This is a genomic window from Vitreimonas sp. (assembly GCF_035627415.1).
In the GTDB taxonomy this organism is placed as follows: domain Bacteria; phylum Pseudomonadota; class Alphaproteobacteria; order Caulobacterales; family Aquidulcibacteraceae; genus Vitreimonas.
Genome location: NZ_DASPLU010000007.1, coordinates 110,914 through 153,453 on the forward strand (window position 1 = coordinate 110,914; position 42,540 = coordinate 153,453).

Annotated in this window: 47 protein-coding genes, 1 tRNA gene and 1 pseudogene (1 of these 49 only partly in view); 22 read left to right on the forward strand and 27 right to left on the reverse strand. The window is 66.5% G+C overall.

Features of this window, described 5'->3' with window-relative positions:
• From VEA80_RS05210 to VEA80_RS05225, 4 genes are all read right to left on the reverse strand, one after another.
• Nucleotides 1–442, reverse strand: partial view of a M28 family metallopeptidase gene (locus VEA80_RS05210; RefSeq protein WP_325059640.1) — the 5' portion only. The gene continues 1,241 nt to the left of window position 1, outside the view; only the first 442 of its 1,683 coding nucleotides appear in the window; the start codon lies at nt 440–442; its stop codon lies off the left edge, out of view.
• A 57-nt stretch (nt 443–499) separates the two neighbouring features.
• A complete protein-coding gene (locus VEA80_RS05215) occupies nt 500–2,044 on the reverse strand; it encodes an ATP-binding protein (protein WP_325059641.1) in 1,545 nt (514 codons plus the stop codon).
• Nucleotides 2,045–2,146: 102 nt separating this feature from the next.
• Nucleotides 2,147–3,148: a cysteine synthase A gene (locus VEA80_RS05220; protein ID WP_349257213.1), complete on the reverse strand. Its 1,002-nt coding sequence runs from the start codon at nt 3,146–3,148 to the stop codon at nt 2,147–2,149.
• Nucleotides 3,149–3,217: 69 nt separating this feature from the next.
• Entirely contained in the window at nt 3,218–4,291 is a 1,074-nt protein-coding gene (locus VEA80_RS05225; RefSeq protein WP_325059643.1) for an NAD(P)/FAD-dependent oxidoreductase, read from the reverse strand.
• Between the two features lie 128 nt (nt 4,292–4,419).
• Between VEA80_RS05225 and VEA80_RS05230 the strand changes: the two genes are divergently transcribed.
• The 3 genes from VEA80_RS05230 to VEA80_RS05240 are packed head-to-tail and all read left to right on the forward strand — an operon-like array spanning nt 4,420 to nt 7,128.
• On the forward strand, nt 4,420–5,154 hold the full coding sequence (locus tag VEA80_RS05230) for a DUF4956 domain-containing protein (RefSeq protein WP_325059644.1): 735 nt from the start codon (nt 4,420–4,422) through the stop codon (nt 5,152–5,154).
• On the forward strand, nt 5,144–6,004 hold the full coding sequence (locus VEA80_RS05235; protein ID WP_325059645.1) for a hypothetical protein: 861 nt from the start codon (nt 5,144–5,146) through the stop codon (nt 6,002–6,004). Before VEA80_RS05230 ends, VEA80_RS05235 begins: the two co-directional genes overlap by 11 nt.
• Nucleotides 6,001–7,128, forward strand: coding sequence for a metallophosphoesterase (locus VEA80_RS05240; RefSeq protein ID WP_325059646.1), 1,128 nt, complete (start codon nt 6,001–6,003; stop codon nt 7,126–7,128). The genes VEA80_RS05235 and VEA80_RS05240 overlap by 4 nt, the downstream gene beginning before the upstream one ends.
• On the opposite strand, the gene VEA80_RS05245 is transcribed toward VEA80_RS05240, so the two are convergent.
• Nucleotides 7,125–8,180: a hypothetical protein gene (locus tag VEA80_RS05245; protein ID WP_325059647.1), complete on the reverse strand. Its 1,056-nt coding sequence runs from the start codon at nt 8,178–8,180 to the stop codon at nt 7,125–7,127. The two genes, VEA80_RS05240 and VEA80_RS05245, sit on opposite strands and share 4 nt — an antisense overlap.
• 36 nt (nt 8,181–8,216) lie before the next feature.
• Complete coding sequence (locus VEA80_RS05250; protein WP_325059648.1) at nt 8,217–8,339, reverse strand: hypothetical protein; 123 nt, start codon at nt 8,337–8,339, stop codon at nt 8,217–8,219.
• A gap of 238 nt (nt 8,340–8,577) precedes the next feature.
• Between VEA80_RS05250 and VEA80_RS05255 the strand changes: the two genes are divergently transcribed.
• From VEA80_RS05255 to VEA80_RS05265, 3 genes are read left to right on the forward strand one after another with little or no spacing between them, the layout of a single operon-like run.
• The gene (locus VEA80_RS05255) at nt 8,578–9,816 is read left to right on the forward strand and encodes an aspartate aminotransferase family protein (RefSeq protein WP_325059649.1); all 1,239 of its coding nucleotides are present in this window, start codon (nt 8,578–8,580) and stop codon (nt 9,814–9,816) included.
• Between the two features lie 10 nt (nt 9,817–9,826).
• Nucleotides 9,827–10,483, forward strand: a complete 657-nt coding sequence (locus VEA80_RS05260) for a 2-hydroxychromene-2-carboxylate isomerase (RefSeq protein WP_325059650.1) — start codon at nt 9,827–9,829, stop codon at nt 10,481–10,483.
• Between the two features lie 43 nt (nt 10,484–10,526).
• The gene (locus VEA80_RS05265; RefSeq protein WP_325059651.1) at nt 10,527–10,865 is read left to right on the forward strand and encodes a hypothetical protein; all 339 of its coding nucleotides are present in this window, start codon (nt 10,527–10,529) and stop codon (nt 10,863–10,865) included.
• A 2-nt stretch (nt 10,866–10,867) separates the two neighbouring features.
• Here the strand turns inward: VEA80_RS05265 and VEA80_RS05270 are convergent, their stop codons facing one another.
• Nucleotides 10,868–11,098, reverse strand: coding sequence for a hypothetical protein (locus tag VEA80_RS05270; protein ID WP_325059652.1), 231 nt, complete (start codon nt 11,096–11,098; stop codon nt 10,868–10,870).
• Nucleotides 11,099–11,243: 145 nt separating this feature from the next.
• On the opposite strand from VEA80_RS05270, the gene VEA80_RS05275 reads away from it, so the two are divergent.
• The 7 genes and pseudogenes from VEA80_RS05275 (at nt 11,244) to VEA80_RS05305 (ending at nt 16,675) form a co-directional block, all read left to right on the forward strand.
• On the forward strand, nt 11,244–11,699 hold the full coding sequence (locus VEA80_RS05275; protein ID WP_325059653.1) for a hypothetical protein: 456 nt from the start codon (nt 11,244–11,246) through the stop codon (nt 11,697–11,699).
• Nucleotides 11,700–11,702: 3 nt separating this feature from the next.
• Nucleotides 11,703–12,086, forward strand: a complete 384-nt coding sequence (locus VEA80_RS05280) for a phage holin family protein (RefSeq protein WP_325059654.1) — start codon at nt 11,703–11,705, stop codon at nt 12,084–12,086.
• A complete protein-coding gene (locus VEA80_RS05285; RefSeq protein ID WP_325059655.1) occupies nt 12,083–13,015 on the forward strand; it encodes a DUF3618 domain-containing protein in 933 nt (310 codons plus the stop codon). Before VEA80_RS05280 ends, VEA80_RS05285 begins: the two co-directional genes overlap by 4 nt.
• 104 nt (nt 13,016–13,119) lie before the next feature.
• Nucleotides 13,120–13,634 (forward strand): annotated as a pseudogene (locus VEA80_RS05290) (Ku protein); the annotation flags it as partial.
• Between the two features lie 6 nt (nt 13,635–13,640).
• Entirely contained in the window at nt 13,641–13,982 is a 342-nt protein-coding gene (locus VEA80_RS05295) for a hypothetical protein (protein WP_325059657.1), read from the forward strand.
• Between the two features lie 3 nt (nt 13,983–13,985).
• A complete protein-coding gene (ligD, locus tag VEA80_RS05300) occupies nt 13,986–15,647 on the forward strand; it encodes a non-homologous end-joining DNA ligase (RefSeq protein WP_325059658.1) in 1,662 nt (553 codons plus the stop codon).
• Nucleotides 15,647–16,675, forward strand: a complete 1,029-nt coding sequence (locus tag VEA80_RS05305; RefSeq protein ID WP_325059659.1) for an ATP-dependent DNA ligase — start codon at nt 15,647–15,649, stop codon at nt 16,673–16,675. The genes ligD and VEA80_RS05305 overlap by 1 nt, the downstream gene beginning before the upstream one ends.
• A 5-nt stretch (nt 16,676–16,680) precedes the next feature.
• Here VEA80_RS05305 and VEA80_RS05310 read toward each other — a convergent pair whose 3' ends face one another.
• The 11 genes from VEA80_RS05310 to VEA80_RS05360 all read right to left on the reverse strand — a co-directional run bounded on the left by VEA80_RS05310 (nt 16,681) and on the right by VEA80_RS05360 (nt 27,620).
• Nucleotides 16,681–17,487 (reverse strand): ferredoxin--NADP reductase, encoded by an 807-nt coding sequence (locus VEA80_RS05310; protein WP_325059660.1) that lies wholly within the window; start codon nt 17,485–17,487, stop codon nt 16,681–16,683.
• 174 nt (nt 17,488–17,661) lie between these two features.
• The gene (locus VEA80_RS05315) at nt 17,662–18,216 is read right to left on the reverse strand and encodes a precorrin-2 dehydrogenase/sirohydrochlorin ferrochelatase family protein (protein ID WP_325059661.1); all 555 of its coding nucleotides are present in this window, start codon (nt 18,214–18,216) and stop codon (nt 17,662–17,664) included.
• Nucleotides 18,213–18,959, reverse strand: coding sequence for a uroporphyrinogen-III C-methyltransferase (gene cobA, locus VEA80_RS05320; RefSeq protein WP_325059662.1), 747 nt, complete (start codon nt 18,957–18,959; stop codon nt 18,213–18,215). Before cobA ends, VEA80_RS05315 begins: the two co-directional genes overlap by 4 nt.
• Entirely contained in the window at nt 18,956–20,206 is a 1,251-nt protein-coding gene (locus VEA80_RS05325) for a sulfate adenylyltransferase subunit 1 (RefSeq protein ID WP_325059663.1), read from the reverse strand. Before VEA80_RS05325 ends, cobA begins: the two co-directional genes overlap by 4 nt.
• Nucleotides 20,206–21,129, reverse strand: coding sequence for a sulfate adenylyltransferase subunit CysD (gene cysD, locus VEA80_RS05330; RefSeq protein ID WP_325059664.1), 924 nt, complete (start codon nt 21,127–21,129; stop codon nt 20,206–20,208). The genes VEA80_RS05325 and cysD overlap by 1 nt, the downstream gene beginning before the upstream one ends.
• Nucleotides 21,126–22,358, reverse strand: coding sequence for a phosphoadenylyl-sulfate reductase (locus VEA80_RS20540; RefSeq protein WP_325059665.1), 1,233 nt, complete (start codon nt 22,356–22,358; stop codon nt 21,126–21,128). The genes cysD and VEA80_RS20540 overlap by 4 nt, the downstream gene beginning before the upstream one ends.
• Nucleotides 22,355–24,007 carry a nitrite/sulfite reductase gene (locus tag VEA80_RS05340; RefSeq protein WP_325059666.1) on the reverse strand — a complete coding sequence of 551 codons (1,653 nt, stop codon included), beginning with the start codon at nt 24,005–24,007 and terminating at the stop codon, nt 22,355–22,357. The genes VEA80_RS20540 and VEA80_RS05340 overlap by 4 nt, the downstream gene beginning before the upstream one ends.
• Before the next feature lie 113 nt (nt 24,008–24,120).
• Nucleotides 24,121–25,059 (reverse strand): LysR substrate-binding domain-containing protein, encoded by a 939-nt coding sequence (locus VEA80_RS05345; protein ID WP_325059667.1) that lies wholly within the window; start codon nt 25,057–25,059, stop codon nt 24,121–24,123.
• Nucleotides 25,060–25,169: 110 nt separating this feature from the next.
• Nucleotides 25,170–26,327: a cystathionine gamma-synthase gene (gene metB, locus VEA80_RS05350; RefSeq protein ID WP_325059668.1), complete on the reverse strand. Its 1,158-nt coding sequence runs from the start codon at nt 26,325–26,327 to the stop codon at nt 25,170–25,172.
• On the reverse strand, nt 26,314–27,291 hold the full coding sequence (metX, locus tag VEA80_RS05355; protein ID WP_325059669.1) for a homoserine O-succinyltransferase MetX: 978 nt from the start codon (nt 27,289–27,291) through the stop codon (nt 26,314–26,316). The genes metB and metX overlap by 14 nt, the downstream gene beginning before the upstream one ends.
• On the reverse strand, nt 27,288–27,620 hold the full coding sequence (locus VEA80_RS05360) for a hypothetical protein (RefSeq protein WP_325059670.1): 333 nt from the start codon (nt 27,618–27,620) through the stop codon (nt 27,288–27,290). The genes metX and VEA80_RS05360 overlap by 4 nt, the downstream gene beginning before the upstream one ends.
• Nucleotides 27,621–27,880: 260 nt before the next feature.
• Between VEA80_RS05360 and VEA80_RS05365 the strand changes: the two genes are divergently transcribed.
• Nucleotides 27,881–28,627, forward strand: coding sequence for a PepSY domain-containing protein (locus VEA80_RS05365; protein WP_325059671.1), 747 nt, complete (start codon nt 27,881–27,883; stop codon nt 28,625–28,627).
• Nucleotides 28,628–28,678: 51 nt separating this feature from the next.
• Here VEA80_RS05365 and VEA80_RS05370 read toward each other — a convergent pair.
• A tRNA-Ser gene (locus tag VEA80_RS05370) sits at nt 28,679–28,769 on the reverse strand.
• 130 nt (nt 28,770–28,899) lie between these two features.
• Between VEA80_RS05370 and VEA80_RS05375 the strand changes: the two genes are divergently transcribed.
• Genes VEA80_RS05375 through VEA80_RS05395 form a run of 5 tightly spaced genes read left to right on the forward strand, consistent with a single transcriptional unit; the run spans nt 28,900 to nt 34,658 of the window.
• Nucleotides 28,900–30,603 carry an exopolysaccharide biosynthesis polyprenyl glycosylphosphotransferase gene (locus tag VEA80_RS05375; RefSeq protein ID WP_325059672.1) on the forward strand — a complete coding sequence of 568 codons (1,704 nt, stop codon included), beginning with the start codon at nt 28,900–28,902 and terminating at the stop codon, nt 30,601–30,603.
• Nucleotides 30,600–32,066 carry a lipopolysaccharide biosynthesis protein gene (locus VEA80_RS05380; RefSeq protein ID WP_325059673.1) on the forward strand — a complete coding sequence of 489 codons (1,467 nt, stop codon included), beginning with the start codon at nt 30,600–30,602 and terminating at the stop codon, nt 32,064–32,066. The genes VEA80_RS05375 and VEA80_RS05380 overlap by 4 nt, the downstream gene beginning before the upstream one ends.
• Before the next feature lie 20 nt (nt 32,067–32,086).
• Entirely contained in the window at nt 32,087–32,998 is a 912-nt protein-coding gene (locus VEA80_RS05385; protein WP_325059674.1) for a glycosyltransferase family A protein, read from the forward strand.
• Nucleotides 32,995–33,750, forward strand: coding sequence for a polysaccharide deacetylase family protein (locus VEA80_RS05390; RefSeq protein WP_325059675.1), 756 nt, complete (start codon nt 32,995–32,997; stop codon nt 33,748–33,750). Before VEA80_RS05385 ends, VEA80_RS05390 begins: the two co-directional genes overlap by 4 nt.
• A complete protein-coding gene (locus VEA80_RS05395) occupies nt 33,747–34,658 on the forward strand; it encodes a glycosyltransferase family A protein (RefSeq protein WP_325059676.1) in 912 nt (303 codons plus the stop codon). Before VEA80_RS05390 ends, VEA80_RS05395 begins: the two co-directional genes overlap by 4 nt.
• On the opposite strand, the gene VEA80_RS05400 is transcribed toward VEA80_RS05395, so the two are convergent.
• Entirely contained in the window at nt 34,646–35,329 is a 684-nt protein-coding gene (locus VEA80_RS05400) for a hypothetical protein (RefSeq protein WP_325059677.1), read from the reverse strand. The genes VEA80_RS05395 and VEA80_RS05400 overlap by 13 nt on opposite strands.
• Nucleotides 35,326–36,867 carry a hypothetical protein gene (locus tag VEA80_RS05405; RefSeq protein ID WP_325059678.1) on the reverse strand — a complete coding sequence of 514 codons (1,542 nt, stop codon included), beginning with the start codon at nt 36,865–36,867 and terminating at the stop codon, nt 35,326–35,328. Before VEA80_RS05405 ends, VEA80_RS05400 begins: the two co-directional genes overlap by 4 nt.
• A gap of 134 nt (nt 36,868–37,001) precedes the next feature.
• Between VEA80_RS05405 and VEA80_RS05410 the strand changes: the two genes are divergently transcribed.
• Nucleotides 37,002–37,718, forward strand: coding sequence for a polysaccharide biosynthesis/export family protein (locus tag VEA80_RS05410; protein ID WP_325059679.1), 717 nt, complete (start codon nt 37,002–37,004; stop codon nt 37,716–37,718).
• Between the two features lie 75 nt (nt 37,719–37,793).
• Here VEA80_RS05410 and VEA80_RS05415 read toward each other — a convergent pair whose 3' ends face one another.
• Together VEA80_RS05415 and VEA80_RS05420 are read right to left on the reverse strand one after the other, a co-directional pair.
• The gene (locus tag VEA80_RS05415) at nt 37,794–38,069 is read right to left on the reverse strand and encodes a hypothetical protein (protein ID WP_325059680.1); all 276 of its coding nucleotides are present in this window, start codon (nt 38,067–38,069) and stop codon (nt 37,794–37,796) included.
• Between the two features lie 131 nt (nt 38,070–38,200).
• Nucleotides 38,201–38,953 (reverse strand): glutathione S-transferase family protein, encoded by a 753-nt coding sequence (locus VEA80_RS05420; RefSeq protein WP_325059681.1) that lies wholly within the window; start codon nt 38,951–38,953, stop codon nt 38,201–38,203.
• A gap of 215 nt (nt 38,954–39,168) precedes the next feature.
• Between VEA80_RS05420 and VEA80_RS05425 the strand changes: the two genes are divergently transcribed.
• Together VEA80_RS05425 and VEA80_RS05430 are read left to right on the forward strand one after the other, a co-directional pair.
• Nucleotides 39,169–39,690, forward strand: a complete 522-nt coding sequence (locus tag VEA80_RS05425; RefSeq protein WP_325059682.1) for an RcnB family protein — start codon at nt 39,169–39,171, stop codon at nt 39,688–39,690.
• Nucleotides 39,691–39,814: 124 nt separating this feature from the next.
• Nucleotides 39,815–39,997: a hypothetical protein gene (locus tag VEA80_RS05430; RefSeq protein ID WP_325059683.1), complete on the forward strand. Its 183-nt coding sequence runs from the start codon at nt 39,815–39,817 to the stop codon at nt 39,995–39,997.
• Here VEA80_RS05430 and VEA80_RS05435 read toward each other — a convergent pair.
• The 4 genes from VEA80_RS05435 to VEA80_RS05450 all read right to left on the reverse strand — a co-directional run.
• Nucleotides 39,994–40,347 (reverse strand): gamma-glutamylcyclotransferase family protein, encoded by a 354-nt coding sequence (locus VEA80_RS05435; protein ID WP_325059684.1) that lies wholly within the window; start codon nt 40,345–40,347, stop codon nt 39,994–39,996. The two genes, VEA80_RS05430 and VEA80_RS05435, sit on opposite strands and share 4 nt — an antisense overlap.
• The gene (gene gatB, locus VEA80_RS05440; protein ID WP_325059685.1) at nt 40,340–41,824 is read right to left on the reverse strand and encodes an Asp-tRNA(Asn)/Glu-tRNA(Gln) amidotransferase subunit GatB; all 1,485 of its coding nucleotides are present in this window, start codon (nt 41,822–41,824) and stop codon (nt 40,340–40,342) included. The genes VEA80_RS05435 and gatB overlap by 8 nt, the downstream gene beginning before the upstream one ends.
• Nucleotides 41,825–41,870: 46 nt before the next feature.
• Nucleotides 41,871–42,197: a hypothetical protein gene (locus tag VEA80_RS05445; RefSeq protein WP_325059686.1), complete on the reverse strand. Its 327-nt coding sequence runs from the start codon at nt 42,195–42,197 to the stop codon at nt 41,871–41,873.
• A 133-nt stretch (nt 42,198–42,330) separates the two neighbouring features.
• On the reverse strand, nt 42,331–42,540 hold a 210-nt coding region (locus VEA80_RS05450; protein WP_325059687.1), incomplete at its 5' end, for a hypothetical protein.

Sequence of the window (42,540 nt, forward strand, 5' to 3'; positions counted from 1 at the left end):
CCAGCGGCGCGTTCTCGATGTCTACGGTCGGATCGAGCCGGCGCGTCCAGGCCGAGAACTGGGTCGCGTATTCGTATTGGCGGGCGCCGTCGCGGCCGCTGAGCGTCAGCGTCGGCGTGTTCGTCAATGTCGCGGCGGTAAGCTGCGTTTCCTGCACCCAGGAGCGCGTGCCGTCCGCGAGCACGACGCCTGGCTGGAGGCCGGCCGCTTCATAAGCCTGCTGCAGGTACTCGATCGTGAGTCGCTCGCCATTGGTTCCGGGCGCCCGGCCCTCGAACGCGTCCGACGCCAGAACGCGGACGTGACTCAACAAGGCTTCGGGCGAAAGCGGCGGCGCGTTGAACGCCGCTATATCGTGCGCCGGCGCACCGGCCTCTTCTGCCGGCGTCGCACAGGCGGCAAGTGCAATCACAGCCGCTGACGCAATGTGATGGAATTTCATGAGCGTCTCCCCAGGTGAGAGCCGCACCATATACAGCCGCTTCGAGGATGGAAGCGCTCAGCTTCCCGTCAGGATCAGGCGACGTATTGCCCCGAAGAGTTCGTTCGACGAGTAGGGCTTACGCAAGAGGAGCCAGTTCGGCCCGGCTTCGGGCAAATCGTCCTCGACGTAGCCCGTGCTGACGATGACGCGGATTTCCGGGCGCCTCTCGCGGAGCTTCTCCGCCAGGGCAAGCCCCGTCATGCCGCGCGGCATCACCATGTCGGTGAACAGCAGGTCGAACTCCAGGCCGGCCTCGATGAGCGCAATCGCCTCGGGGCCGTCGGCTGCCGTTGTGGTTTGAAAGCCTGCCGAGGAGAGGTGCAGCTTCAGCGCCTCGCGAACCATCGCGTCGTCGTCAACGATCAGAACGCGCATGGGAGAAACGGGCAGCGTCGGCGGCGCTGCCGAGATCGCCACCGGCGCTGGCGCTGCAGCCTTCGGCAGCGCCAGCGTGATCCGCGCGCCAGCACCGGGTTTGCTTTCAATGCGCAGGTTGCCCCCCGATTGCTGCGCGAAGCCGTAGACCATGCTGAGTCCCAGCCCCGATCCCTTCCCGACTTCCTTCGTCGTGAAGAACGGTTCGACTGCTCGCTCCCGCACCTCTGGCGACATGCCGCAGCCCGTATCGGCGACACAGATTTCGACGAGGCCCTCCGTTTCGCAAATCCGGATCGTTAGCTCGCCGACGCCCGACATCGCATCGCGCGCGTTGACACACAAATTGAGCAGCGCCGTCGTCAGCTGCACGGGATCGGCGAAGGCGTGGAGGCCGTGCTGAACCTCGACATCGATTTCGATCATCGCGCCGATCGCCGGGCGGATCAGCATCAGGGCGTCGGTCAAAAAGGACGCGAGATCGATCGGCTTCGGACTGAGCGTCTGATGTCGCGCGAAGGCGAGCAAGTGGCGGGTCAGCTCGGCGCCACGCAGCGCCGCCTTCTCGATCGTCGCGGCGGCGCGCTCGAGCTTTTCATCACCGACCACCGCGCGCGCTAAAACCTCGGAGGAGTTCAGCACAGCGGCGAGGACGTTGTTGAAATCGTGGGCGATGCCACCGGTGAGCTGGCCGATCGTCTCCAGCTTCTGGCTGTGACGCAACTCTTCTTCAGTGCGACGCATCGCCGTGATGTCGCGCGAGACGAAAATCGCGCCCTCGATCTGACCGGTGGTCTCATCGATCAACGGCCGGCTGGAGAGGAGAAAGAAGTTGTCCGACTGCCCAGGGAAGCGCGCGCGCAGTTCGATGCTCTCGATGAAATCGCCTCGGAGCGCGCGATTCAAAGGCCATTCGGAAAACTCGAGTTTGCGCGATCCGTCAGCTGTGTGGATCGCGTAGGCCTCTTCCCACTCCTCGCGCGTGCGCGGCGCGGGCGCACCGTCCAGATGCTTGCGCTGCGATTTGTTGCCAAAAATGACAGCGCCGGTGCGGTCCACGACCAGCACGTGTTCGGTCATGCTGTCGATAATGGTTTCGAACAGCGCCGCGCGGCGAAGTGCGATCTGCTCGCGCGTCAACTCGCATTGTCCGCCGGTCTGCGCCAGCTTCAGTGATGTCAGCATCCCGCGCCCTTTGACGCGACGATAGAGTGCGAATCGTCCGCTCGCCATGGCGAGAGGTCGCATGCGCTGCAATCCGTTTCAGCGAACGCAAATCGTTCGCGATTAGGCCAGCCAAGGCGGCGTTGGCAATTCCTTCGAGCGCAGGAATTCGGGGTTGAAAAGCCTGCTCGTGTAACGATTGGCGTAGTCGCACAGTACCGTCACGATTGTTTTGCCGGGGCCCAGCTTTTTCCCGAGTTCGATGGCGCCGAGAACGTTCAGCGCAGACGAGCCGCCGACCGAAAGCCCCTCCTCCTGCACCAGATTGTAGAGGACCGGCAGCCAGTCCTTGTCTTCGATGCGAAACGCCTCGTCGACGGCAACGCCGTCGAGGTTTGCGGTAACGCGGCCCTGGCCGATGCCCTCGGTGATGGAGCTGCCCTCGGCGCGGAGCTCCCCGTGCTTGTAGTAATTGTAGAGCGCCGCTCCACCTGGATCGGCGATGCCGATGACGACATCGCTGTTCTTCGCCTTGAGCCCTATCGATACGCCGCCGAGAGTGCCGCCAGAGCCGACTGCGCAGATGAAGCCGTCGATTTTGCCCTGGGTGTCGCGCCAGATCTCCGGCGCGGTCGTGTCGATGTGACCCTGACGGTTGGCGATGTTGTCGAACTGATTGGCCCAGACGGCGCCGCGCGGATCGGTTCGCGCCCGCTCCTCGGCGATACGGCGCGCGACCTTCGGATAGTGATTGTCGCTCGCCGCCGGCGCAGCGTCGACTTCGACCAGTTCAGCGCCCAGCGCGCGCACAGCGTCCTTCTTCTCCTGGCTCTGCGTGCGCGGCATGACGACGACAGTGCGATATCCCTTCGCCGCGCCGACGAGCGCGAGGCCGATCCCGGTGTTGCCGGCCGTGCCCTCCACGATCACGCCGCCTGGCTCCAGCGCGCCGCGCTTCTCGGCGTCGAGCACGATCGCAAGCGCGGCGCGGTCTTTCACCGACTGGCCGGGATTGAGAAACTCGGCCTTGCCGAGGATCGTGCAGCCGGTCTCTTCCGAGGCCCGTCTGAGCTTGATCAGTGGCGTGTTGCCGATGGCGTCGATGACGGAAGCATATAAGGTCATGCGATCAGGGTTAGGCATTGGCGATTCCGCCTTCAACTACACGGTCAGTTTAGTTTTCCGACGGCCCGATCAGGCGACGCCCAGCTTCTTCTGCAGGTCGGTTGAGGATGTCGTGTAAAGAAAGACGAGCCGCTCGCCGGGCCGGGCGATCCGGAAAGCGGCTTGCGCCATCAGCGCGCCCTCGTGGAAGCCGCATAGGATCAGCTTCAGTTTCCCCGCATAGGTGTTGATGTCGCCGATGGCGAAAATGCCCGGCTCGCTGCTCTCGAACTTCTCCGTGTCCACCGGGATCAGGTTTTCGTGCAGGTTCAAGCCGAAATTCGCAATTGGCCCGAGCTTCATGGTGAGGCCGTAAAACGCCAGCAGCTCCTCGCACGGAATTTTGTAACCGCCCCTCTCCTTGCTGTGGCATTCGACAGCGCTCAGTGCTCCGCCGGCGCCGATCAGGCCTTTCAGGTCCGCGATCTCCAGCCGCACTTTGCCTTCGGCGACGAGTTTGCGCATCTGCGCGACCGAGTGAGGCGCGGCGCGAAAATCGTCACGGCGATGGATCAGTGTCGTCGATTTGGCGATCGGCTGCAGATTGAGAACCCAGTCGAGCGCACTGTCGCCGCCGCCGGCGATGACGATGTCACGGCCGCGGAAACGCTCCATCTGCCGCACGGCGTAGTGAACACAGTTTCCTTCGAACGCTTCGATGCCCTCGATTTTCGGCTTGCGCGGCACGAAGGAGCCGCCGCCGGCGGCGATGACGAGCACGGGCGCGGTGATACTCGTGCCGAGTTCGGTTCGCAGCGTGAACTTGCCGTCACCTCGGCGCTCCAGCGCTTCAGCCATCTGGCCGAGATGAAACGTCGGTTCGAACGGCGCGATCTGCTTCAACAGCGCGTCCGTGAGCCCTTGGCCCGTGACGATCGGCAAAGCCGGAATGTCGTAGATGGGCTTTTCTGGATAGAGCTCGGCGCATTGGCCGCCCGGCCGGTCGAGCACATCGACGACGTGCGCCTTCAGATCAAGCAGGCCGAGCTCGAATACCGCAAACAGCCCAACCGGCCCTGCGCCGACGATGATCACATCGGTCTCGTAGGCCTCGCCGGGCCGCGCCGACTGGACCTTCACTGGCGCCGGTTCGCCATGCTGCATAGGTTCGCCTCCAAGTGCTTCCACCATAACGGCGATTGCTGCGACCGTCTCGCTCGCCCGCCGAGAAACAAGGACTTACCGGAGCGGCTCAAGTCTCCTAGACTCCGCGGTGCGGCTTCGAGGCGAACATGGCGGTGGAGACGGCGGAGCAGAAGGAGCGGGAAGTCTGGAACGGACTCGCCAAGCTCGGCAAGCCGTACGCCTATCTGACTGCCTACTACCTGGCCATCGCGGCGGCCATCGCAGCGATGCTGCTTATTCAACCGCGTCTGATCCAATTGATGCCGGTCGGCGGCGCCGCAGATTTCGGCGCTGTCGGCCAAGCCGCATTCGAGCCGGTCGAGGCTGCGCAGGCGGCGCAGCCGGCGCGCTCGACTTTGGCGGACAGCGTCCGCTTGGCGCTCGCCATCATCGGCTCGTTCCTGCTGATGCTCCCGGTGACCTGGATCTGCATGGGCGCGCGCCGGCGCAAGGACGTCAGTCAATCCTTCATCCAGACCATCCTGGTGCTGCCGGTCATCATCACCGGCATCGTCCACGTCGTCCACAATTCGCTGGCGCTCGCGTTTTCGCTCGCCGGCATCGTCGCCGGCGTTCGCTTCCGGCACACATTGAAGGACAGCGCCGAGACAACCTACCTCTTCACGGCCATCGCTGTCGGCGTCGCTTGCGGCATCAATGCAGTCGAGGTGGCGGCGATCATCTCGATTTTCTTCAATTATACCGTGCTCGGCTTGTGGGCGATGGAGTACGGCGCCGCCACCACGGGCAAACAGATGTTCTCGCGCCAATGGATGGCGAAGGACGATGAGCCGAAGCGCTCTGAGAGCCGACAGGCGCGAGACGAAGACGATGACGACTAGATTCATCCTCGCGGCCGCCTTGCTGGCGTGCGCGTGCGCAGAGCCCGCGCCGTCGAGCGAAGCGCGGGCCCAGGAGCAGGCCGCCAGCATCGCGGGCTCGCTGTTCGCATCGACGCCGGATCGGCAATGGCGCCTGCCCGATCAACTGCGTGAAGTGTCCGGCCTCGCCGCGGCGCCTGGCGGGCGCTTGTTCGCCCACGATGACGAGCGGGCGGTGATCTATGAAATCGACGCCAGCCAGGGCCGCATCGTGAAAGCGTTCGCGCTGGGCGATCCAGTCGAAACCGGCGACTTTGAGGGTCTCGCGATCACGCCGGCGGGGCAGTTCTGGCTGGTCACAAGCCAAGGCGAGCTGCTCCGGTTCAACGAAGGGAGCGACGGCGAAATAGTCCGGTTCGCGAGGTTTGACGCCGGACTCCGCGGCGTTTGTGAGATCGAGGGCCTGGCCTCTCTGGCGGCGGAGGAAAGCCTCATTCTTGCCTGCAAGCGCAACGAGGCTCGCGGGATGCGCGACACGATTTCTCTTTACGCATGGCGTGACGGCGCGGGCATGGCGCGGCCCTGGCGACGTCTGCCGGAAGCGGAGCTGATCCGCGCGGCGGGGATCGAACACTTCCGCCCGTCCTCGCTCGACATCGATCCGCGTACAGGACGGCTCATCCTGCTCTCCGCACGCGACGGCGCCGTGGCGGAGCTGGACGGGGATCGCGTTTCCAGCGCCCGCGCGCTCGCCGCGCAGCACGTGCAGGCGGAGGGCGCGGCCGTGCTCGCGGACGGCTCACTCGCTGTCGCGGACGAAGGCGGCGACGGCCGCGCGCTTCTATCGATTTACGCGAGGGTCGCGGAATGAGATTGCTCTCGGTCCTTGCGGCACTTCTGATTGCGATTGGCTTCTGCAATCCGGCGCGAGCTCAAGCTGAGTGGGACAATGTCGAACGCGTTGTCGCGATCGGCGATCTCGAGGGCGACTACGAGAAGTTCGCCGGCATGCTGCGCACCGCGGGCTTGATCGATAGGGTGGGGAATTGGAGCGGCGGCCGTACGCATCTGGTCCAGCTTGGCGACGTGCCGGATCGCGGACCGAACAGCCGGATGATCATGGACCATCTGATGCGGCTCGAACCGCAGGCGCGTCGCGCCGGCGGCTACGTTCACGCACTGATCGGCAACCACGAGGCGATGAACGTAACGGGGGACTTACGCTACGTACATCCCGGCGAGTACGCGGCGTTCACGGACGCTCGATCGGCGCGGCGGCGCGAACAATTCTATAATCGCACGCTTGCGGAGCTCCGCCGTGCAACCCCGCGGGACCAGCTGCCCGCCTTTGACGATGCGTTCCGAGCGCAATGGGAGAGCGAACATCCGCTCGGATTTGTCGAGCACCGCGCCGGATGGGCGGCAAACGGGCGTTACGGCCGCTGGATTGCCGGGCACGATTCGGTGATCCGAATCAACGACACGCTCTACGTGCATGGCGGGCTCGGCCCATCCTTCGCCAATGCGCCGCGTGAAGCGATGAACCAGGCGGTGCGGTCGGCGCTGCGTGGGCGTCCTGCTTCGCGGTACCCAGACATCCTCGACCATCAAGAGGGACCGCTCTGGTATCGCGGGCTCTCGACCAACCCTGAAGCAGCCGAGCGCGCGCACCTGGAAGCGCTGCTCGCGTTTCACGGCGTACGGCGCATCGTCGTCGGCCACAGCAAGGTGACGTCCACGGTGCTGCCGCGGTTCGGCGGACGGGTGCTGGTCGCAGATATCGGCGTGCCGCGCGGTCACCGCGATCCGCACGCTTTTCTCATCATCGAGAACGGGGCGCCCATCACGGTGCATCGCGGCCAACGCGTACCGATTGAAGCGGGCACGCCGCAGGCGACTTGCGCCTACCTCGCCCGCATCGCGGCGCTCGACAGCAACGCAGGACCGGTGGCGCAGCTCACGGCGCAGCAATGCGCGCCGGCGGCGGCGAACTAGCGCCGGCAGCGATCTATGATCTGGCGCTGCACGCGCTGCGGGTCGTCGAGAATGGCGAAGAATTCGTCGAGATAACGCCGCGCATTGCGCCGATTGTTGGCGTTGAGCCGCGGCTCGCCGTCGATTACCGCATAGAGCGCGCTGCGCCGGGCGCGGATGCGCTCCGCCGCGGCCGGGACCTGTTCGTTGTGACGGCAGAGCCCGCGATAATAGCGCGTGCGGACGTTGGCGACGCCGAGACCTTCCGGTGGGATCGCGTACGGCGCGTTGACGAAGCCCGAATAGTCGAAATCGTATGGAATCGGGATCACGTTCTCGCGCGACTCCGCGGTCGCGCCCACCAGCTTGCTGTTGTGGCAGCATTCATCGCCAGCGTGGCCGCTGACCATGTCCCAGTCGAGATTTCCGATCATGTATTGGAAGAGCCCGTAAACGGCAGCGGTTTCGGTGTGCAGCTGTGACGAGCGCACCTCGTTCGACAGCACCTCCAGCGCCGCCATCTCGTTGTTGCGGCGGGCGACGTCGTCGAGGTCCTCGACGAGGAAGTTGAACTGCGTTTCTTCGCGTCGACGTCCTTCAGTGTCGCGATAGGTGACGCGCACGGGGCGAACGCGGAAGCTGAGCGGGGTTATTTCATTGTAGAGGCGGTAAGCAGTGTATTCGAGAACCGTGAGCTGTTCGTAGTTCGCGCCATTGCGGCAGCGGGTCACGAGCTTCAACCGGTTCTGACCTCGCATGGACGTGCCGCGGGTGGCGTCGAAATCGAGCCGAAGCGGCGGGAAGGTGCAAATGCCGCCGGTGCGGCGCGAAAAGCCGCGCGGCGACAGCTGGATATCGAAGCGCTCGGCTTGTGCGCCGGGAGCGGTGATGGTGGCGACCGCCGGTACGGCATCAGTGCTGCGGTCGGCGTTGCGGATGAGCGTGTTGAGCGGCGCTTCGAGAACGATCTGGACTTCGGCGTCATCCGAAAAGAGCGGGTGCTGGGCGGATGCTGGAAACGCTGCAAGCGCCGTGAGGAAGAAACCAGCGATAAATCCGCGAACCCCGAACATCGTTGCCTCCCGCCCTCTAGGGCAGTTTAGGCCAGATCAGAGGGTTTGGAAGCCGATAGCGGCAAGGGTCAACGGCAATGCGAGCGAAGCGACTAGGCACAGGGCGACCACGGCGGCGGCTTGGGCTTGGTGCAGCGCGGTGCGGGCGATACGGGCCATTTCTCTTCCTCCCTGGCCGGCGGCGCTCACGCCAGCGGCCATGGAGAAGGAATAAGCCAGCCCGACCACGGCCGCCGTGACCCTTGTCACACGCGAGAGGCAGGCTTGATCTCATACGGAAGCGCGGCAGCCTGATCTGCCCGCCGCAGGTGGCATTACCCCGCGCGCCAAAACCAGCTCGCTTTGCCCCAAGCCGTCCCCCTGCTAGCTCTGCGGTGCGCGAACTGGAGACCGCCCAATGAAGCCTTCCGCCCTTCCCCAGCACGGCCAGCCTTGGGAGGCGCTCGAAGCGCGGATGCGCGAAATGGCCCAAGGCGACGTGCAATGGCGGCAGGGACGCACCGGCCTCTACATTTTCAACGCCGGCGAAGACGTCGAGCGGGTCAAGAAGGCGGCCTATGCCATGTTCTCGGAGGAGAATGGCCTCGGGCCGGCGGCGTTTCCCTCGATCGCGCAGATGGAGCGCGAAGTGGTTGGCTTCGGGCTTGCTTTGCTGAATGCGCCGGAAGGCGCCGCGGGATCGATGACCAGCGGCGGCACGGACTCGATCGTCATGGCGGTGAAGGCGGCGCGGGACCATGCGCGGACGAAGCGCGGACTGGACAAGGGCCTCAACATCGTCATCCCGTCGAGCGCGCACCCGGCTTTCGACAAGGCGGCGATGATGATGGATCTCGAGGTGCGCCGCGTTCCGGTGACAGACTATCTCGCCGACGTGCCGGCGATGGCGCAGGCGCTCGACGACAACACGCTGCTGATCGTGGGCTCTGCGCCCTGCTTTCCGTTCGGCTTGATCGATCCGATCGAAGCGCTCGGCCGGCTGGCGCAAGAGCGCGGATTGTGGCTGCACGTCGACGCCTGCGTCGGCGGCTACATCGCGCCGTTTGTGCAGATGAGCGGCGCCGAGCTGCCGCCGTTCGATTTCAGTGTGCCCGGCGTCTGGTCGATCTCAGGCGATCTGCACAAGTACGGGTACGCTTCCAAAGGCGCGTCGACCGTGTTCTTCCGGACGCGCGAGCTGCTCGACTTCATGACGTTCGACGCCGGCCCGTGGCCGCTCGGACGAATGGCGACGCCGACGCTCGCCGGCACGCGGCCGGGCGGCGCCATCGCCGCGGCCTGGGCGGTGACGCAATTTCTCGGCGTCGAAGGCTATCGCGCCAAGCAGCGCCAAGTCACCCAGGCGCGCGAGAAGATCGAGGCGGGCGTGACAAAGCTGGGCTTCCGAGTGCTCGGCACGCCGCAGCTCGGCATAGTCAGTTTCACGCATGAGAAAGCCGACGCGCTGGCCCTCTATGCGAACATGCACCACCGAGGCTGGTTCACGGCGGCGTTGCTCGAGCCGAAGGCGCTGCACCTGATGCTGTCGCCGAAGCACGACGAGGTGGCGCACGAGTACCTGGCGGATCTCGAAGCCGCTCTCGGCGAGGTTCTGGGCGGCGCCAGCGAACAGATGACCGCGCGCTACGCGCACTGAGGAGTCACCGGTGACGTATACGTTCGATTTCTACTTTTCGTTTCGCAGCCCCTACTCGTATCTAGCCACACCGCAGATCGAGCAGCTGATCGCGCAGTATGATCTGCGGCCGCGAATGCGAATTGTGCTGCCGATCGCCCTGCGCATTCCTGGCTTTTTCAAGAACGTAAACCCGCTCTGGCCGCCTTATCTGCTGCGCGACACCTTCCGCATCTCGCAAATGCTGAACATCCCCTATCGCTGGCCGCGGCCCGATCCCATCGTGATGGATCACGCCGCCAACGAAGTCGCGGCCGAGCAACCCTACATTCATCACATCAGCCGGCTCGGCGCAGCCGCCGAACGGCAGGGCCGCGGTTTCGAGTTCGTTCGCGCGGCCGCGCACGCGATCTGGTCGGGCCAGGTCGACAATTGGCACGAAGGCGATCACCTGAAGGGCGCGCTCGCCGCGGCCGGGCTCGACCCGAGCGAGACCGATGAGATGGCGCGCGCGCAAACCGCCGAGCTGGACATCGAGATCGCCGCCAACGAAGCGGCGCAGCGGAATGCGGGGCATTGGGGCGTGCCGCTGTTCGTGTTCGATGACGAGCCCTTCTTTGGTCAGGACCGGATTGAGCACCTGATGTGGCGCATGAAGCAAGCGGGCCTGAAGGCGCGCGGCGGTTAGGAACTCGTCAGCCGCTGCTCCGTTGGCCGAGACGGAGGCTTGTATGACCCACCTCGTAGACGCTTACGCCCTGCTAGACGCGTTCGAATCCACCGACCCGCACATGCCGCAAGTCGTGTTTTCGCTGCTGCAGGTTTACCGTGACCACGGGCCGTTCGACTTCGACGCGTCGTCGTTGGCCGAGCGGATGTCGCACCTGAACATCGCCGGCCGGCTCAACGCCGAGAAACTTGCGGCGCTGCAGCCGCAAATCGAAGTTTTCTTCGAGCAGACGCCGCAGGGCTGGGTACCGCGGCCCGGTGTGCTGGCGGTAAGCGCCGACGGCCAGACGCCGCCCTATGCCGATTCCGGCACGGGCGAACGCCTGTCTCGTCTGACCTGACCTCATGGGTGCGGTTTGTTGTGGCGGCGGTCTTCCTGATTCATGCCACCGCGGCTGATCGGGAACTCCGAGTGGCGCGCCTCGTCGTCGAACTGTTGTGCGTCGCGGTCGGCGTCGTCATCGGCGATGTTCCCGTCGGCGTCTCTGCGGGGCATGTCGTCTTTGCGTTCGAGCATCCGCTTGCGCTGTTCCACGGTCTTGCTGCCTTGGCTGTGTGATTTCTGGTTCTTCATGAGCGTCGCGCCTCCTTCGGAAGCCAACGCATGCATCCACGCATCGTTCAGAACCGTGCGGCATGCGCTTCTTCAAAAGTTCATCGCGCCGGGAACAGCGTGGTTGAGTTGGCGTTGCTGACACATCCCTAACCAGGAGACGACCATGGAAACTCCCAACGGCACGCCCGGCGCGTCGACGACGCCGGCCGATAGCGCACGCCGCCTGAAAGAGTCCGCGACGACCGTGATCGACCGCACAAGGCAGGCTGCCGTCGGAAAGGCGCAAGAAGGCGTCCAACAGCTCGGATCGACCATCCACTCGGCCACCTCGGCGCTCCGTCGCGCGGCGGATGATGTCGAGACCGACAACAGCCTGCTCGGCGCGGCCCTGCGCAAATCCGCGGACTCGATCGATCAGGCCACCCGCTCCATCAGCGATGGCGACATCAATCGCATCGTCGACGACATCAACGGCTTCGCCCGTCGCCAGCCTGCGGTCTTCCTCGGCGTCACATTCGCACTGGGCTTCGCGCTCGCCCGGATCGGCAAGGCGGCGCTGGAGCAAACGCAAAACAGCGGCCAGACGGAAGAGCCGATTACGCAAATGCCGGGGCTTTGAATCATGCAAGCCGAACGTTCGCTCTCGGAGCTCACGCGAGATCTGGCGACACAGCTCAGCGATCTCATGCGCAACGAGGTGCGCCTCGCCCGCGCGGAGACGATGGAGACGGTCAAGGGCATGGGCGGCGGCGTGATGCGCGCTGCCACGGGGCTCGTGATCGGCGGCGCCGCCGTGACGGTGGCCTTGCTGGGAGTCGCTTATCTGCTCGGCGAAGCGATGCCGATGTGGATCGCGGCGCTCCTTTCGGCGGCGATCGGCGGCATCGCGGCGTACGTGCTCGTCACGTCGGGGATCAAAGCTATCAAGAAGGAGCGCGTCGGCTTGCCGCGAACAGCTGAGCAGGTCTCGCGCGACCTTCGCATGATCAAGGAGAAGGCATCGTGAGTGTCGAAACAGACCGCATCGAAGCGGATCTCAATCAATCGCGCAGCCAGCTGAGCGAAACGCTGGACGCCCTCGGCAACAAGTTGTCGCCCAATCACATTGCAAGCGAGGTTGCAGGCATGGCCAAGACGAAAGCCAAGAAGATCGCCTCAGGCGTAACTCACGGCGTAACGCGCCAGGCGCGCGACAATCCCCTGCCGCTGCTGCTGATCGGCGCGGGCGTGGCGTGGCTCGTAGTCAACAACCGCAACAAGGCGCACGAGTCGCAGATCAGCGCCGAGGATTGGTCGAGCGAGCGGCGCTATCGGTCGCTCGAAGAGGCGCGCTGGGCCACGCCGCGACTGCCGAACGAAACCGACGAAGCTTATGATGAGCGCGTGCATCAAGCGTACGCCAGCGCGCTCGGCATGAAGCAGAAAGCCGGCGAAGCGCTGAGCGAATTCAGGACCCGCGTGTCGCATGCGGTGGAGGGCGCCAAGCACGCCGCCGCAGGCGCCCGCGATCGGATCGGCCGCACGCTTTCCGGCGTCGCCCATCGGGCGACCGGCGGCGCAAGGTACGTCGGCGCCAAGGCGACGAGCGGCGCAAGCTATCTTTCGCACCGGGCCTCCGAGGGCGCGAGCTTCGTCTCGCACAAGGCCGCCGACGGCTATCACTATGTAGGGGCGAAGGCGACCGAAGCGCGCGACGCAAGCACCCGCTTCTATCAAGAAAATCCGTTGGCCGTGGGCGCCATCCTGCTCGGCGCCGGCGCGCTCATCGGCATGCTGGCGCCGCTCAGCCGCACAGAACGGGAAAGCCTGCGCGGCGTCGCCGACACCGTCGGCCGCAGCAGCGCCGAGTTCGCCGAACGCGGCGTACGCATGGTCGAGGAACGGGTGCAGGGCGCCAAGACCGGCGCAACGCCACCCGGCGAAGCGCTGCACTAAGTTCTAGTCCGTCGCTTTGACAAAGGGCCCGGTGTTCGCCGGGCCCTTCTCCGTGGTTGGAGTTCCCCGCCGCAACTTTAGCCGCCACGCAACGTTGCCACTTCATGGCAGCCCGTCCTTCCTGGCGCGGACATTTGAAGCTCTCGCTCGTCACGTGTCCGGTCGCGCTCTACAACGCGATCTCTCCCGCCGGAGACGTGCACTTCCACCTGATCAATCCGGACACCAAGCACCGCGTCAGGATGGTGACGATCGACGCGACGACCGACGAGATCCTCGACCGCAAGGACCTGCTCAAGGGCTTTGAGTTCGCCAAAGGAAAGTACGTCACGCTGACGAACGAAGAGATCAACTCGGTCCGCCTCGAAAGCACCAAGACGATCGACATCGACAAGTTCGTGCCCGCAGAGGAGATCGATCGGCTCTACTGGGCCCCTATTATCTCGTGCCCGATGGCAAGCTGGCGGCCGAGCCCTTCGCCGTCATCCGCGCCGCGATGGAGCGGGCCGAGCAAGTGGCGCTCGGGCGTCTCGTGCTGTCGCAGCGCGAACGGTTGGTGGCGCTGGAGCCGCGCGGCAAGGGCATCATCGCCACGACCCTTCGCAGCCACGACGAAGTGCGCGACATGAAGCAGTTCTTCTCCGACGTGCCTTCGGTCCGCACCGATAAGGAGATGGTCGACGTCGCCGCGAAGATCATGGCGCAGAAGGAGGCGGCGTTTAATCCGGCGACCTTCAAGGACCGATATGAAGACGCTCTCCGCGACTTGATCGCGCGCAAGCGCAAGGGTCAAGCTGTCGTCGAGGCCGAAGAGCCCGAGCGCGAGGAAGAGAGCAACGTCGTCGATCTGATGGCGGTGCTGCAGGCGAGCCTGAAGAAACGCGCCGCCGCCAAGAAGGCGCCGACGAAGAAGCGCGCGGCAGCCGCGTCGCGCCGGCGCGCCCCACGCAGGACGGCGAAGAAGTGACGCATGGCCGCCAAGAAGAAAACCAGCCCGGCGGATGCGAAGCTCGTGAAGTACCGCTCAATGCGGGACTTCCGCCTGACGGCTGAACCGAGCGGCGAACGCGAGGTCCTGCCGGCGGCGCACCTGCGCTACGTGGTCCAGAAGCACGCCGCGACGCGGCTGCATTACGACCTTCGGCTCGAGTTGGACGGCGTGTTCAAGTCATGGGCCGTCACCAAGGGCCCCTCGCTCAATCCGAAGGACAAGCGCCTTGCGGTGCAGACCGAGGACCATCCGCTGGATTATGGTGATTTCGAAGGCACGATTCCCAAAGGCGAGTACGGCGGCGGCACGGTCCTGCTCTGGGACCGCGGCTACTGGGCGCCGCAGGACAACGATCCGAGCAAGGCGCTCGCCAAGGGAGAGCTCAAGTTCGTGCTGAGCGGCGAGAAGCTGCAGGGTTCGTTCGTACTGGTGAAGATGAAACGCCGTGAGGGCGAGAAGCGCGACAACTGGCTGCTGATCAAACATCGCGACGCCTATGCGGTTGAAACGGACGGTGGTCCGGAGGAAGACGCCCGCTCCGTCGCGTCCGGGCGGGCGATGGATCAGATCGCCGCCGGCAAGGGCAAGAAGCCGAAGCCGTTCATGCTGCGGGCCAGCGGCAAGGCGGACGCTGTCTGGCGCTCCAACCGCGGAGAGGCCGCACAGGCCAACCCCGCGCCGAAGCGCACGGTGAAGCCGCGCGTGGGCCGCGCGAAGGCAGCGGTGGCGACAGCGGAAATTCGCGGCGTCGCCATCTCGAAAGCCGACAAACCGCTCTGGCCGGCGCAAGGCGCCTCGCCGCCCGTGACGAAGGCGGACTTGGCGGCGTATTACGAGTCTGTCTGCCGCTGGATGCTGCCGCACGTCGAGGGGCGGCCCTGCTCGATCATCCGAGCGCCCAACGGCATCGAGGGCGAGCGCTTCTTCCAGCGTCATCCGATGCGCGGGGCGTCTGAACTGATCACGCGCGTGAAAATCGCCGGCGTCGCCGAGCCTTATGTGCAGTTCGACACCGTGGAAGCGCTCGTTTCCGCGGCGCAGATCGCGGTGGTGGAGATGCACCCGTGGAATTGCCAGCCCGGCAAGCCGGAGACGCCTGGACGTATCGTGTTCGACCTCGATCCAGCGGACGATGTGCCGTTCGATGATGTCGTCACCGCAGCGAAGGAGATGCGCGAACGACTTTCGGTGCTCGGCCTCGAAAGCTTCTGCAAAACCACCGGCGGCAAGGGCCTCCACGTGGTCACGCCGTTCAAGCTGTCGCGTTCGCGAGATCTCACCTGGCCCGAAGCCAAGGCTTTCGCGCTCGAAGTCTGCCGACAGATGGCGGCGGACACGCCCGACAAATACCTGATCAACATGTCGAAGCAGAAACGCGTAGGCAAAATCTTCCTAGACTATTTGCGCAACGACCGCATGGCGACCGCTGCCGCCCCGCTCTCGCCGCGCGCCCGGCCGGGCGCACCCGTTTCGATGCCGTTGACGTGGGCGCAGGTGCGCAGCGGCCTCGATCCGATGCGCTACACGCTGCGGACTGCGCCCACGCTGCTGAAAAAGAGCACAGCATGGGAGGACTATTGCGAGGCCGAGCGGCCGTTCCTGGCGGCGGCGAAGAGACTGCTCGCCAAGCGCGGGCGCTGATGGCGGGCTTCCCACTGCCGCTTGACACCGCGCCGATGGAGGCGCGGCTGACGGAGGAGCTGCCCACCGATCCTGGCTGGCAATTCGAGCCGAAATGGGATGGCTTCCGCTGCCTCGCGTTCAAGTCAGGCAAGGACGTGGATCTGCGCGCCAAATCGGGCAAGCCGCTGGCGCGCTACTTTCCGGATGTGGTCGAGCGCGTGCGGGCGATGCCAGGCAAAAGTTTCGTCGTCGACGGCGAACTCGTCATCGCCGCCGAGGGCGGTTTCTCGTTCGAGGCGCTGCAGCTGCGGTTGCATCCAGCCGCCAGCCGCGTCGCAAAGCTGGCGGCGGCGCAGCCGGCCCAGCTCCTGCTGTTCGATTGCCTCGCCGACGCACGCCGGACCCTTCTCGACAAGCCACTGATCGAGCGGCGGGCGGCGCTGGAAAAGCTCTACCGCGACACGTCCGGCATCCGTCTTTCACCTTACACGCGCGATTTAAGAGTCGCCCGCACCTGGCTGAAGCGCACCGGCCGCGCCCTTGACGGCGTGATCGCCAAGCGCTTGGACGGCGCCTACATCCAAGGCGAACGCGCCATGCTGAAAGTGAAGCGGCTGCGCACAGCGGACTGCGTCGTCGGCGGTTTCCGATATGCGAGCGGCAGCAGGCTCGTGGGCTCGTTGTTGCTTGGCCTCTATGACGACGATGGTCTCCTCCATCATGTCGGCTTCAGCTCGGCGATCGCGAACGCCGATCGCGCGCCCTTGACCAAGCGGCTGGAGGCAATTGCTGGCGGCGCAGGCTTCACCGGCCGCGCGCCGGGCAGCCCGAGCCGCTGGAGCACCGAGCGCAGCACCGAATGGACGCCGCTCGCGCCCAAGCTCGTCGTTGAGGTGCGATACGACCACGTCACCGACAACCGCTTCCGGCACGGCGTCAGCGTCTTGCGCTGGCGGCCGGACAAGAAGCCGAGCCAGTGCACGTTCGATCAACTCGAATCGCCGGCGCCGCCGATGGAGGTGCAACGCTTATTGCGCAGCGCCTGACCGGCTCAGGACGCGAACGCGCGCTCGATGACGAAGCTGCCCGGTTCGCTGTTGGCGCCCTCGACGAAACCTGCCCGCAAGGCCAGCGCCTTGACATCGTTCAGCATCGGCACGGAGCCGCAGATCATGACGCGGTCATGGTCAGTGTCGAACGCCGGTACCCCCAGCGAATGGAAAAGCTCGCCGCTGTCGATCAGCGTGGTGATGCGGCCGCTGAGCGGGTGCGGTTCGCGTGTCAGCGTCGTGACGTGACGCAGCTTGGGGCGCGCCTCCTCACCGACCAGCGGATCGGCCAGCGCCGCAACGACCACTTCGCGCCCGTAATCGAGTTCGCGATCGGTGCGGCAGGTATGCGTGAGGATCACCTCGTCGTAGCGTTCGTAAGTCTCAGGTTCGCGGATGAGGCTCGCGAACGGCGCGATGCCGGTGCCGGTCGACAGCAAGAACAGGCGCCTGCCGGGCAGCAGCGCGTCAAGCACCAGCGTGCCGGTGGGCTTGCGGCCGATCAGGATCTCGTCGCCCGGCTGGATGTTCTGCAGCCGGCTGGTCAGCGGCCCGTCCGGCGCCTTGATCGAGTAGAAGGCGAGGAGATCGTCCCAGGCGGGGCTCGCGATCGAGTACGCGCGCAGCAACGGCTTCTCGCCGACCATGAGCCCGATCATTACGAACTCGCCGGAGCGAAACCGCAATCCCGCCGGCCGCTCGCAGGTGAAGGCGAACAGCTTGTCGGTATAATGCGTCACGCTGTGCACCCGCGCGCCGTAGAGGTTTGCAGGCACGGCAGGACGCGTCAGAGAAGCTTGCTCGCTCATCAACTCAACCGGGGAAGCGGCGCGGGGGCGCCAAGGAATTCGTGCCGGCTCTATAGCCAGCGGGATTCGCAAATCGCCAGCGACACGACGAAGCAGGCGCAGTGGATTGGCCGCCCCGGCCGCGCAGTAACCACGAAATCGCCATAGAGCGAGCCGCCAGCGCCATCGGAGCGCTCATGTCAGGCCATGGCGGGCGAGACGCGCCCCGGCATCGGCGATCAGCGTCTCGGCGGGCGCGCCCAGACGCCGCAACGCCACACGCGCGTCGGCGATCTCGTCGAGCGCCTCGGCCCATGCGACCGGGAAAGCCGCCTCCAGCCGCTCCCGCGCGGCGCGTGCGGCGGCGGGGCTCGCGCCGCCTGTGCCCACCGCAAGCGTTAGCCTGCCGCGACGAACCACGGCCGGCGTATGGAAATCGCAGAGATCAGTCACGTCCTCGACGTTCACGAGCACGGCCGCCGTACGTGCGGCTTCCGCCAGAGGCGCGGCGAACTCGCGCGGCAAATCGGCAATCCAGACGGCGTGATAGCGCATCAGCTCCTGTGCGCTCGGGAGGCGTCGTTCGAGCCGATCACCGGCAGCGTTTTCGAGGCCCGCATCCGGCGCATCGGACCAGACATCCGGCGCCGCGCCAGCCTGCTTCAGCCAGTTCAAACGCCGCGCAGCCAGCGTTGCGCGGCCGATCAGGGCGATACGCGTTGCGGCAGGATCGATGAAAACAGGGATCATGCGGCGCTCACCGCGGCGAGCGGCAGGGCGTCCGCCAATGCGGCCACCTCACCAACGATGATGACGGCTGGGCCGTCGCCAAGTTCCGCGACCAGCTCAGGCAAGTCGCACAACACGCCGCGAAGCACGCGCTCGTTCGCCGTCGATGCGCTCTCGACCACCGCGACCGGACGCCGCCGTTGAACGCCCGAGGCAAGCAGCTCTTCCACGACGTACTCTGCATGGATGGCGCCCATGTAGATCACGGCTGTCTCGGCTGCGGCCGCAGCCTCCGCCCAGTGCGCATTCCTGGCGTCGCCGTGACCCACACTAGGCGTGACGAACGCGACCGACCGCGAGACGCCGCGCGAGGTCAGGGACGTTCCAACAGACGCCGCCGCCGCAAATCCTGCACTCACACCGGGCACGGTGACGACAGGCACGCCAGCCACTCGGCACGCGGCGACTTCTTCGCTGGCGCGGCCGAACAGGTTGGGATCGCCGCCCTTCAAGCGGACGACCACGCGATGGCGTTCAGCCAACCGCACCAGCAGCCGGCAGATCAAACGTTGATCGACCGAGGGCCGGTTGGCGCGCTTACCGACGTTGTAGATCCGCGCCTGCGGCGCCAACGCGAGAATCTCGGCGCCGACCAAGGCGTCGTGTAGAACCACGTCCGCCTCGGAGAGCAACCGCGCCGCGCGCAGCGTGAGCAGGTCCGCCGCTCCAGGCCCAGCGCCGACAAGATAGACCGTCCCCGTCATAGCGCTTCCCGGATCATGCCGGCCGCGCATGTCTGATTGGTTTGCGGATCGAACAGGACGAACGCGCCTGGCCCACCGCCGCCTCGATAGAGATCGGCCAAGATAGGATCGCGCGTGCTGATGCGCACGCTGGCAATGTCGTTGAGGCGCAAACTCGCCGGGGCCGGCCGCTCCGAAAGGTCGGCGACATCACGCACGAAATGAACGTCCTCGATTAGAGCTTGCGTCTCCAGCGCGCCCTGGCGGAACTGGTAACGGCGCCCTTTGACCCAGGCGTCCTCGTCCAGCCAGCACAGATCCGCCGTGACGCTGCGGACGTAGCGCACGCCGACGTCGGCGATGACGTCGCCGCGCGCGGCGTCGCGCTCCTCCGTCAGTTCGATCGCGATCGAGTCGCCCGCAACGCCCATCGGCGCCGGGCGTCCGGCGACGCAGACCCGCGCCACCGCGGCAAGCGTCTTCGCCGCTCCGACCGCAACCGTGTCGCCGGGACGAACGACGCCCGATTCCATTCGGCCAGCGTACAGGCGCTTTGCCCCATCCCTCAGCAAAGTCTGAATAGGCATCCGCAACCGATCGTTCGAGAAGTCGCGTGCGCCATGGCTGCGCTTGATCAGCTCGATCAAGGTCGGTCCGGCCCACCAGTCCGCACCGCCGCGGCGCACGACGTTGTCGCCGCGCTGGGCGGATATCGGAATGCAGCGCACATTGCGCAGACCCAGGCCGCCGGCGAGATCGTCCACCGCCGCACGCACGTCCTCGAAGCGCTCCTGCGACCAGCCGAGCGCATCCATCTTGTTCACCGCCACGATCAGGTCGAGCCCCATCAGGGCGGCAATCGTGGCATGCCGTCTCGTCTGCGGACGCAGCACGCCATCGACGACACGTGTTGCATCGATCACCAGCACGGCGAGGTCCGAATTGCTCGCCGCCGTCACCATGTTGCGCGTGTACTGCTCGTGGCCCGGCGCATCGGCGATGACGAAACTCGTCTGCGGCGTCGCGAAATAGCGATACGCCACGTCGATGGTAATGCCCTGAGCGCGTTCGGCCTCGAGCCCATCCGTCAAGTTCGCGAGATCCTCCGCGCCCAGAGTGTCGACCTGGTCCCGCATCAGGGCGCCGCTATCGAGCAACAGCCTGCCGATCAGAGTCGACTTTCCGTCGTCGACGCTTCCGGCCGTCATGAAACGGATTTGAGCGCCCGGCGCTGCGATCACGGCTGAAGAGAGGCCCGCGGCGTCCATCAGAAATATCCTTCCAACTTGCGCCGCTCCATCGCCGCGGCGTTGGCCCGGTCATCGATCCGGGTCGCGCCGCGCTCGGAAACGGAAGCGGTGAGCGTCTCGCGCAGAACCTCCTCAGCGCCTTCAGCCGTACTTTCGACCGGGCAGGTGCAGGTGATGTCGCCGACGGTGCGAAAGCGAACGGTAAGACTTTCGATCGTCTCGTTCTCACCCGCCGGAGTCAGCGCCGTGACGGGGAACAGCAGCCCGGCGCGGCGGACGACTGCGCGCTCGTGCGCATAATAGAGGCGCGGGAGCTCGATCCGCTCACGCGCGATGTAGGCCCAGACGTCTGCTTCGGTCCAATTCGATAGCGGGAAGACGCGCATGTGTTCGCCGGCGCCGAGCCGTCGATTGAACAGGCTCCACAGTTCGGGCCGCTGCGCGCGCGGCCGCCAGGCCCCGAAGGCGTCGCGATGAGAGAACACGCGCTCCTTGGCGCGCGCCTTTTCCTCGTCGCGGCGGGCGCCGCCGATCAGCGCGTCGAACTCGAACTCCTGCTGCGCTTCCACCAGGGTGACCGCCTGTGCGGCATTCCGGCTCGCCGTCTCGCTCTCGACACGCACGCTGCCGCGACGGATCGATTCCTCCACCTCGCGCACGATGAGATCGAGACCGGTCTGGCGCGCGCGCTGATCGCGATAGGCGATCACTTCGGGAAAGTTGTGCCCCGTATCGATGTGCAGCAACTTGAAGCCCGGCTTCTGCGGCGCGAACGCCTTCAGCGCCAGATGCAGCAGCACCGCGGAATCCTTGCCGCCCGAAAACAGCAGCGCCGGCCGCACGAACGCGGCCGCCTCGCGCAGAATATAGACGGCCTCGGACTCAAGACGATCGAGCCGCGTAGGCGCCGGCCGCGGCGCCGCTCCTTCCGCACTGCTCATTGCGTCGTCGAGTTTGTATGCAAGCCGCATTCTTTGCTGTCCTGAGATTCCCACCACCAGCGTCCCGACCGCGGGTCTTCGCCCGGCCGGATCGCCTTCGTGCACGGTTCACATCCAATCGATACGTAACCGCGCGCGTAGAGCGGGCTCATCGGCACATCGAAGCGCTCGGCGTAGGCCTTGACGTCGTCCCAACTCCAGGCCGCGAGAGGATTGTACTTGGCGGCGTTGTGAACGCCGTCGTGCTCGCGCTCCGGCAATGCGGCGCGCGTCACGCCCTGCTCACGACGCTGGCCGGTGATCCATGCATCGCGCCCTTCGAGGGCGCGCGCCAGCGGCGCCACCTTGCGGATCGCGCAGCAGAGTTTGCGCTGCGCGACGCCTTCGTAGAAGCCGTTCGCCCCATGCGCGGCGACATACTCGGCGACCGCCGCTTCGTCCGGACGATGCACTTCGATCGCAATCCCGTAGCGTTGCTCGGTCCTCGCGATCAGAGGGACGGTCTCCTCATGCAAGCGGCCCGTATCCAGCGTGAACACATCGACCGGCAGCCGCAGCCGCGCGATAACATCAGTGATCACCATATCTTCAGCCGAGAGGCTCGACGCGAGCGCCGGCCGTTCATGCTCTGCGGCGATCACCCCCAGTTCGCGTTCGAGCAACTTAACTCGGGCGCGAAGGTTTGCTTCGCTCTGGGCGCTCAGGGCGCCCGCACCGCTGGCGTCATTCTGGTAGGGAACAGTAATGGCGCTCAGGGCGGCGACCGCCGTCTGCGGATCCTGGTCCTCGCGCAATTCGAACGAGTCGAAGCCGACGCGCGCCATAGCGCCGATCTGGTCCGCCGTCACGGCGCCAACCGCCCGCAGGCGGCCGCGATAATTGAGCCGCCGGCGCAGAAGCACAGCTTGCGAATAGCCGCGGCCGTCGCCGATGCGCGGGAAGTCGACCGCGACCAGCGCGGCGGCGTCGATGCGTCCGGCCAGCGCGCGCGGGTCGTCCGCAGGTTGCAGCAGCAACGCGCTTTCGCCGCGCCAGTCCGGCATCAACGCATACTCGCCGCCTTCCCAGGCGATCACGGAGGGTCCAGCAGGGGCTTTGACGACAGGCACGATCTTCTTGCGCACGTCCCCGTGACCATCATTGGCGGGCGACACCGGCGCGGCCGCACGCGGCGCCGCCTCGCCCTTGATCGTCACGCCGCGCGGGTCCAGTTCGACAAGGACGCTCATGCGGCGACACTCTCTTCGGTTTCGAGCGCGCGGCGGAACGCCTCGGCGCCGAGACGTTCGACCGCGCCGATAAAGAGCTCGCCCGGTAGGCGCACACTCAGGTAATGGCGCGCGAGCCGCTCGATGATCTGCGGCGCCTGCTCCGCCCGCACCGCCTTACCGATCAGCACGCCGAGCGCGCCGCCCGCCTCGGGTTTGCCGCCGAGAAGGATCTGGTACCAGTCCTCGCCACCCTTCTCCACGCCGAGCACGCCGATGTGGCCGACGTGGTGATGGCCGCAGGCGTTGATGCAGCCGGACACCTTGATGGCGATCGGCCCCAACTCGGCTTCAATTGGCGCCAGTTGCGCGGCGATTGCGGCGGAGAGCGGAATGGACTTCGCGTTGGCCAGCGAGCAAAAATCGCCGCCCGGGCAGGAAATGATGTCCGAGGCCAGGCCGATGTTGGCGCGGGCGAGTCCGATGCGATCAAGCTCCAGCCAAAGCGCGTGGAGCTGGAAGCGCCGCACGTAGGGCAGCACGAGATTTTGCGTGTGCGCGACGCGCAGTTCCGCGGCGCTGTATCGCTCGGCCAGACCCGCGATAACCTCCATCTCGTCGGCGGTGACGTCGCCCGGCGCGACGCCCGCTCGTTTCAGGCTGATCGTGACAATGGCGTAGCGGGGATCGCGGTGCTCGGTGATGTTGCGCCGAGTCCATTCGCGGAAGCGGGCGTCCACCGGAAAGCGCGCGGATGCGGCCTCGACAGCATGGTCGAAAACGGGATCGTCAAAATGCATGCGCACGCGCGCCAGCGCCTCTTCCGTGAGCGTGCCCGGTCCGTTGCGCAGGTACGCCCAATCTTCGTCGACCTCCGCCGCGAACTGCTCGGCGCCGAGCGCGTCGACCAGGATCTTGATCCGCGACTTGAAGATGTTGTCGCGGCGGCCGAGGCGGTTATAGGCGCGCAGCACCGCTTCGCTGTAGGTCAGCAGCTCGCTCCAGTGCAGATCGCGCTTGATCACGTCGGCAAGACGCGGTGTGCGCCCTTGGCCGCCGCCGACCTTTACGATCATGCGCACTTCGCCCACTTCGTCACGATAAAGGTCGAAGGCCAGGTCGTGCACCGAGGTTGCGGCGCGATCCTCCCTGGCGCCGTTGAAGGCCACTTTGAACTTACGCGGCAGGTGCGCGAACTCCGGATGTAGCGTCGACCATTGCCGCATCAGCTCGCAATAGGGCCGCGGGTCCACGATCTCGTCGGCCGCGACCCCCGCGAATGCGTCGGTGGTGACGTTGCGGACGCAGGAGCCGCTGGTTTGGATCGCATGCATGCTGACGCGCGCGAGCTCAGCCAGAATGTCCGGCGTCTCCTCCACCTTCACCCAATTGAACTGGATGTTCTGGCGCGTCGTGAAATGCCCCACGCCGCGGTCATAGCGCCGGGCTATGGCTGCAATCGCGCGCAGCTGCTCTGATGAGAGCACGCCGTACGGAATGGCGACGCGCAACATCGGCGCGTAGCGCTGGATGTAGAGCCCGTTCTGCAGCCGCAGCGGCTTGAACGCATCCTCGTCGAGCAAGCCCGCTAAGTATCGCCGGACCTGATCGCGGTACTGCGCAACGCGTTCCTCGACGATGAGGCGGTCGACGGCGTCGTAGCGATACACTTGGCGGCGCGCCCCACGGTTCCTGGCCAACAGGCCTTGCGAGAACTGACTTTGGGGATGCGTGCGCGCGCCAGGAAGGTCGAGGCTCTAAACTGTTGCTTTAGGCGGGCGCGTCAGGCGGTTTGATCGGCGACAGGATCATCCTCGATCGCCTGCTCGCGCAACCAATCGAGAAAAGCTTTCTGCGCCGGTTCGAAACGCCGCCCGCGGGGCCACACCAGCCAATAGGCGAAGCCGAGCGGCGCGTGGGTTTCCTCGAGCGGCGTCACCAGCGCGCCGCTGGCGATGTCGCGCAGCGCAAGCTGGCGTTTTGCGAGCACGAGCCCTTTGCCCGCGACTGCGGCTTCGAGCGCAAGGCTGGACTGGTTGCAGCGGAGCCCGCGCTCGGCGTCTTCGCGGCGCACGCCACGCGCGGCAAACCACATGCTCCAGGTCGGGCACGACGGATCCCGCTCGGCCGCGTCGTCATGGATGAGCGGCAGCGCGGCGAGTTCGGCCGCGGAACGCAAGGGCGCGCGGCCCTCCAAGAGCTGCGGGCTCGCGACCACCACGACCGATTCCGACATGAGCCGCTCGCAATGGAGCGCCTCGTATCCGCCCGGCCCGTAGCGGATGGCAAAATCGATGTCGCTGCCGGAGAAATCCACGAGCGCCATGTCGGCCGAGAGGCGCACCTCGATTTCCGGAAACAGCTCCTGAAATTTGCTCAGGCGCGGGATCAGCCATTTCGACGCGAAGGAGGGCGCGGTCGAGAGCGAGATGCGCCGCCCCCGCCAGCTCGCGCGCATCGCCCGGCCGGCCTGCAGCATCTCAGCCATCGCGCCGCTGGCGTGCGCGAACGCAGCTTGACCCGCTTCTGTCAGCTCGACGCCGCGGCCAAGCCGCCGGAAGAGCGGCTGGCCGGCGAATTCTTCGAGCACGCGAATGTGCTGACTCACCGCCCCGGCGGTGATGCCAAGCTCTTCCGCTGCGCGCGCGAAACTGCTGGAGCGCGCGGCCGCCTCGAAGACGCGCACGCTCAAGAACGGCGGCATGACGTCGTTTGAGTCCACGTGCCCTACGGCTCCTTTGACAGCTTCATTACAGTAGGAAGGCCGGCGACGTTTCGCCACCAGGTTCGGTCTCGGCTTGTCGCAATCCTGCGAGGTGCGGTCGAGAGGGGTCAGGCAGCCTGCCGGAGCGCGCTCGCGAGGGCGTGATCGAGATCGGCGATCAGGTCGTCCGCGTGCTCGAGCCCTATTGAGAGCCTGAACAAATTGTCCCCAATTCCCGCTTGGGCGCGGGCCTCGGCGCTCATCGAGGCGTGCGTCATGCTCGCCGGATGCGCGATCAGGCTTTCAACACCACCGAGCGACTCCGCCAGCGTGAATCGCTGCAGGCCCGCGAGGAAGCTCCGTGCGTCGCCCTGGCCCAGCTCGAAGCTCAGCATCGCGCCGAACCCCCGCTGCTGACGCCGCGCAATGTCATGGCCGGCATGATGGGCGAGACCGGGGTAATGGACCTTCCGCACTTGTGAATGCGCCGCGAGCCAGTGGGCCAAGCGGCCCGCGGACGCGGATTGCTGGGCGATGCGCACGTTGAGCGTGCGCAGACCGCGCAAGGTGAGCCAAGCGTCGAACGGCGCGCCGGTCACGCCGGTGCAATTCGCCCACCAGGTCAGCTGCTCGGCGTCAGCGCCTTGTTTGGCGACGACGGCGCCGCCGACGACATCAGAGTGGCCGTTCAGATATTTGGTGGTCGAGTGGACGACGAAGTCGGCGCCGAGTTCGATCGGCTTCTGCAGCGCCGGCGACAGGAAGGTGTTGTCCACCGCCACCCTGACCCCGGCCGCATGTGTACGGCTAGCGAGCCCCGCGACGTCGACGACGCGCATCAACGGATTGCTCGGCGTCTCGATCCAGAGAAGCGCAGGAGACTCCGCGAGGGCGCTTCCGACCGCGTCGGCGTCATTCTGATCGATGAAGCGCACGCGGATCGACCCTCTGCGCGCGCGCGCGTCGAACAAGCGCCACGTGCCGCCGTAGCAATCGTGCGGCGCGATCACCAGCGCGCCGGCCGGCAGTAGCGACAACACGAGATCGACAGCCGACATGCCGGAGCTGGTGATCACGGCGCCGGCGCCCCGCTCCAACTCGGCGATCGCTTCGGCCAGCAGCGCGCGCGTCGGATTTCCGCTGCGGCTGTAGTCGAACGCGCGCTTCTCGCCATAACCGGCGAAGCTGTAATTGGCCGAAAGATAGAGCGGCGGCACGACCGCGCCTTGGGCGGGATCGCAATTGATGCCGACGCTGCAGGCAATGGTTTCGTCATGCTTGGACATCGGATTTCACCTTCAGAGCCTCGGAGATCAGCGGGCCGATGATCGCGGTCTCCTTCAAGAACGCGTCGTGGCCATAGATGGAGGGGATGACGTGGAACGCTTCGAGTGCGGGCAGGCGCGTCGCGAGCGCGCGCATCGCCGCGACCGGCACGATCTGGTCCGACGCGCTGGCGACGAGAACGGTCGGCGTTCTCACCGATGCGGGGTCGATGCTGTGCCTGTCGATCGCCTCACTGAGCGAAAGCCAGCGGCGCGGCGCCATGGTTTGCGGATACGCCTCGCCGCGGGCCTCGAGATAAGCGTCGACCGCGCTGCGCCCGTTCGCATCGATGCCGCCGCCGAACCGCTGCTCGAACTCTTCGGCGCTGCGATACGTCGTCATGGCGAGCTGCCGGGCGAGCGCGAGACCTTGGTCTCCCTCGCCGCGCGCCAAGGCGTACTCGACGATCCGGCGTTGGACCCCGCGCCAGGCGCAGCCGAGCGCCGCCGGACGTTCGCCGGCGGATAGGACGCAGAGTCGCTCCAGGCGCGCGGGGTGCGCAGCCGCAAACGCCAGGCCAACCATGCCGCCATAGGACGCGCCGACAAAAGCGTGCAGCCGGGACACGCCGAGCGCATCGAGCGCGATGGCGACAAGATCTGCTTGGTCAGCCGGAGAGATGCGCACGCGCTGGTCGGTCAACGGCGCGAAGTCGAGCCCGAGAACGGCATACGCGTTGAGATCGATCGCACCGGCCGGCGCCGCGATCTCGCGCCACCAACCGGCTTCCCCGGCGACGTGTCGTCCCGCGGAGATGCCGCCGAGCACCGCGACAAGCGGCGCGCCGGACGCGCCTTGCAGACGCATCTCGATCTGCCGCTCAGCAAGGCCATCTCCGGAGCGGAGCCGAAACCCGGCAGGGATCGGAACCCGAATATCCTCTTCCACCAGCGGCGTGACGCTGCGGCGGGCAAGCGCGCTCATGGCGAATGCCCCAACGCCGCGCGCGAAAGCATCAAGTGTTCGACGCTGCAGCAACTGGCGAGCCCTTGATCGAGCAAGCCGCCGGAGAGCCCGCGCGCCGCCTCAGACGAGAGCCCCTTCAGCCGACATCGCACCGCAAAGGCCTCGTTCTGACGGGAAATCTGCAGGCTTTGCAGCTCGGCGCCGGCGACGACGAGACGGCCGGAGATGTCGCTCCAGGATCGCCAATCGCCCAGCGTCAAATAGAGATCGTGCTGGAGTTCCAGCCCTGCGAGGGCGCCCAGTTCGGCGTCGGGCTTTGTTGATCCCACGGTTTCGCAAACACTCATCGCCCACTCCGGCGTTGAACAGTTCGCGTCGATGTCGAGGATCGCTTGCGGGCGGAAAGGCGGTGCGGCTTTAGCCCCACTTAACCTTCGCTTTAGCTGGATTTATAACGCGCCCGCAAGCTGAGCATCAAATCGGCGCGACGTTTCTCTAGCGCGTGCGCGGAGCGCTGTCACCAAGAAAATTGTGCAGCCGCGAACAGCACGCTCGCGGGAAGGTGTAAGGCGGTGCGCGATGGAGTAAGAACCAGGCGGGGGGATCGATGAAGCTCGCGCGTATCGCGTCGTTCGTGCATAAGTGGCTCGCGCTGCTTGTCGGCGTCCAGATCGTGTTCTGGGTCGGCAGCGGCCTCTTCTTCACGCTCTTTCCGATCGAGCAGATCCGCAGCGAGCATTTGATCCGCGAGACGGCGCCGCAAACGATCGACACTGCGCTGCTTCCGGCAATGGGCGCGCTACGCGGCCCGAACGGCGAATTGCCGACCAAGCTCATCGTCGAACAGCGCCCGGGCGGCCAAGTCGTACTGGCGGAGTTCGCAGATGCGCCGCCGGCGCTCTACGACGCGCGCACGATGCGGCGTTTATCGCCGCTTGGCGCCAACGAGGCGAGCGCAATCGCACGCGCACACGTCTCACTCGCGACGGCGCCCTCATCGATCACGCGGATCACGGAAGCAAGTCCCGAGTACAAGGGCGCGCTACCCGCCTATCGCGTGCACTTCAACGAGGGCGGCCTCTCTGTCTACGTCGCCGAGAACACCGGCGCCGTAACCGCGCGGCGCTCGGACCTCTGGCGCGTTTACGATACGCTCTGGGCGCTGCACATCATGGATTGGCGGAACCACGAGGACTTCAACCATCCGCTGATCGTAGCTGCGGCCTGGCTGACGCTTCTCTCCGTCCTCGCCGGCGTCGTTCTCATTCCTTACCGCATCGGATTTGGCCGGAGAGCGCGCACATCCGCTCCAGCCGCAGGCGCACCAGCGGCGCCAAAGCCCCCCGCCGGCTGACAGGCGCGCCGCGCGGCTCACGGTTCTAGGTAGAGCTTGGCGTGGTAAATCTGGCGGAGACGGAGGGATTCGAACCCTCGGTACCCTGTTCGAGTACAACGCCTTAGCAAGGCGCCGCCTTCAGCCACTCGGCCACGTCTCCGGCAGGGGGCCACGCTTAGCCGCGCCGCCCTCCCCCCGCAAGACGCCAAACCAAGGCCTCCACATGGTTAACTGGCGCGGCGTTTGCGCGAACGCCGGGGACGAAACTCATCCCAAGGGCGAATTGACCTATGTCCCAGCCAGCGTTGCAGCGTCTTGGCGCCGATTTGGAGCAGGCCGCCGAGGAGCTGACGGCCGCTTGCCCCCCGCAGGCTGAACCGGAAACGGACGATGTGGACGCCTCGACGCGCGAGGCCCGGCGGCTCGCGGATTTGGCTGCTTCCTTCTGCCTGTTCGGACTGCGTATCGATCAGCTGGCATGGACAGCGCCGGGCTGGGACGCCGCCGCCGACGCCCCCTACCGCATCGCGGAGGCGCCCGAAGCTGCGCCGGCCAACGACGCATCCGCGGCCACCTCGCGCTGTTTTCCGGAACTCGCCCGCCGCGGCCTTCATGTCGAGCCGCGCTATGCGATCCGTTTGATCCAGGCGGTGGACTGGGTCGTGATCGCGCTCGCCGCCCAAGCCGCGGCGCTCTGGGGCGCTGGCCTCGGGCTGGCCGAGTTGCCGCTCGGCCAGGCGCTGGCCTTTGTCGCGAGCGCGCTCAGCCTCAAGTTCGGACTCTGGCTGACGGAAACCTACCGCGTCACGCCGCGCCGCATTCGTCCCGAGCGCAGCCTCGGCGGCTTGGCGCTGGGCGCCATCACCGGGCTTGTCGTCGCCAACTTGTTGGCCGCGGACGCCCGCAGCGCGGCGGCGCTCGCAGCCATAATCCCAGCAACCGCTATGCTGCTCGCGCTCGCGCATGGCGCGCTCGCGGTCTGGATCGGCGCCGCGCATCGCAAGGGCGTGTTCTCGGAAACCTTGGTGCTGGTCGGCGCGACACCCGCGGCCGAGCGCCTGGCCGCGCGCGCGGCCAAGACCGGCGAAGCGCGCATCGTCGCGATCGTCGACGATCGTCTGTCGCGCGCGCCGGAGGCGCTCGCTTCCGCCCCCGTCGGCGGCAGCCTTGACGATCTGCTTGCGTGGGAGGGTCTCCCGCACGTCGATCGTATCGTCATTACCGTAACGCAGAAGGCCGAGGCGCGTGTGCGGGCGATGATCGAGCGGCTCCGCTCGATCCCGAACCGCGTCGACCTGCTGTTGGACTACGACACCCAGAGCGTGCGCGGCGGCCGCGTCGAACGGTTCGGCGGCGGTGCCGTCGCCTGCGTCTCGGGCCGGCCGCACAGCGCCCGCCGCGCAATGATCAAGCGTGCGCAGGACCTCGTTCTCGGCGCGCTGCTGCTGATCGCCTTCGCGCTGCCGATGCTGACAATCGCGGTCGCGGTGAAGCTCGACAGCAAGGGCCCGGTGCTGTTCCGCCAGCGCCGCCACGGCTTCAACAACCGCGTCATCACGGTGCTGAAGTTTCGCACTATGAAGCACGCGCCTGGCGCGCCGCTGCGCCAAGTCCGCGCCAACGATCCGCGCGTGACGCGCATCGGCGCCTTCCTGCGCCGCACCAGCCTCGATGAACTGCCGCAGCTCATCAACGTGCTGCGCGGCGAAATGAGCCTCGTCGGTCCGCGCCCGCATGCGATCGGCATGAAGGCCGCCGAGCGCGACCTCGAACATATTGTCGCCGAGTACGCACACCGACACAGGGTGAAGCCCGGCATCACCGGTTGGGCGCAAGTCAACGGCTCGCGCGGGCCGATCGAAACGGCGCCGGCGGTGCGCCGCCGCCTCAAGCTCGATCTCGAGTACGTCTCGCGCGCCTCGCTCTGGCTCGATCTGCAAATCCTGGCGCGCACCGCGCCGGTGCTGTTCGGCGACCGCCAGGCGGCGCGATGACCGCGGGCCGCCTGCTCACACTCGCGCCGCTCCAGTTGGTGCAGGCGCTGGTCGGCTTCGGCGGGTTGGCCGCGTTCACGCGGCTCATGAGCGCTGAGGAGTTCGGCCGCTATGCGCTCGCGCTGTCGCTGTCGCTGGCGGCGCACACGCTGTTGTTCACATGGGCTGAAGCCGCCGCCTTCCGCTTCTTCGCCACTGCCCAAGCGGGCCGCCGACTGGCGGACCATTTCGCCACCGTGATCGCCATCGCTTTGGCGCTCGGCCTCGCAACCATGCTGGCGACGGGCCTTGTGCTGACGCGCGCCGGTCTCGGCGCAGAGGTCAACACGCTCGCCGCCTTCGCCGCGGGCGCGTCGGTGCTGCGGTTCGTCACCCGGATCGGGCGTGAAAGCGACCGCGCCGCGCTCGCGTTCACGCGCTATGCGGGGCTCGAGATCGCCTATCTCGCGCTTGGCTTCGCCGCGGGCCTTGCATTCCTGACCGTGTTCGACCTTGGCGCAGCGGCGCCGTTCGCCGGCTTGGCTTTGGGCGGCGCCATCGTCGCGCTGTTCGACGCGCCGCGCCTCTACGCGCAAGCCAAGGACGGCTACGCCACATTCTCGCGCAGCCGTCACTACGCCGCTTATGGCGGGCCGCTCGCCTTGGCGCTCGTGGTCGACCTTGCCGTGCAAGCCGGCGCGCGCATCATTGTCGCGACCCAGGCCGGCGAGGCGTCGCTGGGCGCCTATGCGGCGGCGTTCGGCTTGGCGCGTCCGCTCGATCTTTTGTTCATCGGCGTCAGCGCCGCCTACGCGCCCGTGATCTTCCAAGCCTACGAACGCGACGCCGAAACCGCGCGGACCGCGGCGCGCACCGCATTCGCGATCCTGGTTGCGCTCACACTGCCCGCTTGCGTCGGGCTTGCGCTCGTCGCGGAGCCGCTATCGGCGCTGATGCTCGGAGAAAGCGTTCGCGCCGAAGCGGCGCAGGCGCTGCCTTGGCTTGCGCTCGCCGGCCTGTTTTCGGGCTTCACCCTCTATTATTGGTCCGAAGCGTTCCAGCTGACGCAGCGGACCGGCTTGCGGGCGCTGCTGATGCTGGCGCCGGGCGCGGTTCAGTTGACCGCAACCTACGCGCTCACGCCTGCGCATGGCGCCATCGGCGCGGCCTTGGCTGCGGCAGCCGGAGCGGTCGTGGGCTGTGCGCTGCTCTCCGTTGTCGGCCGCGGCCTCTTCGCCCTGCCTGCCCCACGCGAGGCGCTGCTGCGAGCCTTCGCAGCGACAACCCTGATGGCGGGTGCGGTCTGGCTGACGCCCGATTACGCTGGGCTCGCGGCCAAAGTCGCGGTCGGCGCGGCGAGCTATGCGCTCGCCGCCCTCGCGCTCGATCTCGCCGGCGCGCGCGGCGCGGCGTCAGCGGTTCTGCAATCCCTTTCGCATACGATGCGCGGCTTGCGCCCTGCTTTGCTCGACCAAACCAAATGACAACCGCTTGTAGTGAACGCGTGCTTAAGCTCGGCGCCGCGACCGCGCCGGTGCGCCTCAGCATTCTGACGCCTTTCTTCCGCTGCGATCCGACGCCGCTGCTCGCGGCGATGGCAAGCGCCCCCGCCGGGGTCGAGTTCGTGCTGCTCGACGACGGCTCGGGCTCGGCCGAACTGTTAGCGCGCGTGCTGACGAGCGCGGCGGCGCTCCGCGCGCCTGTCCGCGTCATCGTCTGGGAAAAGAACCGGGGGCGCGCGGCCGGGCGCAATCGGCTGGTGGCCGAAGCCGCCGGCGACTACGTGCTCTTTCTGGACGCCGACATGATCCCGGATTGCCCGCGCTTTCTGGAGCGTTGGCTCGAAGTCGCAGAATCAGAGCCGCTCGCCGCCTTCGGCGGCCTCTCGCTGCGCAAAGCGACGCGAACCGCCGAGACGGCGCTGCATCACAATCTGTTCGGCGCCTCGGACTGCCGCGACGCAGAGGGGCGCGCGCGCGCGCCGGCGCAGTTCACGGCGTCGGCGAACCTGCTGGTTAGGCGCGATCTGCTGGCGCAATTGCCGTTCGACTCCGGTTTCGTCGGATGGGGCTTCGAAGACACCGAATGGGCCCTGCGCGCCGCGCATCTCGGCCCGATCCTGCATGTCGACAACCCGGCGACGCATGCGGGGCTCGACGATGTCGAGACATTGATCCGCAAGTCCGAGGAAGCAGGGCCGAACTTTGCCCGGCTCGCCGCCAAGCACCCGTCCGCAGTGCGCAGCTTCAGCGCCCATCGTTTGGCGCAAGCGCTGCGTCTCGCGCCTGCGCGCGCTGCGCTTCGCCGCGCCTGCGCGTGGCTGGCGCGCGATCCCTTGAGCGCGACGCCGATGATCGTCCGCCGCGCGGCGCTGAAGCTCTACCGCGCCAGCTGCTATGCGGAACACCTCACGTGACGGCCGCCTATTCGCCGCCGCGCCATCTGCTCGCCAAGCTGCAGCGCCGGCTGACCCAGCGGACGCTGGCGCGCCCGGCGACGCTGCGTTTCGCCGAGCCGGTGCTGTCGATCACGTTCGACGACTTTCCCGCCAGCGCAGCCGCGCTGGGCGCGGACATCCTCGAGCGCCACGGCGCGCGCGGCACGTACTACGCCGCCGCCGGGCTCGCGGGCCAGAACGGGCCGTGCGGCCGCAACTTCTCCGCCGGCGATGTGCGGCGCTTGCTGGAAGCTGGGCACGAGATCGGCTGCCATACCCACGCGCATACGGATTGCGCGAAGCAAAGCGTGTACGATTCTCTGCAAGAGTTCGCCAAGAACCGCGACGCGCTCGCGCACCTGGGCGTGTCGGCCGCGGTGCGGACGATGGCCTATCCCTACGGCGAGACCACGCCAGCTTTAAAGTGCAGCTTGCCGCCGCGGCTCGCGAGCGCGCGCGGCGTGGCGCCTGGTCTCAATGTTGGTCGCGCAGATCTCGCGCAGCTGCGCGCCTATGCGATGTTCGGCAAACCATTCGCGGCCATGCGGCAGGCGCTGAAGCGGGCGGCCAAACGCAAAGCCTGGGTGATCGGCTTCACCCACGACGTCTCGGAGGCGCCATCGGCCTGGGGCACCCGCGCCGCAGAGCTCGACGCCTTGATCACAGAAGCGCGCGCGCTTGGTTTCCTGGTGCTGCCGGTGAGCGATGCGCTCGAAAGGAGACTGCCATGACCCTCGTCAGCGTCTTGATCCCGACCTTCCGGCGGCCGGATTCGTTCGTGCGCGCCGCCCGCAGCGTGTTCGCGCAGCGCGGCGCCGACGCCATCGAACTCGTCGCCGTCGACAATTCTCCCGAGGGCTCAGCGCTTCCTGTGTTCGAGAGCCTTGCCTCGGAAGCGCCTATTCCGTTTCGCTGGACGCACGCGCCGACGCCGGGCGTCGCGCAGGCGCGGAACGCGGCGCTCACGCTGGCGCGCGGCGACCTCATCGCTTGGCTCGACGACGACGAAGAGGCGCATCCCGACTGGCTGGCTGCGCTCGTTTCCGTACAGAGCATGACCGGCGCGCACGCCGTCTTCGGGCCGGTGCGAGCGCAAGCGATCGGCGGCGTCCGCAACGCGGCGTTCTACGAAAGGCTCTATTCGCGCGCAGGTCCCTCGGACAGCGGCCTCACGCCGAACGCCTACGGCATCGGCAATTCGCTGCAGCTGCGCACGATGTTCGGCAGCGGCGCGCCGTTCGACACCAGCGCCGATCAGACCGGCGGCGAGGACGACCTCTTGTTCGCGGCCTGGCGCAATGCGGGCGCATCCTTCGCCTGGGCGGCGGACGCCGCCGTGATCGAACATGTCGGCGCAGAACGCACGACGTTGGCGCACGGTCTGAAGCGCGCTTTCGCCTATGGCCAAGGCCCATGCGAAACCGCCTGGCGCGAGCGCGACTACAAGGCGCTGCTGCGGCACATGTGCGTCGGCGCGCTGCAGGCGGTGGTGTTCGGGCTCGCCAGCGCTTTGGTGTTTGCCGGCTCGACCGCGCATGCGCTGGCGCTGCTCGACAAGGCCGCACGCGGCGCAGGCAAGGTGTTCTGGTTCCGCGAGCAACGCTTCTACGGCGCGGTGCTCGCAACTCAGCCGAGCTGACGCGCCAGCTGTTCGATCGCCATGACCGGCGCTGTGGCGCCCGCATAAATCAGTCCGATGACGTTCGCGCCGACGCCGTCGAGCGCTGCTTTGGCGGCCGTCGCCGCGGGCGCTGCGCCGCGATCAGCGCCGACCACCAGCACCACGGCGTCCATGTGCGGCGCAACGCGCAGGGCGATCTCGCTGCGGTCGAGCGAGGGCGCGTCGACAACGACATAGCCGCCGCTCGCGCGCGCGGCGTCCCAATAGGCCGAACCTGCGGAAATCGCCACACGCGCGCCGGCGGGAAGCGCACGCACATCGAACACGCCGGCATGCACCCGCGAATGGCCGACACGATGATAGCCGAACGCGGCTGCCGATTCACGCAGCGGCGCATTGCCGGCGGTGCGCAGCGCGTAGAACGGTATCCCGGAGACGCGCCCGTCGAGCTTCGGCCCTAGCGGCGCGCGTTCGCTCAGCCGCTTGGCCAGGGCGTTGCGCTTCAGATCGAGGTCGACCGCATAAACGGCGCCCGGACCGGCCGCCTCGGCGATCGCGCAAGCCGCCGTCGTGACGCCTTCTTTGCGCCGTGCGCTCACCAGCATCACCGCGCGGCCGGCGCCGCTCCTGTGCGCCTGCGCGGCGACGGCGTCGAGCACGCCTTCGACGGAGAATCCCCAAGGGCTCATGCGCCGCCTTCGACAAGGGTCAGGGCCGGCTTGCCTTTCGCCGGCGGCGATTTCGGCCGAACAGACTGCTGCTGTTGCTTGGCCGCGCGTGGCATCACAGCGAGCACGGGCGCGCCGAGTGCGCGCGCTGCGCACGAGGGCGTCGGGAAGCTGCGGCGCATGAAGCCGCGGGAAAGGCCAGCCGCCAGCGCCACCACCGCAGCGATCAACAGCGTGACGATCATGATGGGCCAGCGTAGGCTTTTGCCTTGCGTCGGCACGGCGGCGCGCTCGACCGGGCTGATGTTGTCGGTCGCGCGGCCGAGCATCTGACTGCGCGCGCGAGCGTCTTCGGCGCGTGTGGCGAAGTTCTGGGCGTTGGTCTCGAGAATGGCGCGCTCACGCTGCAGCTGCCGGAATTGCGGCTCCAGCGTCTGCATGGCGCGCAGCCGGTCGCGCACATCTTGGCGCTGGCGCGTCAACGCTTGTTCGCGGCCGCGCTGGGCGCGCGCTTCCGCTTCCATGGCGAAGAGCTGGCTGGCGATATCCTGGCGCACGGGATTGGCGCCGCGGCGCGTGAGGCTCGGCGGATCGCCGCCGGCGAGAAAAGCTTCGAGCTGGGCGATGCGGCGATCGACTTCGCGCACAGGCAGCGCGTCTTCCTGGTAACGCGACAGCAATTGCTGGCGCTCGACCTGCGCCTCGACCAGCTCGCGGCGCGCGTCGGACTCCGAATAGAGCTGAATCTCCGCCGGCTCGGCCTGATAACGGGAGCGCAACGAGGCGGCGCGGGCCTCGGCTTCGCCGCGCCGCGTCTGCGCCTCGAGCAGTTGCGTTTCGATGTCGCCGGCGCGCGCGGCAAGGGCCGCGAGTTCGCTTTCGAAATCGCCGATCTCATGTTCGGTGAGGAACACCGCGAGCGCCTGCGTCGCCGCGCCGGCGCGCTGGCTCAGATCGGTCGTCTGCGACGACAGCGCTTCGTACTCGCCGCCGACGAGCACTTCGCGGCGGTGAGCAAGATATTGGTCCACGAGCGCGTTGAGCGCGCGCGCGGCGATCTCTGGAGTCTTGTGTTCGAACGAAAGCCCGATCGCCGGCGTCTGCGGCGCGGTTTCGATGGTGAGGCTCTGCGCAAACGCGCGCTCGGCGGCGGCGAGCTTGCGGGCGTCGGAGCCCGATGCCGCGGCGATTTCCGGATAGAGCGTCGCCAGCCCGACGGCCTCGATCGCGCTGCGCACCACCGAACCCGAGCCGATCATCCGCATCTCGGCGTTGACGACGGTCTGCATGTCCGGCGTCGCACCGGCGCCCGCGCCACCCGCGGTCGGCTGATAAACATATTCCTGGCCGAGACGAACGAGCAATTCTGAGCGCGCGGTGTAAGTCTTGGGCGCGGCCAGCGCCGCGACCAAGCCGAGCGCACAGATTGCGCCGCCGACGGCGAGCACCGCGAAGCGCTCGGCCCACAGCATCGCCGCGAGATCGGCGAGGCTGAGCTTCGGCGCGCCGGCCCAGCCGAACCACGCCCGCTCCGCCCTGGCCTCAGCACCCGTCTTCATCAGCGCTCCCGTACGTGCGCGCGAGCCAGATTGACGGAATTTGGTAAATGATCATTCACCACCTTCCCGCACTCTGCCGCCCAGCGACGTACGGTTAACCGCACGGGCGCTAACAAAGCGTTGGAGTTTTTACGATGCGCAACGCGATTACGGTGATGACGGTGGTGATCGCCGCGGCCTTTGCCGGCTGCGCGACGCTGGCGCACAGCCAAGAGGCGCCGCAGGCGGCCGCGCCGGCCCCGCTCGTCTATTCCGATGCGACGCCGGCTTACCGCTTCTATCCGGGCGATGAGATCGAGATCGCGGTCTTTTCGGCGCCGGAACTGACGCGCACGGTCACGGTGGCGCCGGACGGCCGAATCGCGCTGCCGTTGATCGGCGCGGTGCGCGCAGCGGATCTGACGGCGGCGGAGCTGCACGATGCGCTCGTCGCGCAATATGCGCAGCACTTGCGGATGCCGGAGCTCACGGTGACGCCGCGCAGCTACGGCTCGCGGCAAGTGTTCGTCGGCGGCGAGGTGGCGCGCCCGGGCATTTACGAGATGCCGGCGCAGATCGATGCGTTCCAGGCGGTGGCGCTCGCGGGCGGCTTCCTGCCGACGGCGCGTCGCGGCGATGTGCTGGTGCTTTCGCGCGCGAGCGGCGAAACGCAAGTCAACGAGATTGATCTCTCGCCGCGAGCGATGCGGCAGGGTTTTCCCGATGCGCAGCCGCTACAACGCTATGACGTCGTCTACGTCCCGCGCTCGCGCATCAGCCAGGTGAACCTGTTCATGCAGCAATACGTGCGCGACGCGCTGCCGGTGCAGTTCAGCTTTTATTACGATCTGCGCGGCGAGCGGAACAACTGAGGCAATAGGCAGTGGGCAACAGGCAATAGGAGTTCAATCCACTATTGCCCACTGCCAACTGCCCATTGCCCGTCTTCAGTGATGCTTCACGCTGAGCCACTCGCGCGCGCTGCGCTGGGCTTGGGCGATTTCGTCCTTCGACATCATCTCGGAGAGTTCGCGGCGGCATTCCTTCGCCGCTTCCGAGCCGCGGACGGCCGCGAGGTTGAACCACATGTGCGCTTGCACATAGTCCACCGCGCCGCCTTGGCCGGTCGAATAGATCAAGCCCAGCTTGTAGAGATTGTCGCTGTCGCCTTCGCGACGCACCGCTTCGTGCGCCTCCGCGATTTCAGAATCCGTAAACGCCATTAAGGCCGCTCCCTTGTATCACTTGGGAACGTCTGGGTATCCCCATGTCCGTTCCACCCCACTGACGTGCATTTTTCGCGCCGTCGAGGTGGACGAATATCGTGCATAACTTGCGATAAGCTTAAGCCGCGTCAGCCTTGTTTTGATTTCGCATCGTTGACGCTGTTCGCGGTCTGGCCGAACAGGTGCTTCGCCGCCTCGCGGACGTCTTCCTTGCTGGTCGCTTGCTTCTGCTTGAGCTCTTCGCCCACCTTCAGCGCACGCTGGACTGCGGGCCGATCATAGATGCGATCCACCCAGTCCTTAACCTTTGGGAAATCATCGAAGCTCTGGCCGAGCTTGTGGACGATGCGCGCCCACGGCCACGCGGCGATGTCGGCGATCGAATATTCGCCGCCGAGAAAAGGCGCTTCGCCGAGCCGCTTCTCCATCACGCCGCAGAGCCGGTTGAGTTCGTTCACGTAGCGGGCGCGGCCGTACTCGATCAGCGCCGGATCGTCGACCAGCTTCGGCGCGTAGTTCACGAAGTGACTGACCTGTCCGGCAATAGGGCCAAGGTTCGCGACTTGCCAGATGAGCCATTGCTCGACCTCGCTCTTCGCGCGCTCGTCGGCAGGATAGAGCTTGCCGGACTTGCGGCCGAGATATTGCAGGATGGCGCCCGACTCGAACACGGAGATCGGCGCCCCGCCCGGCCCCTCCGGATCGACGATCGCGGGCATCCGGTTGTTTGGCGATATCTTCAGGAAGCCGGGCGCGAATTGCTCGCCTTTGCCGATGTTCACCGGCTTCACCTCGTACGGCAGGCCCATCTCTTCGAGGGCGATGGAGATCTTCCAGCCGTTGGGCGTCGGCCAAAAGTAGAGTTCGATCGGCTTGGTCATTCAGCTCTCGTTCATGTCCGTCCGAGGTGGGAACGGCGCCGGCGCGCTCAAGGCACAACGGTGTTACCGCATCGGCTGACAAACTCTAACCAAAAGGAAATCAGCGGATCGGGACACATTCAGACCAGGTTCAGTCACCTCCGGACACACTCGCGGGCAGAGAGGGACCTTCTTTTGAACGGAGCGGTTCAAGGGAAGCAGGAAGGAGACCTCGTATGAAACGCTTCGCAATAGCTGCGCTGGCCGCAGCTACGTTTGCGGCGCCGCTCGCCCTGCCGAGCGACGCCGATGCGCGCGATCGCGATCGTCGCGATCGCCATTGGCGTGATCACGACGACAACGACCGGCATGATCGCCGCCGTCACCGCCGCGACCGTCACGACCGCGATTGGGACAATCGCGACGACCGCCGCGACGAACGTCGCGCCTATCGCCGCGGCTACCAAGAAGGCCGTTGGGACGCGCGTCGCTACAACGGCTACAATTATCGCGGCCGCTGGTACTATGGTCCGCCGCCGTCGCATTATCGCGATGTCGACTACGGCTATCGCGCATGGCGCCGCGGCGACCGGCTGCCGAGCTATTACCGCAGCCACTATGACCGCGTAGACTGGCGCTACCATCGCCTGCGCCCGCCGCCGCGCGGCTATCACTATGTCCGCGACGATCGCGGCGATTATCTGCTGGTCGGCATCGCCACCGGCGTCATCCTGGGCGTGATCCTCGCGGGCGGCTAACCCTCCCCACGCCTGCTTAGTCACGCTCTTCAAGCGCCCCGGAGCTCCTCCCCCGCTCCGGGGCGCACTGCGTTAAGGCCCCGGCAACCATGATGAAGCAAGCTTCCGCACGAGGGAGGCTCCGATGCTGCTCTACATCTGGTTCGCGGTGATGATGCAGGCGTTCGTTCCCGGCGGCGACCGGATTGCTTCCTATCAATCGGGCGCGTTCGAATCGCATCTGCGCACGCAGATCGATGCGCCGGCGCTGGTGGGCGCGGCGGGCCACATGGCGCGCTACACGCCCCTCGTCGCGCGGGCGCGCTAGCGCTTCACATAGACCCAGGCTTTGGCGCCCGAGGCGAGCGCCGCTTCGACGCGGACATAATCTGCGACTTCGTAGGCGTCGGCGGCGGCGAGTTCTTCGGCCGTGATTTCGAACACCGTGCCGGCGACGCGATCGTCGGGCACGGCGCTTTGTGAGACGATCGGATGGAAACGCTTGCCGCTCTTGGCCAGCACCTCCGGATCGGTGATCTCGACCAGTTCCCGCTTGAAGCCGGTGAGCGCATCCGGCGCGCCGTTCAGCAAACGGCCAAACGTCGAGAGCTGCACGTTATCCTGCTGCAGCGTGCCGTAGGAGAAGAGGCGCTCGCTGCGTTCGTTCAGGTCAGACACCCAACTTCTTCTTCAGAATCTCGTTCACCACCGCCGGGTTGGCTTTGCCGCCGGTGGCCTTCATGGTTTGGCCGACCCACCAGCCGAAGGCTTTCGGGTTCTTTTGCACGTCGGCGACTTTGTCGGCGTTGGCGGCCATGAGGTCGTCGATGGCTTTCTCGATCGCGCCGGTGTCGGTGACTTGTTTGAGGCCCTCGCGTTCGACGATGGCGCCGGGCGCTTCGCCGGTTTCCATCATCTTGGCGAAGACGTCCTTGGCGATCTTGCCGTTGATCGTGCCGTCTTTGATGAGGTCAAGCAGTGCGCCGAGCGCTTCGGCTTTCACCGGCGATTGGCCGAGTTCGAGGCCCTTCTTGTTGAGCGCGCCGAACAATTCCTGCGTCACCCAGTTCGCGGCGGCTTTGCCGTCACGGCCCTTCGCCACGGTCTCGAAATAGGCGGCCGCTTCGCTGTCGCTCGAGAGCACGCGCGCGTCATACACCGAGAGGCCGTATGCGCTCATGAAGCGCTTCTTCTTCGCGTCCGGCAGTTCCGGCAGCGAGGCTTTGATCTCGTCGATCCAGCTTTGCTCGATCACCAGCGGCAGCAGATCCGGATCCGGGAAGTAGCGATAATCGTGCGCGTCTTCCTTCGAGCGCATGGTGCGCGTTTCGCCCGCGTTCGGGTCGAACAGGCGCGTTTCCTGATCGATCACGCCGCCGCTTTCGAGAATCTCGATCTGGCGGCGGGCTTCGTATTCGATCGCCTGCTGCATGAAGCGGGTCGAGTTGACGTTCTTGATCTCGCAGCGCGTGCCCCATTCTTTGGTGCCGGCCTTGCGCACCGAGACGTTCACGTCGGCGCGCATGGAGCCTTCTTCCATGTTGCCGTCGCAGGTGCCGAGCGCGCGCACGATCGCGCGCAGCTTGTTGAAATAGGCGGCCGCCTCTTTCGACGAGCGCATGTCCGGGCGCGAGACGATTTCCATCAACGCGACGCCGGCGCGGTTCAGGTCGACGAAGGTTTCGCTGGGCGAGAGATCGTGAATCGACTTGCCGGCGTCCTGCTCGAGGTGCAGGCGTTCGATGCGGATCGTCACCGGCTCTTCGCCGTCCGGCTCCACCTCGATCTCGCCTTCGCCGACGATCGGCTCTTTGTATTGCGAGATCTGATAGCCCTGGGGCAGATCGGGATAGAAGTAGTTCTTCCGGTCGAACCGGCTCCATTTGTTGATCTCGGCGTTGAGGCCGAGGCCGGTGCGGATCGCCTGCTCGACGCAGAATTTGTTGATCACCGGCAGCATGCCCGGCATCGCCGCGTCGACGAGAGAGACGTGCGCGTTCGGATCGCCGCCATAGGCGGCGCTGGCGCCGGAGAAGAGCTTGGCGCGGCTGGTGACCTGCGCGTGCACTTCGAGGCCGACAATAATTTCCCATTTTCCCTTGTCGCCTTCGACCAGCTGGTCGGGACGGGCGGAGCGGACATCGAGCTGAGTCATGGCCGCTATCTAAGGGTTCCTGCGCGCGCCGTCACCCGGGACCAAGCTACGCGCCGTGCAGGATCGCCTCGGTTTCCGGGACCATGGCGGGGTATGGCGGGTAATCGGTGCCGAGCGGGTCGGCGTACTGGTCTTCGTAATCGTGGCGCTGATCCTGGCCGCTGGCGAGCCAGATGCCGAGCCCGACGGAGACGGCGCCGACGGCCATCGTCAGGGCCGGCCGCTCCTCGAAATAGGTGCAGAGCCTGCGCCACGGCTCGGGACCCGTATTCCACAGGCGCATGTGCCGGCGCGGCTGCAACATAGCCAGCGCGCCATCGCCGATCATCACCATGGCGACCAGTTCGGTGCTCATTTTCGCAGGCAAGTTCATCGGAAGACTCCTCCGGTTTGGAACGGCTGCGCGGCGAGGTCGTTCCGGCTTTACCGCATTGGACGTGCGCCGGCGGCCGCGGCGAACGTCCTGTTCGGCGCGGGGGCGGGCGTGCGGGGCCGTGGGGGTTGCATCAAGACGTGTCGGCGCACGTGACGTCGGGCGCGGCGGCGACGCTGGACAGAGACGCGTGCGGGGGACGCACGGCCAGCATCGGACAGGTGCGCGTCATGCCGCGGCGCAGGCGATGGATGATGCGGCGCGCAAGGCGGTCGATATTGGCGAGCGCCTCGACGATGCGGGCGAAACGCTGCGCCAGGTTCGGATGCTTCAGCGCTTTGCG

What these genes read in the sequence shown, in the direction of transcription:
- VEA80_RS05215 (WP_325059641.1), bottom strand. Translation starts at nt 2,044, where the DNA reads ATGCTGACATCACTGAAGCTGGCGCAGACCGGCGGACAATGCGAGTTG.
- VEA80_RS05220 (WP_349257213.1), bottom strand. Translation starts at nt 3,148, where the DNA reads ATGACCTTATATGCTTCCGTCATCGACGCCATCGGCAACACGCCACTG.
- VEA80_RS05225 (WP_325059643.1), bottom strand. Translation starts at nt 4,291, where the DNA reads ATGCAGCATGGCGAACCGGCGCCAGTGAAGGTCCAGTCGGCGCGGCCC.
- VEA80_RS05230 (WP_325059644.1), top strand. Translation starts at nt 4,420, where the DNA reads ATGGCGGTGGAGACGGCGGAGCAGAAGGAGCGGGAAGTCTGGAACGGA.
- VEA80_RS05235 (WP_325059645.1), top strand. Translation starts at nt 5,144, where the DNA reads ATGACGACTAGATTCATCCTCGCGGCCGCCTTGCTGGCGTGCGCGTGC.
- VEA80_RS05240 (WP_325059646.1), top strand. Translation starts at nt 6,001, where the DNA reads ATGAGATTGCTCTCGGTCCTTGCGGCACTTCTGATTGCGATTGGCTTC.
- VEA80_RS05245 (WP_325059647.1), bottom strand. Translation starts at nt 8,180, where the DNA reads ATGTTCGGGGTTCGCGGATTTATCGCTGGTTTCTTCCTCACGGCGCTT.
- VEA80_RS05250 (WP_325059648.1), bottom strand. Translation starts at nt 8,339, where the DNA reads ATGGCCCGTATCGCCCGCACCGCGCTGCACCAAGCCCAAGCCGCCGCC.
- VEA80_RS05255 (WP_325059649.1), top strand. Translation starts at nt 8,578, where the DNA reads ATGAAGCCTTCCGCCCTTCCCCAGCACGGCCAGCCTTGGGAGGCGCTC.
- VEA80_RS05265 (WP_325059651.1), top strand. Translation starts at nt 10,527, where the DNA reads ATGACCCACCTCGTAGACGCTTACGCCCTGCTAGACGCGTTCGAATCC.
- VEA80_RS05270 (WP_325059652.1), bottom strand. Translation starts at nt 11,098, where the DNA reads ATGAAGAACCAGAAATCACACAGCCAAGGCAGCAAGACCGTGGAACAG.
- VEA80_RS05275 (WP_325059653.1), top strand. Translation starts at nt 11,244, where the DNA reads ATGGAAACTCCCAACGGCACGCCCGGCGCGTCGACGACGCCGGCCGAT.
- VEA80_RS05280 (WP_325059654.1), top strand. Translation starts at nt 11,703, where the DNA reads ATGCAAGCCGAACGTTCGCTCTCGGAGCTCACGCGAGATCTGGCGACA.
- VEA80_RS05295 (WP_325059657.1), top strand. Translation starts at nt 13,641, where the DNA reads ATGAAGCAGTTCTTCTCCGACGTGCCTTCGGTCCGCACCGATAAGGAG.
- ligD (WP_325059658.1), top strand. Translation starts at nt 13,986, where the DNA reads ATGGCCGCCAAGAAGAAAACCAGCCCGGCGGATGCGAAGCTCGTGAAG.
- VEA80_RS05305 (WP_325059659.1), top strand. Translation starts at nt 15,647, where the DNA reads ATGGCGGGCTTCCCACTGCCGCTTGACACCGCGCCGATGGAGGCGCGG.
- VEA80_RS05310 (WP_325059660.1), bottom strand. Translation starts at nt 17,487, where the DNA reads ATGAGCGAGCAAGCTTCTCTGACGCGTCCTGCCGTGCCTGCAAACCTC.
- VEA80_RS05315 (WP_325059661.1), bottom strand. Translation starts at nt 18,216, where the DNA reads ATGATCCCTGTTTTCATCGATCCTGCCGCAACGCGTATCGCCCTGATC.
- cobA (WP_325059662.1), bottom strand. Translation starts at nt 18,959, where the DNA reads ATGACGGGGACGGTCTATCTTGTCGGCGCTGGGCCTGGAGCGGCGGAC.
- VEA80_RS05325 (WP_325059663.1), bottom strand. Translation starts at nt 20,206, where the DNA reads ATGGACGCCGCGGGCCTCTCTTCAGCCGTGATCGCAGCGCCGGGCGCT.
- cysD (WP_325059664.1), bottom strand. Translation starts at nt 21,129, where the DNA reads ATGAGCAGTGCGGAAGGAGCGGCGCCGCGGCCGGCGCCTACGCGGCTC.
- VEA80_RS20540 (WP_325059665.1), bottom strand. Translation starts at nt 22,358, where the DNA reads ATGAGCGTCCTTGTCGAACTGGACCCGCGCGGCGTGACGATCAAGGGC.
- metB (WP_325059668.1), bottom strand. Translation starts at nt 26,327, where the DNA reads ATGTCCAAGCATGACGAAACCATTGCCTGCAGCGTCGGCATCAATTGC.
- metX (WP_325059669.1), bottom strand. Translation starts at nt 27,291, where the DNA reads ATGAGCGCGCTTGCCCGCCGCAGCGTCACGCCGCTGGTGGAAGAGGAT.
- VEA80_RS05360 (WP_325059670.1), bottom strand. Translation starts at nt 27,620, where the DNA reads ATGAGTGTTTGCGAAACCGTGGGATCAACAAAGCCCGACGCCGAACTG.
- VEA80_RS05365 (WP_325059671.1), top strand. Translation starts at nt 27,881, where the DNA reads ATGAAGCTCGCGCGTATCGCGTCGTTCGTGCATAAGTGGCTCGCGCTG.
- VEA80_RS05375 (WP_325059672.1), top strand. Translation starts at nt 28,900, where the DNA reads ATGTCCCAGCCAGCGTTGCAGCGTCTTGGCGCCGATTTGGAGCAGGCC.
- VEA80_RS05380 (WP_325059673.1), top strand. Translation starts at nt 30,600, where the DNA reads ATGACCGCGGGCCGCCTGCTCACACTCGCGCCGCTCCAGTTGGTGCAG.
- VEA80_RS05395 (WP_325059676.1), top strand. Translation starts at nt 33,747, where the DNA reads ATGACCCTCGTCAGCGTCTTGATCCCGACCTTCCGGCGGCCGGATTCG.
- VEA80_RS05400 (WP_325059677.1), bottom strand. Translation starts at nt 35,329, where the DNA reads ATGAGCCCTTGGGGATTCTCCGTCGAAGGCGTGCTCGACGCCGTCGCC.
- VEA80_RS05405 (WP_325059678.1), bottom strand. Translation starts at nt 36,867, where the DNA reads ATGAAGACGGGTGCTGAGGCCAGGGCGGAGCGGGCGTGGTTCGGCTGG.
- VEA80_RS05410 (WP_325059679.1), top strand. Translation starts at nt 37,002, where the DNA reads ATGCGCAACGCGATTACGGTGATGACGGTGGTGATCGCCGCGGCCTTT.
- VEA80_RS05415 (WP_325059680.1), bottom strand. Translation starts at nt 38,069, where the DNA reads ATGGCGTTTACGGATTCTGAAATCGCGGAGGCGCACGAAGCGGTGCGT.
- VEA80_RS05420 (WP_325059681.1), bottom strand. Translation starts at nt 38,953, where the DNA reads ATGACCAAGCCGATCGAACTCTACTTTTGGCCGACGCCCAACGGCTGG.
- VEA80_RS05425 (WP_325059682.1), top strand. Translation starts at nt 39,169, where the DNA reads ATGAAACGCTTCGCAATAGCTGCGCTGGCCGCAGCTACGTTTGCGGCG.
- VEA80_RS05430 (WP_325059683.1), top strand. Translation starts at nt 39,815, where the DNA reads ATGCTGCTCTACATCTGGTTCGCGGTGATGATGCAGGCGTTCGTTCCC.
- gatB (WP_325059685.1), bottom strand. Translation starts at nt 41,824, where the DNA reads ATGACTCAGCTCGATGTCCGCTCCGCCCGTCCCGACCAGCTGGTCGAA.
- VEA80_RS05445 (WP_325059686.1), bottom strand. Translation starts at nt 42,197, where the DNA reads ATGAACTTGCCTGCGAAAATGAGCACCGAACTGGTCGCCATGGTGATG.